This is a genomic window from Amycolatopsis sp. NPDC102389 (assembly GCF_044765885.1).
In the GTDB taxonomy this organism is placed as follows: domain Bacteria; phylum Actinomycetota; class Actinomycetes; order Mycobacteriales; family Pseudonocardiaceae; genus Amycolatopsis.
Window position 1 is genome coordinate 1 of sequence record NZ_JBIWKX010000065.1, and the last position, 43,495, is coordinate 43,495.

General features: G+C 69.5%; 40 protein-coding genes. 26 read left to right on the forward strand and 14 right to left on the reverse strand.

Annotation, left to right across the window (positions count from 1 at the left end; translation table 11 throughout):
* Nucleotides 1-344: 344 nt before the first annotated feature.
* Both ACIRGA_RS34720 and ACIRGA_RS34725 read right to left on the reverse strand, forming a co-directional pair.
* Nucleotides 345-830: a phospholipase D-like domain-containing protein gene (locus tag ACIRGA_RS34720; protein WP_400949508.1), complete on the reverse strand. Its 486-nt coding sequence runs from the start codon at nt 828-830 to the stop codon at nt 345-347.
* 228 nt (nt 831-1,058) lie between these two features.
* Nucleotides 1,059-1,574, reverse strand: coding sequence for a phospholipase D-like domain-containing protein (locus tag ACIRGA_RS34725; RefSeq protein ID WP_400949511.1), 516 nt, complete (start codon nt 1,572-1,574; stop codon nt 1,059-1,061).
* Nucleotides 1,575-1,802: 228 nt separating this feature from the next.
* Between ACIRGA_RS34725 and ACIRGA_RS34730 the strand changes: the two genes are divergently transcribed.
* A complete protein-coding gene (locus tag ACIRGA_RS34730) occupies nt 1,803-3,401 on the forward strand; it encodes a helix-turn-helix domain-containing protein (protein ID WP_400949513.1) in 1,599 nt (532 codons plus the stop codon).
* Between the two features lie 4 nt (nt 3,402-3,405).
* Here ACIRGA_RS34730 and ACIRGA_RS34735 read toward each other — a convergent pair whose 3' ends face one another.
* Nucleotides 3,406-4,032 (reverse strand): DUF1345 domain-containing protein, encoded by a 627-nt coding sequence (locus ACIRGA_RS34735; protein ID WP_400949600.1) that lies wholly within the window; start codon nt 4,030-4,032, stop codon nt 3,406-3,408.
* 199 nt (nt 4,033-4,231) lie between these two features.
* Here ACIRGA_RS34735 and ACIRGA_RS34740 point away from each other — a divergent pair, with 199 nt between their 5' ends.
* Nucleotides 4,232-5,455, forward strand: a complete 1,224-nt coding sequence (locus ACIRGA_RS34740) for a hypothetical protein (RefSeq protein ID WP_400949515.1) — start codon at nt 4,232-4,234, stop codon at nt 5,453-5,455.
* On the forward strand, nt 5,452-5,871 hold the full coding sequence (locus ACIRGA_RS34745) for a hypothetical protein (RefSeq protein ID WP_400949517.1): 420 nt from the start codon (nt 5,452-5,454) through the stop codon (nt 5,869-5,871). The genes ACIRGA_RS34740 and ACIRGA_RS34745 overlap by 4 nt, the downstream gene beginning before the upstream one ends.
* Here the strand turns inward: ACIRGA_RS34745 and ACIRGA_RS34750 are convergent.
* The gene (locus ACIRGA_RS34750) at nt 5,853-6,242 is read right to left on the reverse strand and encodes a winged helix-turn-helix transcriptional regulator (protein WP_400949519.1); all 390 of its coding nucleotides are present in this window, start codon (nt 6,240-6,242) and stop codon (nt 5,853-5,855) included. The two genes, ACIRGA_RS34745 and ACIRGA_RS34750, sit on opposite strands and share 19 nt — an antisense overlap.
* 98 nt (nt 6,243-6,340) lie before the next feature.
* Here ACIRGA_RS34750 and ACIRGA_RS34755 point away from each other — a divergent pair, with 98 nt between their 5' ends.
* The 3 genes from ACIRGA_RS34755 to ACIRGA_RS34765 all read left to right on the forward strand — a co-directional run bounded on the left by ACIRGA_RS34755 (nt 6,341) and on the right by ACIRGA_RS34765 (nt 9,044).
* Complete coding sequence (locus tag ACIRGA_RS34755; protein ID WP_400949522.1) at nt 6,341-7,174, forward strand: alpha/beta fold hydrolase; 834 nt, start codon at nt 6,341-6,343, stop codon at nt 7,172-7,174.
* Between the two features lie 113 nt (nt 7,175-7,287).
* Complete coding sequence (locus ACIRGA_RS34760) at nt 7,288-7,626, forward strand: type VII secretion target (RefSeq protein WP_400949524.1); 339 nt, start codon at nt 7,288-7,290, stop codon at nt 7,624-7,626.
* Nucleotides 7,623-9,044 (forward strand): WXG100 family type VII secretion target, encoded by a 1,422-nt coding sequence (locus tag ACIRGA_RS34765; RefSeq protein WP_400949527.1) that lies wholly within the window; start codon nt 7,623-7,625, stop codon nt 9,042-9,044. Before ACIRGA_RS34760 ends, ACIRGA_RS34765 begins: the two co-directional genes overlap by 4 nt.
* A 337-nt stretch (nt 9,045-9,381) precedes the next feature.
* On the opposite strand, the gene ACIRGA_RS34770 is transcribed toward ACIRGA_RS34765, so the two are convergent.
* Entirely contained in the window at nt 9,382-12,324 is a 2,943-nt protein-coding gene (locus tag ACIRGA_RS34770) for a BTAD domain-containing putative transcriptional regulator (protein WP_400949529.1), read from the reverse strand.
* 169 nt (nt 12,325-12,493) lie between these two features.
* On the opposite strand from ACIRGA_RS34770, the gene bluB reads away from it, so the two are divergent.
* A complete protein-coding gene (gene bluB, locus ACIRGA_RS34775; protein ID WP_400949532.1) occupies nt 12,494-13,144 on the forward strand; it encodes a 5,6-dimethylbenzimidazole synthase in 651 nt (216 codons plus the stop codon).
* A gap of 18 nt (nt 13,145-13,162) precedes the next feature.
* Here bluB and ACIRGA_RS34780 read toward each other — a convergent pair whose 3' ends face one another.
* Nucleotides 13,163-13,663 (reverse strand): MarR family winged helix-turn-helix transcriptional regulator, encoded by a 501-nt coding sequence (locus tag ACIRGA_RS34780; protein ID WP_400949535.1) that lies wholly within the window; start codon nt 13,661-13,663, stop codon nt 13,163-13,165.
* 194 nt (nt 13,664-13,857) lie between these two features.
* Here ACIRGA_RS34780 and ACIRGA_RS34785 point away from each other — a divergent pair, with 194 nt between their 5' ends.
* The 9 genes from ACIRGA_RS34785 to ACIRGA_RS34825 are packed head-to-tail and all read left to right on the forward strand — an operon-like array spanning nt 13,858 to nt 24,229.
* The gene (locus ACIRGA_RS34785; protein ID WP_016335108.1) at nt 13,858-14,904 is read left to right on the forward strand and encodes a hypothetical protein; all 1,047 of its coding nucleotides are present in this window, start codon (nt 13,858-13,860) and stop codon (nt 14,902-14,904) included.
* Nucleotides 14,901-15,698 (forward strand): Asp/Glu racemase, encoded by a 798-nt coding sequence (locus ACIRGA_RS34790; RefSeq protein ID WP_400949539.1) that lies wholly within the window; start codon nt 14,901-14,903, stop codon nt 15,696-15,698. Before ACIRGA_RS34785 ends, ACIRGA_RS34790 begins: the two co-directional genes overlap by 4 nt.
* A complete protein-coding gene (locus tag ACIRGA_RS34795) occupies nt 15,676-16,947 on the forward strand; it encodes an FAD-dependent monooxygenase (protein WP_400949542.1) in 1,272 nt (423 codons plus the stop codon). The genes ACIRGA_RS34790 and ACIRGA_RS34795 overlap by 23 nt, the downstream gene beginning before the upstream one ends.
* 34 nt (nt 16,948-16,981) lie before the next feature.
* The gene (locus ACIRGA_RS34800) at nt 16,982-18,370 is read left to right on the forward strand and encodes an MFS transporter (protein ID WP_400949545.1); all 1,389 of its coding nucleotides are present in this window, start codon (nt 16,982-16,984) and stop codon (nt 18,368-18,370) included.
* Nucleotides 18,367-19,233, forward strand: coding sequence for an FAD binding domain-containing protein (locus ACIRGA_RS34805; protein ID WP_400949547.1), 867 nt, complete (start codon nt 18,367-18,369; stop codon nt 19,231-19,233). Before ACIRGA_RS34800 ends, ACIRGA_RS34805 begins: the two co-directional genes overlap by 4 nt.
* Nucleotides 19,230-21,635, forward strand: coding sequence for a xanthine dehydrogenase family protein molybdopterin-binding subunit (locus ACIRGA_RS34810; RefSeq protein ID WP_400949549.1), 2,406 nt, complete (start codon nt 19,230-19,232; stop codon nt 21,633-21,635). Before ACIRGA_RS34805 ends, ACIRGA_RS34810 begins: the two co-directional genes overlap by 4 nt.
* Nucleotides 21,632-22,132 (forward strand): (2Fe-2S)-binding protein, encoded by a 501-nt coding sequence (locus tag ACIRGA_RS34815; RefSeq protein WP_400949552.1) that lies wholly within the window; start codon nt 21,632-21,634, stop codon nt 22,130-22,132. Before ACIRGA_RS34810 ends, ACIRGA_RS34815 begins: the two co-directional genes overlap by 4 nt.
* Nucleotides 22,129-22,770, forward strand: a complete 642-nt coding sequence (locus tag ACIRGA_RS34820) for an SRPBCC family protein (RefSeq protein WP_400949554.1) — start codon at nt 22,129-22,131, stop codon at nt 22,768-22,770. Before ACIRGA_RS34815 ends, ACIRGA_RS34820 begins: the two co-directional genes overlap by 4 nt.
* Nucleotides 22,757-24,229 carry an isochorismatase family protein gene (locus ACIRGA_RS34825; protein ID WP_400949556.1) on the forward strand — a complete coding sequence of 491 codons (1,473 nt, stop codon included), beginning with the start codon at nt 22,757-22,759 and terminating at the stop codon, nt 24,227-24,229. Before ACIRGA_RS34820 ends, ACIRGA_RS34825 begins: the two co-directional genes overlap by 14 nt.
* Before the next feature lie 223 nt (nt 24,230-24,452).
* On the opposite strand, the gene ACIRGA_RS34830 is transcribed toward ACIRGA_RS34825, so the two are convergent.
* From ACIRGA_RS34830 to ACIRGA_RS34845, 4 genes are all read right to left on the reverse strand, one after another.
* Nucleotides 24,453-25,541 (reverse strand): cytochrome P450, encoded by a 1,089-nt coding sequence (locus tag ACIRGA_RS34830; protein ID WP_400949559.1) that lies wholly within the window; start codon nt 25,539-25,541, stop codon nt 24,453-24,455.
* An 11-nt stretch (nt 25,542-25,552) separates the two neighbouring features.
* On the reverse strand, nt 25,553-26,074 hold the full coding sequence (locus ACIRGA_RS34835; RefSeq protein ID WP_400949561.1) for a MarR family winged helix-turn-helix transcriptional regulator: 522 nt from the start codon (nt 26,072-26,074) through the stop codon (nt 25,553-25,555).
* Nucleotides 26,075-26,161: 87 nt separating this feature from the next.
* Nucleotides 26,162-27,961, reverse strand: a complete 1,800-nt coding sequence (locus ACIRGA_RS34840; RefSeq protein ID WP_400949563.1) for a WD40 repeat domain-containing serine/threonine protein kinase — start codon at nt 27,959-27,961, stop codon at nt 26,162-26,164.
* A 115-nt stretch (nt 27,962-28,076) separates the two neighbouring features.
* Nucleotides 28,077-28,865, reverse strand: coding sequence for a helix-turn-helix domain-containing protein (locus ACIRGA_RS34845; protein WP_400949566.1), 789 nt, complete (start codon nt 28,863-28,865; stop codon nt 28,077-28,079).
* Between the two features lie 221 nt (nt 28,866-29,086).
* On the opposite strand from ACIRGA_RS34845, the gene ACIRGA_RS34850 reads away from it, so the two are divergent.
* On the forward strand, nt 29,087-29,350 hold the full coding sequence (locus ACIRGA_RS34850) for a hypothetical protein (protein WP_400949568.1): 264 nt from the start codon (nt 29,087-29,089) through the stop codon (nt 29,348-29,350).
* Nucleotides 29,351-29,454: 104 nt separating this feature from the next.
* Here ACIRGA_RS34850 and eno read toward each other — a convergent pair whose 3' ends face one another.
* Nucleotides 29,455-30,738, reverse strand: a complete 1,284-nt coding sequence (gene eno, locus ACIRGA_RS34855; protein ID WP_400949571.1) for a phosphopyruvate hydratase — start codon at nt 30,736-30,738, stop codon at nt 29,455-29,457.
* A gap of 227 nt (nt 30,739-30,965) precedes the next feature.
* Between eno and ACIRGA_RS34860 the strand changes: the two genes are divergently transcribed.
* Genes ACIRGA_RS34860 through ACIRGA_RS34870 form a run of 3 tightly spaced genes read left to right on the forward strand, consistent with a single transcriptional unit; the run spans nt 30,966 to nt 32,991 of the window.
* Entirely contained in the window at nt 30,966-31,670 is a 705-nt protein-coding gene (locus tag ACIRGA_RS34860; RefSeq protein ID WP_400949573.1) for an ABC transporter ATP-binding protein, read from the forward strand.
* The gene (locus tag ACIRGA_RS34865; protein WP_400949576.1) at nt 31,667-32,389 is read left to right on the forward strand and encodes an ABC transporter permease; all 723 of its coding nucleotides are present in this window, start codon (nt 31,667-31,669) and stop codon (nt 32,387-32,389) included. The genes ACIRGA_RS34860 and ACIRGA_RS34865 overlap by 4 nt, the downstream gene beginning before the upstream one ends.
* Nucleotides 32,386-32,991 (forward strand): hypothetical protein, encoded by a 606-nt coding sequence (locus tag ACIRGA_RS34870; RefSeq protein WP_400949578.1) that lies wholly within the window; start codon nt 32,386-32,388, stop codon nt 32,989-32,991. Before ACIRGA_RS34865 ends, ACIRGA_RS34870 begins: the two co-directional genes overlap by 4 nt.
* On the opposite strand, the gene ACIRGA_RS34875 is transcribed toward ACIRGA_RS34870, so the two are convergent.
* The 3 genes from ACIRGA_RS34875 to ACIRGA_RS34885 are packed head-to-tail and all read right to left on the reverse strand — an operon-like array spanning nt 32,966 to nt 35,314.
* A complete protein-coding gene (locus tag ACIRGA_RS34875; protein WP_400949580.1) occupies nt 32,966-33,655 on the reverse strand; it encodes a response regulator in 690 nt (229 codons plus the stop codon). The two genes, ACIRGA_RS34870 and ACIRGA_RS34875, sit on opposite strands and share 26 nt — an antisense overlap.
* Nucleotides 33,652-34,512, reverse strand: a complete 861-nt coding sequence (locus ACIRGA_RS34880) for a sensor histidine kinase (RefSeq protein ID WP_400949582.1) — start codon at nt 34,510-34,512, stop codon at nt 33,652-33,654. Before ACIRGA_RS34880 ends, ACIRGA_RS34875 begins: the two co-directional genes overlap by 4 nt.
* Nucleotides 34,513-34,537: 25 nt before the next feature.
* Nucleotides 34,538-35,314 carry a TSUP family transporter gene (locus ACIRGA_RS34885; RefSeq protein WP_400949584.1) on the reverse strand — a complete coding sequence of 259 codons (777 nt, stop codon included), beginning with the start codon at nt 35,312-35,314 and terminating at the stop codon, nt 34,538-34,540.
* 112 nt (nt 35,315-35,426) lie between these two features.
* Between ACIRGA_RS34885 and ald the strand changes: the two genes are divergently transcribed.
* The 6 genes from ald (at nt 35,427) to ACIRGA_RS34915 (ending at nt 43,188) form a co-directional block, all read left to right on the forward strand.
* Nucleotides 35,427-36,542 (forward strand): alanine dehydrogenase, encoded by a 1,116-nt coding sequence (gene ald, locus ACIRGA_RS34890; protein ID WP_400949586.1) that lies wholly within the window; start codon nt 35,427-35,429, stop codon nt 36,540-36,542.
* A gap of 65 nt (nt 36,543-36,607) precedes the next feature.
* On the forward strand, nt 36,608-38,071 hold the full coding sequence (locus ACIRGA_RS34895) for a PLP-dependent aminotransferase family protein (RefSeq protein WP_400949588.1): 1,464 nt from the start codon (nt 36,608-36,610) through the stop codon (nt 38,069-38,071).
* A gap of 112 nt (nt 38,072-38,183) precedes the next feature.
* Nucleotides 38,184-39,845, forward strand: coding sequence for an amidohydrolase (locus ACIRGA_RS34900; protein WP_400949591.1), 1,662 nt, complete (start codon nt 38,184-38,186; stop codon nt 39,843-39,845).
* Nucleotides 39,842-40,054 (forward strand): DUF3311 domain-containing protein, encoded by a 213-nt coding sequence (locus tag ACIRGA_RS34905; protein ID WP_378371123.1) that lies wholly within the window; start codon nt 39,842-39,844, stop codon nt 40,052-40,054. Before ACIRGA_RS34900 ends, ACIRGA_RS34905 begins: the two co-directional genes overlap by 4 nt.
* Entirely contained in the window at nt 40,054-41,496 is a 1,443-nt protein-coding gene (locus ACIRGA_RS34910) for a sodium:solute symporter (RefSeq protein ID WP_400949594.1), read from the forward strand. The genes ACIRGA_RS34905 and ACIRGA_RS34910 overlap by 1 nt, the downstream gene beginning before the upstream one ends.
* 441 nt (nt 41,497-41,937) lie before the next feature.
* Nucleotides 41,938-43,188 (forward strand): IS4 family transposase, encoded by a 1,251-nt coding sequence (locus tag ACIRGA_RS34915; RefSeq protein ID WP_400949597.1) that lies wholly within the window; start codon nt 41,938-41,940, stop codon nt 43,186-43,188.
* Nucleotides 43,189-43,495 lie beyond the last annotated feature (307 nt).

Consider the following 43,495-nt stretch of genomic DNA (forward strand, 5'->3'; position numbering starts at 1 on the left):
AATTGTTCTGTCGCAAGACCAATCGTCCCAAGTCAGAGGGCATCTGCGCGCCTACGACACGATCAACTCACCACAAACATCGGTGGATCCAGGTCCGATGCGGTGAAGGGAGCCTTCAGCCCCGGTCGGATACGGGGTCGTGAGTGGCGTTTCGGGCTCTAACCCGAAACGCCACTCACGAGACGTGCCCCACCACGTTCCGGCGCTTGCTCGCCCCTGCAGTACATGAAGGCCCCCTTCCTGTACCTAGGCGTAAGGAAGGGGGCCTTCACGACACAACGGACCGCGTAGCTACCTGAAACACCCTTGGCCCTAACCCGGACGGTGCGTCGGCTCCCCGTTCGTCACCCTTCGGCGGCGTCAGGATCGTTGGGCGGCACCATCTTCACGCAGTCCCCGGGCGACTTGATCTCCTGGTCGGTGGCATCGGCCACCTGCTCGAAGTTCTTCACGAAACTCTCGTAGATCGCGTTGTCGTTCAAGATCCGGATGACGTTCTCGTCGTTCTCGTGCAACGACGGGTTGTTGAAGTTGTGGCTCCCGGTGAAGACGACCTTGGTGCCCGGCTTCAGATAATCGCCCTCGATCATCATGTTCTTCTCGTGGATACCGGCCTCGTTCCCGGCTTTGAAACCACGAAGCCGCACTCGGTCCGGCTTCCCCTGCATCAGCTTTTCGCACGAGCCCGCCGTCATCCGCAACGCGACGATGTCCACCGAGCAACCTTGCGCGGCCAGGACTCGCAGCCGTTCGATGATCTTCGTCCGGGTGAGTGACCATACCCCGATGCGGATCTTGCTCTTCTCCGCCGAGCAGCCGACCTCCTTCAAGGAGTTCTCGACGGTGTCGTTGCCCGCGTCCTTGAGCCGCGGGTAGAAGTAGCTCTTGGTGTTGCCGGTGACGACGGGCGGGTTGGCTTCGTAGTAGTCGGGGTTCGCCGTGCCTCCGTCCGCGACTTTGCGCAGGTCGGCGAAGTAGTCGTTGTACCTGGCGAACAGGCCGGCATTGCCGACGTCGGTGTAGTAGCTGTTCCAGCCGCCCTTGCCGCCCGTCGTGTTCTAACTGAAGTTGGCCGAGCCGGTCGCGACCACCGCGGACGCGCCCAGCGTCCGATCGAACAGGAAGAACTTGTTGTGCATCACGTTGCCGCCGTTGCACCCTCGGCTGCTCTTGCAGTGCTTGGCCCACGAATTCCCGTCGCCGGTCTTCTCGAGCCGGTTCTTCATCTCCTGGTAGTTCGGGTGGTCCGTCGTCCCTCCGTCGACCAGGACCTGGACGTGCACTCCGCGCTCCGCGGCGTCCGCGAGCGCGTCCGTGATCGGCGCGTCCCGCAGAAGGAACTGCGCGGTCCTGATCGTCGAGTTCCCGGGCGCGCCGCGGATCAGCTTCTCGAGGTGTTCGACGATCTGGCCGCCGCCCGGGGTGTTGAAGTCCGCCCGGGTGGTCAGCTTCGGCGGCGCGGACGCGGCGGCGGCCGGGACGCCGGTCGCCGCCGCCACCAGCAGCGCGCCCGCCAGTGCGCCGAGCCGTGGACGTGACTTCCCTCCGGACGCGGTCGTCCTGTGCGGTTTCATTCCGATTCCCTCCCCATGGCCGGATGTGCTGCCGGGGACCACGTTCTCCACTCGCGGGACACCGTGGCAAGCGAAACCGGCCGGAATGGGAGGCTGGGATGAAACCTCCGCTCTGACCTGCGGCGACGCCGGGCCGGGAGACGTGATCTCACGAATTCGCGCGGTGCGAGGCCCGCGATGGGACACTGTTCTCGGGCCAGGCACGGGGCGCGGAGGGGGCTCAGGGGTATGGCGAGTGAGGCGGCTGCCACGCTGGCGGCACTTCTCACCGAGCACAAACAGCGGAGCGGGCTGAGCTACGAGCAACTCGGACGCAAGGTGCATTCGAGCCGGTCGACCGTGCACCGCTACTGCACGGGGCGGAGTGTTCCCGCGACGTTCGCGCCGGTCGAGGCGATCGCGACGGCGTGCGGCGCGAGCCGGGAGGAGCTCGCGAGACTGTACCGGGCATGGGAACGCGCGGACCTGGGCGGCGCAACGGTTCAGGACACCCCCGGCACGGACCCCGTCATCCGGGACACCGACGTGGCCGTGCCCGGCCGGAGGCGGCCTCTGACCAAGGTCGCGCTCGTCGCGGTCCTCGCGGTCGTCCTCCTCGCCGGAGGCGCCATGGCGAATCCGCCGGACCGGCAGGATCCCGTCACGGCGCCCGCCGTCCAGGCGTCGATGTGGACGAACGCGCCCCGCGCGATCGAGCCGGAATTCGTCGGGGTGACGGCGAATTCCAACACCGGGCAGATGCCGTCGTTCGGCGTCGGATCCGTCCGGTTGTGGAACACCCGCACCCGGTGGCAGAACCTGGAGCCCGCCCGCGGCCGCTACGACTGGAAGACACTCGACCGGCTCGTGACCGGCGCCCGCGGTGCGGGTCTTCCGGTGATCCTGACCTTCGGCGGCACCCCGTCCTGGGCGAGCCCGAACAGCCCGAAATCCGTCTTCACCGACGACTCTCGCACCGGCCCGCCCGACGACCTCGCGGACTGGGCACGGTTCGTGCGCGTCGTCGCCGAGCAGTACCGGGGCCGGATCGGCGCCTACGAGCTGTGGGACCTGGCCAATCATCAGGACTCCTTCTCCGGTTCGATGGCCGTACTGGTGGAGATGACGCGGCTGGCGAGTCGGGCGATCAAGGCCGCAGACCCGGCCGCCACCGTGGTGTGCCCGTCCATGGGCGAGCTCTGGGATCCCGCGGCGTTCGACAAGTTGCGCCAGTTCGCCAACCTCGGCGGCTATGACCATTGCGCCGCCGCCGCGGTGAAACTGTCTCCCCGCAACGATTCCGACCCGCCGGAGACGATGCTTCCCTTGGCGCAGGAGATCGAGAAGGCACTGCACGAGGCCGGTGTCGGCATCAGGCTGTGGAGCACCGGCTCGGCCTACGACGTGAACAGGCAACAGCCTGTGGACGCCGATCGGGGCGCGCGGCACGCGGTCCGGTTCTTCCTCTCCGGGCTGTACGCGCAATACCGCCGGATGTACTTCTACAACTGGGGCAGCGCCAAGATACCCATCGTGCTGCAGCCCGTCGGCGGTCCGCGAACGAAGGCGGCGAACCACGTCGAACGCCTGAACCAGTGGTTGCGGGGAAGCCGGATCCACTCCTGCGGGCAAGGGCGCGCGGCCGGGCTGCCCGACCATCTTTGGCAGTGCCGCTTCGACCAGGGCGGCCGGAATTTCCTGATCTGGTGGACCATCGACCGAGCAGATCGGATCCCGGCGGCGCAGGGCACCACCTCCGTCGAACAGCTCGACGGCACCAGCCGGCCGATCGAACCCGGTGCCGACGTCACCGTCACCGGCAGCCCGATCCTGCTCCGGCTCGGTTGAGGCCTCAGCCGCCGTTCAAGGTCGACACGACCGCCGCCACGGTCACCGTGTTGAACACGAAGGCGATGATCCCGTGCGTCGTCACCGTCCGGCGCATCTCCCGGGAGACGACGTCCACGTCGGTCGTCCCGAACGTCGTCATCACGGACACCGCGAAGTAGATGTAGTCGGACCATTCGGCGGATCCGTCGCCGGGGAACCGCAACGCCTTTCCCTCTTCGACCACGTTGTCCGCGTGGTAGGCGATCGCGAAGGACACGAGGACACAGATCCACGCGACGACGACCAGGGCCACCGCCACCCCGACGCGTATGCCCGCCGGCAGGCTCTCGCCACCCAGCCCGGGCATCCACACGATCGCCACCGCGAGGGCGGCCGCGGCGATGAAGATCGACACTCCCGGCCCGGGCGCCGTGCCGAAGACGTAGCGCTGCACGAACGTGCCGCGGCTCTCCCGGCGCGCCCAGTCATGGATCTGCTCCGAAGTCGCCGCGCCGAACGCGGCCACCGTCACGACCAGATAGCCGACGAGGTAGGCCAGGAGGACCAGGACACCGCCGTCCACCGAAGCGATCGACAGCACGTCGTCGCCGAACGCGATCGCCGACGCGGCGACGAGCAGCGCGAACACGACGCTCAAGCCGCTCCGGCGCCGCTCGGACAGCCAGTTTCGAGCCGTTTGCCGAGACAGTGCCTACTCCTTTCGCCCGTATCTGGGCCAGTGTCGCACCAGAGCACGTGCTACTCCATTCCAGTGATGTGACATTTCGCGGCAACCTGTCAAACTTCAGGAACGTCGAAGGGGCACTTCCGGAGTACGAGGGGGACGAATGGGGCAGGGGTTCTTCGTCGAGCCGGCCGCGGTGCGCGCGCTCGGCGATCTGGTCCTGCGGGCGGCCGCGGGAGCGGACAGCTACCGCCAGTGGTTCGACCGGCTGGTCGGTGCGGGAGCGGGGTTCGACACCGAACGCGGTGAGGGTTTCCTGGCCGCGGCCTGGCCGAAGCTGGACGAGTGGCAGCGCGCGGCGTTGAGCCAGTCGAGGTTCACGGCCGATCTCGCGGCGGGCGGCGGGCACGAACTGCGCTGCGTGGCGCACTGGTACGGCGTGGTGGACGCGCGGGCGGCGGAGTTGCTGGACCGGCTGAACCCGGAGCCGGACGCCGCGCGGGTCCCGGCGGACGAGGTGCGCGACCCGGTGGGGGCCGCGTTGTTCCGCGACGCCGTCCCGGTGGGCTACGGCGGACCCGATCCGGAGGCGGTCAAGGACCCGGCCTGGTGGCCGGTGAAGGCCGAACAGGAACGCCAGGAACTTCTCGATCTCGGTGGGTCGCTGGGCGACGTCGCCGAGGTGATCAAGATCCTCACCGGGTCCGACAAGGACTTCATCACCATGACCGCGGATCTGCTCGTCGGCGACTGGACCGTGCTGCAGGAGCAGGCGGTGCTCTACAACGACGCCGCGACCGGTCTGGAGAACATCGCGGCGAACATCAATCAGGGCCGGTTCGGGATCGAGGGGGTGTGGTCGGGGGAGGCCGCCGACCGGGCGAAGAACTGGCTGGCCGCCTACCGTGCCTGCGTGCTGCAGCTGGCGCAGTACTTCCGCGGCGCGTGCCGCGCGATCCAGGCGCTGGCGAAGCTCGCCTACCACCTGATGCAGGAGATCCGGCACGGCTACAGCTCGGCGATCGACATCGTGCTGTTGATCCTCACGAAGGGCCGGAAACTCGGGCTGGAAAGAGGAGTCCGGACGGCGGAGGTGATCGGCGAAGTGCTGAGCTACATCGGTCGCGGCGGCAAGTTCGTGAACATCGTGAAGGACGCCAAGATCCGGGACATCATCCACCTGGTGCTGTCCTTCGACGAGATCGTCGGCGCGATCCAGACGCTGATCAGCGCCGCGCTCGGGCTGGCGCACTCGTTCGCCGGGCAGAAGACCCTCGACGAGCTGCTGGAAGCCACCATCGCGATGGGCGATCCTCCGCAGTGGCCGGAGAACTACGAGCACCGGGACGCCGAGTGTCCCGCCAAGGGCAAGCGGGTGCTGTTGTGACGGGCCCGTTCGATTCCGAGCAGGGTGAGCGGGCGCGGCAGACGGTGATGCGGTTGCTGGCGGCGACCGGCGGCGCCGCCGGGGATTTCGCCGGTGAGGTGCTCGCCGGGCGGCGGCGGCCGCACGAACTGCTGGCCCATGGCCCGATCCTGGACGAGTTCGTCCAGGAAGCGCGCGGCTGGTGGAAGCTCCTCGACGCGTTGCCCGCCGAGGAACGGCAACGCCTCGGCGCCGAAGCCTGGTCTTCCTTCGAGCGGCAGGTCGGCGAACTGGCCACTTTGGACGTCGACGACGAGGTCGCCGAGCTGGAGGAGCTGGCCGCGCTGGCGCCGGGCACGCCTACGCCTGCCCGGCGGGCTCGTGACGACGAAGAGGACGACGACTGGTCCGGCCGGTCCTATCTGGAGCCGCTCTGAGCCGAGGCGTCGCTGATCGCGTTCGCCTCGTCGATCCGTGACATGTGCTCTTCGGCCCAGTTCCGGAGCGCCGCCAGCGGGACGTCCAGTGACCGGCCCAGATCGGTCAGCGCGTAGTGCACCCGGGGCGGCACGGTGGGCTCCACCCGGCGGACGACGAGGCCGTCACGGACCAGGCTGTGCAAGGTCACCGACAGCATTTTCTGGGACACGCCGGGGATCCGGCGCCGCAGCTCGGCGAAACGCACCTCGTGCGGAGACGCCTCCGCGAGGACCTTGACCGCCATCGACGTCCATTTCGTCCCGATGCGGTCCAGCAGACGGCGGGTCGGGCAGTCGGGGTCGAACAGATCACCGCGCCGTGTGGTCACCTGGAGCTCACCACCTGTGGGGAAAGTGCCGTCTTGGCGGCATCGCGGAAGTTACCTACGGTTTTCTGGTAACCAATGGTAACCACCACGGAGGCGACGTGCCCACATCACGACGAATCACCGTCAACGGCATCCAGGTCAACGTGGCCATCGCGGGCAGTGGGCCCGCGGTCCTGCTGCTGCACGGCTTCCCGCACACCTGGCGGCTCTGGAGCGAGATCATCGGCCCGCTCGCCGAGCGCCACCGGATCATCGCCCCTGATCTGCGCGGGCTCGGCGCCAGCACCCGTGCCGCCGAGGGCTACGACGCGAGCACGCTGGCCACGGACGTCGAAGGCGTTCTCGGCGCGCTCGACGAACCCGGCGCGGCCGTGGTCGCCATCGACGCCGGCACTCCGGTCGCGTTCCTGCTCGCCCTGAGGCGGCCGGATCTGGTGCGGCGGCTCGTCCTGATGGAGTCGCTGCTGGGCACACTGCCCGGCGCCGAGGACTTCCTCGCCGGCGGCCCGCCATGGTGGTTCGGCTTCCACGCCGTTCCCGGGCTCGGCGAAACGGTCCTGATCGGACACGAGGCGGAGTACATCGACTGGTTTCTCGCCTCGGGCACCCTCGGGCGCGGGGTGGCGCCGGTGATCCGCGACGCCTTCGTCGACGCCTACACCGGGCGGGAATCCTTGCGCTGCGCCTTCTCCTACTACCGCGCCATGCCGGCCACCGCGCACCAGATCGGCGAGGCGGTCGCGGCCGGCCGTCTCACCATGCCCACGATGACGATCGGTGCCCATCCGGTGGGCCGCGCGCTGGAACAGCAAGTGCGGCCCGTCGCCGATGACCTCACCGCTCATCTGCTGCGGGACTGCGGCCACATCATCCCGCTGGACAAGCCCGGGGAACTGCTCCGCCTGCTGACCCCGTTCGTCTGTCCACAGTAGATAGTGCCCTTTCGGGCAAGGAACCTTGTCCGTCCGCACAGAGCCCGCACACGGGCGGCGGGCGGCTGGCATCGTGTCCGCGTGGATGCCCCGGCCCCTCGAAGGGATGATAAATGAGTTTTCAGGTCGTACCGGCCGAAATCGGCAAGCACGCGGCCAACGTCGACGGGATCGCCGACCGGCTGGGCACCGTGCTGGCGGCGGCGAACACCGCGGCCATGTCGGATGAGGCCTACGGTCTGATCTGCGCGTTCGTGCCGCCGTTCATCAATCCGGCGGAGGAGAAGACGATCGACTCGATCAAGGCCGCGATCGACGGCGTGAAGGCGACCGCCGCCAACCTGCGCACGGCCGAAAAGTCCTACTCCGAGCAGGACGCCGCCGGTGTCGACATGTTCAAGCAGTACGAGGCCGCGATCCCGACGACGCCGATGGAGAAGGCCCAGCGATGACCAACCCGCTCGTCGCCACACCGAAGGATTCCACCACCGCGGTGTCCGGCGTTCCCTTGCTCGAGTCCGCGACCGAGCTCAAGGCGTCGATCGAAAGCGGTGACTGGGCGTCCGTCGCCGTCGGCGCGGTCGGCACCGCGATGGACGCGGTGTCCGCCGCCCTCGACCCGTTCGGCACCATCCTCGCCGCCGGGGTCGGCTGGCTGATGGAGCACGTCGGACCGCTCAAGGAGGCGCTCGACGCCCTCGCCGGAGCACCGGACGAGATCGCCGCGCACGCCGAAACCTGGCAGAACGTGGCCGGTGAACTCGGCTCGATCAGTGCCGACCTCGACGCGATGGTCGTCGCCGAAACCGCGAACTGGGTCGGCGCCGCGGGCGACGCCTACCGCTCGCGGGGAGCGGACGTCGCGGCGCTGATCGGCGCCTGCCAGCAGGCCGCCGGCGGCGCGTCGTCCGGTACCAGGATCGGCGGCGAGGTGGTCACCGCGGTCCGCACCCTGGTCCGCGACACGATCGCCGAACTGATCGGCAGGCTGATCAGCTGGGCCCTACAGGTACTGGCGACGCTCGGCCTCGGCATGACCTGGGTGCTGCCCCAGGTCACGGCCGCCATCGCGAAGACGGCGTCCAAGATCGCCACCGTCGTCACCAAACTGGTCAAGGCGATGAGCGCGCTCGCGCCGTTGATGAAGAAGGCGAAGAACATCTTCGCCGAGGCGGAGAAGGCGCTCCGCAAGATCGACGCGGGCAAGACCGGTCCGGCCGGGAAACCCCGCGGCCCGAAACCGGGCGGCGGCGAATACAGCGGCACCCGCGGCGGCGGGGGTGGCGGCAAGGGGAAGAATTCCAAGCCGCAACCCGAGCAGCCGCCCGGGCTTTCCCCGAACCTCGGGAAGTTCGACGAGCTGACCCAGGCGCAGAAGGACGCGGCGCTCAAGATGAAACAGTGGATCCGCGACCACAAGGACAGCGGCCAGTTCGGCGCCTGGCACAACAGTGTGGACGACAACAAGCTCAACTCGCTGGGCTTGGGGAACAAGCCCACCCCCGGTCCCGGCTCGACCTGGGGCGGCAGGATCTACGGGAACCACGGCCAGGCCGGCGGCAAGTTCGGGAACGAGGGCCGGTTGCCGCACAACGGCAAGACGAGCGACGGCAAGAATCCCGCCGCACAGCCGCTCGGCCCGGACGGGAAGCCGATGAAACCGTACGACGGCAAGTACTACGAATTCGACGTCCACCCGACACCGCGGTACGACAACAAACCCATCCGGGACGCCGACCAGTACACGGACTTCAACGGAAAGCCGTTGCCGGAGAACCAGCGGCCGAAGCCGGACCGCATCGTCAAGGACGACAACGGCAAGTTCTATTACGCGCCGGGCCACTACGACAAGTTCTACGAGATCCCTTGATCTTTGCCGACGTGCTCACCTGGTGAGGGGGAAGGCAAACGTATGGAGGCAGGGGATCGGCGCAGAATGTCCCATGTGTGCAGTTCCGCGTGGGGTCGTGAGTGGTAAGTGTCGTTCTAACGACACTTACCACTCACGAGAGGTGACCCACCAGGCCACCGCCGCGCTCGCTCGCCCTTGTCCGTGAAGGCCTCCTTCCCTACCTTCAGGGTAGGCAAGGAGGCCTTCACGGACTACGCGACCACCTGGCCGCCACATTCAGTAGGTACCTAAGACACCCTCGGCCCTAACGACACTTACCACTCACGACCTGACCGGCAACGCCGCGCCTGTCCACTTAGGACAGGGCGAGCTCGGCGAATTCCGCCTTGGTGCGCTCCGCGGCGGGAAGGCCCAGTTCGGCGTAGCCCACGATCGCGCGTTCGTAGTGGTCGCGGACGGTTTCCGGATCGGACGCGGTTCGGGCGAGTCCGCGGTGGGCGCGCGCGATCTGTTCGGGGCAGCCGTACCGGGTCGCCACGGCCAGGGCTTCCGCGTGGTTCGCCCCGGCCGTGTCCGGGTAGCCGCAGGCCAGGCAGGCTTCGCCGAGCCCGTTGAGTGCCCACGATTCCCCGTCGCGGCCGCCGTGCCGCCGGAACAGGTCGAGCGCCTGACGATGGTGGGCGGCCGCGACGACCGGGCGGCCGTCCAACGCTTCGGCCCGCCCGAGCCCGTCGATGGCCCACGCCTCGCTGCCCCGGTGGCCGAGTTCGCCGAACAAAGCCGCGGCTTCGGCGTGCAGGCGGCGGGAATCGGCCGCCCCGCCTTCGTTTGCGGCGAGCTCCCCGAGACCGATCTTCACCCAAGCCTCGCCGAAGCGATGACCCGCCTGGCGATGCAGTGCCATCGCCTGCCGAAGGTGCTCAACTCCCTCTTCCCGGCGGTCGATCCGGGCTTCGACGGTACCCAGCCGGGTGAGCTGATGAGCCTGACCGGTCAGGTCGCCGAGACGGTGGAACAGGGCCAGCGCGCGGGTGTAGTAGTCGGCGGCCCGCCGGTAGCGTCCGGCGCTCTCCTCGATCATTCCGACGTTTCCCAGCGCGCGTGCCTGGCCGAGCGGGTTCCCGGCCTCGCCGAACAAGGCGTACGCCGCCCACATGTCCGAGGCGGCGGGCACGGTTCTGCCCGCTTGCATGTGGAGCCCGCCGACGGCGACCAGCGCGTCCGCTTCGGCGGCGAGGTCACCGATGGCGCGGGCGGCCTTCCTGGCATGTCCGTGGACGGCCAGCGCCGCCGTCTCGTGATGCCCGTCGAGGTAGCGGAACAGCAGCGCGGACAGCGTCACCGCGTGTTCGGGTCTGCCGAGCGCGGCGAGCGCCTGGACGGCGGGCAGTTCGGCGTCCAGCCAGTCCCGCGCGCTGTCGGCGTCGTCGAACGCGGGCATCGCGCTCTCCGGTGACGCGACCGACGGGCGGCGGTTGGCTTCGGCGGGGTAGAGACGATCCATCGCCGCGGCGATGGTGGCTAGGTAGTAGCCGCAGACCCGGTCCAGCGCCGCGGGCTCGTCGCTCTCGATCTCCGCGGCGTACGCCTTCAGCAGTTCGTGCATGCCATAGCGGTCGATGCCGGTGGGGTGTACCAGATGCGCGCGGGCGAGGGCGTCCAGTGCGGCGCGGGCCTCGTCGAAGGAACGGCCGGTCAGCGCGGCCAAAGCGTATGAGTCGAACATGGGCGCCGGATGTCTGCCGAGGAGGGCGAACGCTCGGATGGTGTCTTCGCTGAGCTGCCGCAGCGACCACGAGAACACCGCTCGCACCGCCGCCCGCTGATCGTCGCCGGAACTGAGCAGCTTCAAGGTCTGCTGGGCGGCCCGCAGTTCGCCGACCAGCCGGGAGAGCGGGGTGGCGGGCCGGGAGACGGCGAGTTCGGCCGCCAGGCGCAAGGTGAGTGGCAGCCGGACGCACCGTTCGGCCAGCTCGGTGGTGGCCTCCGGTTCGGCGTCGGCCCGGCTGCCGATCAGCCGCCGGAGCAGAGCGGACGCGTCGGCCACGGACAACCGGTCCACGTCGATCCGGTGGGCGCCGTGGAGCGCGACCAGCCCGGCCAACGAATCGCGGCTGGTGACCACCACTGCGCAGGTGTGCGTGCCGGGGAGCAGGGGCCGGATCTGTTCGAGCGTCGCCGCGTTGTCCAGCATGACGAGCATCCGCCTGCCCGCCACCTCGGTACGGAACCGGGCCGCGCGTTCCGCCTGCCCGGGCGGCATCCGCGTGCCTTCGGGCAGCAGCGCGGACAGGAGGGCGGCCAGCGCGTCGGAAGAACGCATCGGCTCGCCGGGGGCATAGCCGCAGAGATCCAGGTACAGCTGCCCGTCCGGAAAGCGGTCCCGGACCCGGTGACCCCAGTGCACGGCGGTCGCGGTCTTGCCCGCCCCGGCCGTCCCGGTGAGGCAGACGAGGACCGGTTCTTCGCCGGTGCCGTCGGCGAGCCGGTCCAGTTCGGCCAGCACACCGGCCCGGCCGGTGAACGCCGCGACGTCGGCGGGCAGCTGGGCGGGTACTGGAACCTGGGCGGCTCCCGCCGTCGGCAGGTCGTGGCGCAGTACCGCCTCGTGCACGGCGGCGAGCTCCGGTCCGGGGTCGGCGCCCAGTTCTTCGCGTAGCGCGCGGAGAACCCGCTGGTAGTGAGTGAGCGCGTCGGCACCGCGGCCCACGGCGTACAGCGCCCGCATCAACGCCGCCGCGGCGGGCTCCTGGAACGGCTGTTCCTCCGTGAGTTCGGTCAGCCGGGGGAGCGTCGCCGCCGCGTCGCCATCACGGATCTTGGCGTCGGCCCACGCGACGACCGCCGCCGTGTACTCCTGCCGCAGGGTCCGGCGCGTGCGTTCGGCCCAGTCGCCGCGCAGCCCGGCCAGCGGCTCACCTTCCCAGAGTTCGAGTGCCGCGCTCAGCCCGGTGACATCGGCCGGGTGCTCGCGGAGAAGGCGCCGGAACCGGAAGACGTCGACCTGTTCGGGCCGGGCGACGAGACGGTAGCCGCCGGGATCCCTGGTCACCCGCGCGCCGCCGGGATCGGCCTGTTCCAGCGCGCGCCGGATCCGGGTGATGTGGGCCTGCAGGGAACGACGCACCTGGTCGGGCGGCGATTCGCCCCAGACGCGGTCGATCAGGATGTCGACGCCGACGGTGCGACCCGCGTCGAGCAGCAGCACGGCGAGGACGGCCTGCCTGCGCGGCTCGCCGATGGCGACGGCCTGCCCGCGCACGTGCAGCCGGACCGGCCCCAGTACCCGGAAATCCACGGCATCCCCTCGCAATCCCCTGACGGAAGAAGGGTAGAGCCGGTATTTCGCTCGCCACAACATTTTTCGGGGTAAGACGAACAGAAATCCCTTTATCGCAAGGGAAAGGAACGGAAAGAGCCGCTATCCCGTTGGTGGCCAACCCGGCGGTCGGGCATGATCATGGCTCATGACGCGTGACACAGACGACCGTTCGTTGTACGAGACCATCTTCCGGCGCCGGGATACCCGGGGCGAATTCACCGGGGAGCCGATCCCGGCGGAGGTACTGCGTCGCGTGCTGAGCGCGGCGCACGCCGCACCGAGCGTCGGCCTGTCCCAGCCTTGGGATTTCGTCGTCGTGTCCGATGTGGACACTCGGAAGAGGTTTCGTGAGCACGTGCTGGCCGAACGCGAAGTCTTCGAAGGCCGGTTGGACGCCGAGAGGGCTCGTGTGTTCGCGCCGATCAAGATCGAGGGGATCGTGGCGTCTTCCGCGGGAATCGTGGTCGGCTACGACCCGTCGCGCGGCGCGCCGGACGTCCTGGGCAGGCACGCGATCGCCGACGCCGGCCTGTACTCGGTGTGCCTGGCCATTCAGAACCTCTGGCTGGCGGCGACCGCCGAAGGGCTCGGCGTCGGATGGGTCAGCTTCTACCGCGAAGAGTATTTGCGCGAGCTGGTGGGATTGCCCGGACACGTGCGTCCGGTGGCGTGGCTGTGCGTCGGCCCGGTGCGGGACCTGCCGACGGTCCCGGATCTGGAACGGCACGGCTGGCGGGAACGGCTCCCGCTCGACTCCGTGTTGCACTACGAGCGGTACTCGAAGGCGCGCCCTTGATCGCCGGTGCCCCGATGGTCAGCGCAGTTTGTCGACCTCGGCGATCCGCTCCCAGCGGGCGCCGAGCCGGTTGAGCAGTGCCGCCATGTCGATGTCGTCGTCGCCGTCGAGGAGGGCCTTGTCCAGCCTGCGGGCGCGGCGGTTCACCTGGGTCAAGACCGACTTTCCCTCGTCGGTGAGCGAAAGCAGCTTGCGCCGCGCGTCATGCGGGGATTCGACGCGCCGGATGAGACCTCGCCGCTCGAGCCTGCGGCACAGGTCGGCCATCGTCGAGGTGTCCAGGGCGACCGCGCCGGCCAGTGAGCTCTGGTCGCTGCCGGGGTATGCGCGGACCGCGGACAGGACCGCGAACTGCGGGCCGGTCAGCACCGGGTCCACGTGACGGTTCCACGCGGCGAGGTAGGCCTGGTACAACCGCCGGGCGCCGTAGCCGGGGGCCGCCAGCAGATCCGAGGGTGGCGCGGGAGTGACGGCAGGCGTGTCGTCCCTGAGCCTGCCCGTACGCGCCGATTCACCCATCGCTTCTCCTTGTCGGCTCCACCCGCTGCCCGGGCCCCGAAGTGATCCTACGTGTCCGGACGGTCGCTCACCGGAAGGCCGCCGAGATCTGTCCGCTATCACCTCTTGCGTATCCGGATAGTACGTGTTCGGATGAAGGCAGGTCTTGCGTACCCGGATAGTACGTGCTCGGATCAATATGGAGGTGGTCGAGGATGGACCGGAACCTGTTCAACGACATCTGCTTGCGCCAGTTGACGTTCTCGGGGGTGCACGAGGGCGAGACCGTGGTGGTGCTGACCCGCGGTGGTGAGCGCGCGGAGTACGCCGACGCCTTCCTGTGGGCCGCCCAGCAGCTGGGCGCCTCGGCCTACCACATGCGGCTGCCCTCGCCGGTCAGCGCCGCGGGCGCGTGGGCGGTGGGCGACTCGGGGCTCGGGAACATCCCGTTGGCGGTCGAGGCGCTCAAGAGCGTCGACATGGTGGTCGACTGCACGTTCCTGTTGTTCAGCAAGGAACAGTTCGCCATCCAGGACGCCGGTACCCGGATCCTCACCGCCGTCGAGCCGCCCGAGCTGCTGGCCCGGCTCATGCCGACGAAGGAACTGCGCGAGCGGGTGGAGATCGGCGCGGAACTCCTCGCCAAGGCGGGCACGATGCGCATCACCAGCCCGGCGGGTACCGATGTCACGTATCAGCTCGGCGTGTACCCGACCTTGTCCGAGTACGGCTACACCGACACACCCGGCCGCTGGGACCACTGGCCGGCGGCGTTCGTGTTCACCGGCGGCGCCGACGACGGTGTCGACGGGAAGATCGTGCTGTCGCCGGGGGATGTGTTGCTGCCGTTCAACACCTACGTACAGACCCCGGTCGAGATCACCATCGAACAGGGTTTCATCCGGGACATCCGCGGCGGCGCCGGTTCGTCCGGGCTGGACGCGGATCTGCTGCGCTCCTACATCGAAAGCTTCGACGATCCCCGCGGCTACGGCATGAGCCACGTGGGTTGGGGGCTCGACGAACGCGCGCACTGGCACGGCCTGACCCAGTTCCCCGGAGGGATGGGGATGGAACTGCGGAGTTTCTACGGCAACGTCATGTTCTCCATCGGCCCCAACAACGAGCTCGGCGGCCCGAACGACACGCCTTGCCACTTCGACATCCCGATGCGTGGCAATTCCCTTTACCTGGACGACGAACTGATCGTCGACAACGGTGAGCTGACCGTCGCCGAGATGCGTCCGGCGGCCCGCCGATGAGCGACCACCACATCGGGATGATCGTCCCCAGCTCGAATCTCACGATGGAGACCGAGCTGCCGCGGATGCTGCGCGCCAGGGAAGAGGCGGAACCGGGGGACCGGTTCGTCTTCCATTCCGCGCGGGCCAGGATGCGGCATGTCGAACCCGAACAGCTGCGGGCGATGAACGCCCAGGCCGGACGCGCGGCGGCCGAACTCGCCGACGCCCGGCCGGACGTGGTCGCCACCGCCTGCCTGGTGGCGATCATGGCGCAGGGGCCGGGTTATCACTGCACCGCCGAAGACGACATCACACGCGTGCTGCGCGAAGAGGGCTGCGAATCGCCGGTCGTCTCCAGTGCCGGTGCGCTGCTGTCCGGGCTCGGCGCGCTCGGCGCGCGCAAGATCGCGATCATCACGCCGTACATGAAGCCGTTGACCAAGGCGGTGGCGGACTACCTCGAGGACGCCGGGTTCGAGGTCGCCGACGCGCTTTCCCTCGAGGTGCCGGACAACCTCGCCGTGGCGCGGCTGGATCCCGCCGCGCTGCGAGAGCACCATCGAAAACTGAATCTGTCCGATGTGGACGCTTTGGTGCTCTCCGCCTGTGTGCAGATGCCGTCGCTGCCCGCGATCCAGCCGGTGGAGGACGAGATCGGCATCCCGGTCCTGTCGGCGGCGACGGCCACGACGTTCCGGATCCTGTCGGAACTCGGGGTCGAGCCCCGGGTGCCCGGCGCGGGGAGCTTGCTCAGTGGCGCGGAAGCGTTGACGAAGACGGGAGGCGGGCATGGCCGCGAGTCAGTCGTTTGAGGTCGTTGTCGTCGGTGGCGGGCTCGGTGGGCTCTGCGCGGCGTTGTCCCTGCGGCAGCGGGGTTTGCGGGTCACCGTGGTCGAGGCCGCCCCGGCGCTGGGCGAGATCGGCGCGGGGATCCAGACCGCGCCGAACGCCAGCCGGATCCTCATCGGGCTCGGCCTGCGCGCCCGGCTCGAGCGGGTGCGGACGGAGCCGCAGGACCAGGTGCGCCGTCGCTGGGCCGACGGGAGCATCATCGCCCAGCTGGAGCTGGGCAGGCGCGTGACCGACCAGTACGGCGCGCCTTACTGGCACTACCACCGCGCCGACCTGCACGGAGTCCTGCTCGACGCCTGCCTGGATCCCGACGGGACCGGTCCGGTGGTGCGGGTGGCGACCGGCGCGCGGGTGGTCGACCTCGACCGGACGGTGCCGGACCGGCCCGCCGTGATCGCCGCCGACGGACGCCGGTTCACCGGCGACCTCGTGATCGGGGCGGACGGCATCCGGTCTTCGGTGCGCGATCTCGCCGGCTTCGACGACACCCTCGCGTTCTCCGGCGAAATGGCCTACCGTGCCCTGATCTCCGGCGACCTGATCGCGCAGGACCCCGCCACGCGCTTCCTGTCCGACCGGTACCACTCCACGATCTGGTACGGCCCCAACAAACACCTGGTGCACTACATGATCCGCGGCGGGGAGTACCTCAACGTGGTCGCGATCGTGCCGTGCACCGAAACGGTGGCCAGGGACTGGAGCGGCCCGGCCACCGCCGCCGAACTCGCCGCGGAGTACCACGACTGGGACGATCGGGTACCGACGATGCTGGCCAAGGCGAAGGACGAGGACGTCTCGGTGTGGGCGATGTACCGCCGTCGCCGTGACCCGGTCTGGGTCGACGGCCGGGTCGCCCTGCTCGGCGACGCGTGCCACGCGATGCTGCCGTACCAGGCACAGGGCGCGTCCCAGGCGATGGAAGACGCCGCTGTGCTGGCCGAGGAGCTGGGACGCGTCACCCGCGACGGGATCGACGCCGCCTTGATCCGCTACGTGGACCGGCGCGCCAAGCACGCGGGCATGGTCCAGGACGCCTCGCTGCAGAACATGGACTTCTACCACCTGCCCGACGGTCCCGAGCAGCGCGAGCGCGACGAGAAACTGCGCCGGTTCGACGGCGAATCCGACGTTTCCTACGACTGGCTGTGGAACGGCAGCCCGCTCACCGACCCCGACACCGAGTCCATCCACTACCAGTTCGCCCGCTGAGGCGCGCTGGCCGGCAATCGCAACGGAGTGGTTCATGCGTACTGGTGATCAGATCGTCCAGGACCTGCCCTGGCGTTGGAGCGTGCAGGGAAAGATCTTCCTCATCGGCGGGCTGGGCTACATGTTCGATGCCTGGGACGTCGCGCTGAACGGATTCCTCACCCCGCTCGTCGGGACGGAATTCGGCTTGTCCGCCGGCGGGAAGGGGCTGGTGGCCACCGCGAACCTGATCGGCATGGCCGTCGGCGCGGTCGTCTGGGGCACGATCGCGGACCGGATCGGCCGGAAGCGGGCGTTCAGTGTCACGCTGCTGCTGTTCGCGCTGTTCTCCGTGCTCGGCGCGCTCGCGCCGAACGTGGAGACGTTCCTGGCCCTGCGTTTCCTGGCGGGTATCGGGCTCGGCGGCTGTATCCCGGTCGACTACGCGATCGTCAGCGAGTTCTCCCCGCGCAAGCATCGCGGCCGGGTCCTGTCCGCGATGGACGGCTGGTGGCCGATCGGGACCACACTGGCCGCCGTCACCGCGACGCTGCTGCTCCCGGTCCAGGGCAACTGGCGCTGGATGCTGGTCTTGATGATCCTGCCCGCGCTGCTGCTGTTCTGGGTGCGGCGCGGTGTCCCGGAATCGCCGCTGTACCTGGTGCGCAAGGGCCGCGAGGTGGAGGCGCGGGCCGTGATCGACGACCTCGTGCGGCGCACAGGGGCGACGCCGGAGCCTTACTCGGTCCCGCCCGCGGTGGTCGAGGACACCCGCGGCGGCGCGATCGCGGCCGCGTTCGATCAGCTGCGCCGGGTGTGGGCGTTCAACCCGCGGATCACGGCCGTCGCGTGGGCGCTGTTCATCAGCGTCATGCTGGTCTACTACGCCGCGCTCAGCTGGATGCCGTCCATCCTGCGGGCGCAGGGATTCGGCGAGATCGCGGCCTTCGCCTCGACCGCGCTCATGAACGCGACCGGCATCGTCGGTGTCGCGGTGGCCGTGCTCCTGGTCGACAAGGTCGGCCGCAAACGGATCATCATGATCGCCGGCCCGCTCACCGCGCTGTCGCTCGTGGTGTTCTCCCTGCTGCTCGAAACGCCTGCCGCGGCGGTCGTGGCGATCGGCGCGTTCGGCCTGTTCGCGCTGGTGGTCATCCCGGTGATGTACGCCTACGTCTCCGAGCTCTACCCGACGGAGCTCCGGGCCTCGGGTTTCGGCTGGGCGTCGTCGTCGAGCCGGGCGATCACCGGCTTCGCGCCCTTGCTGTTCGGCAGCGTGCTGTGGCCGGTGCTCGGATTGCCGCTCACCTTCACCGTGCTGGGTGTGCTCGTGGTGGCCGCGGTCGTGTTCATGGCGACGGGCGCGCCGGAGACCCGCGGCCGCGAACTCGACCGGATCGTCGACCCGGTCGAGGCACCCGCCGAGACCAGGACGGCTCTGTGAAACCCGCCGCGTTCCGGTACCACCGGGCCCACGACGTCACCGACGCCGTCGGCCTGCTCGGCGAACTCGCCGCGGCGGGCGAGGAGCCGAAACTCATCGCCGGCGGCCAGAGCCTGATGCCGATGATGAACTTCCGGCTCGCCCGCCCGACGGCACTGGTGGATCTGGGCCCGCTGAGCTGGGACCCGGCGTTGAACTCCTTCCGGCGTAACGGTTCCAGCCTCACGATCGGCGCGCTGGTCACCCATCGGACGGTCGAGGTCACCGACCTGGGACCGGATTTCGCCGTGCTTTCCCGGGCGATGCGCTGGGTCGGGCACCTGCCGATCCGCTCCCGCGGCACGGTGGCGGGCAGCATCGTCCACGGCGACGCGACCGCGGAATGGTGCCTGCTCGCCCTGCTGCTCGACGCGGTGATCGTCGCGGAGGGTCCGCGCGGCCCCAGGGAGATCCCGGCCGCGGAGATGTTCCACGGCTTCTACACCACGGCCGTCGAACCGGACGAGGTCGTGACGGCGGTGCGCTTCACCCGTCCGTCGCCCCGGGCCGCGCTGACCGAATTCGCCCGCCGTCACGGCGATTTCGCGATCGTCGACGCCGCCGTGAGCATCGACGCGGAGCACGGGGGCCGGGTCGTGCTCGGCGGCGTCGCACCGGCGCCCGTGCGGGTGCCCGAGGCCGAGGCGCTCCTCGACGGCGGTGTCCCCGGCCCGGAGCTGTTCGCCGCGTGCGGGGCGGCCGCGGCGGCGGCCATCGACCCACCCGACGACGCGGCGGGCAGCGCGGCCTACCGCCGGCGGCTGGCGCGAACGCTCGTCACCCAGGCGCTGCACGAGGCCTGGGAGAAAGGAGAAACGCGATGACCGCACGGTTCGACGGGCGCCACGGCCGCTGGGTCGGGGCGTCGGTTCCCCGGCGCGAGGATCCTCGCCTGCTCACCGGCCGCGGCCGGTTCGTCGACGACATCCAGCTGCCCGGAATGCTGCACGCGGCCTTCGTCCGTTCGACGGTCGCGCACGGCAAGCTCGCCGGGATCGATCTGTCGGCCAGTTTGGCGGTCGAAGGCGTCGTCGCCGCTTACACGGCGGCTGACCTGAACCTGGGTGACATCGTCGCCCTGCTCGACCGTCCGCCCGAGGAGTTCTCGCCGACCGCGATGCCGATCCTCGCCAGGGAGAAGGTGCGGTTCACCGGCGAGCCGGTGGCGCTGGTCGTCGCCCGCGATCCGTACAGCGCCGAGGACGGCGTCGAGGCCGCGGTGGTGGACTACGAGCCACTCGGCGCGGTCGTGTCGGAGGAGTCGGCGTTCGCCGAGGGCGCGCCACTCGTGCACGACGAGGCGCCGGGCAACGTGCTGGTCGACGTCTCGATGTTCGACACACCCGGTGTCGACGCTGCGTTCGAGGCCGCCAGCGCGGGCGGCGGCCGGGTGGTCGAGGTCGTCACGAAGAGCGGACGGCAGAACGCGCTCCCGCTCGAAACCCGGGGAGTGGTCGCGTCCTGGGACGACCACGACGACCAGTTGCTCGTCCAGATGTGCACTCAGGTGCCGCATCAGGTGCGCACGGCGATGGCCCGTTCGCTGCGGGTCCCCGAACGCACCGTGCGGGTCACCGTGCCGGACATGGGCGGGGGTTTCGGCCAGAAATGCGTCGTCGGCCGCGAGGAGATCGCGGTCGCGGCGGCGGCCCGGAGGCTGAACCGGCCGGTGAAGTGGATCGAAGACCGGCGCGAGGCGCTCACGGCGGGATTCCTTGCCAGGGAACAGCGTTACCGCACGCTGGCGGCGTTCGACGAGGACGGGCGGATCACCGCGCTGGACGTCGACGTCGTCTGTGACATGGGCGCCTACTCCTGCTACCCGTTCACGGCGGGGATCGAGCCGCTGATGGCGTCGGCCGAGATGCCGAGCGTGTACCAGGTGCCCGAGTACCGCGTCCGTGCCCGCGCCATCGCGAGCAACAAAGCGCCGACGGCGCCCTATCGCGGGGTCAGCCGTCCCCAGTACGTGATGGCGATCGAGCGGATCATGGAACGCGCGGCCAGGGAACTCGGCCTCGATCCGGTCGAGATCCGGCGGCGCAACGTGATCACGCAATTCCCGTACACCGGCGTCAACGCCATCACCTACGACCCCGGCACCTACCGCGAATCGCTCGAACTCGCGGAGGCGGCGCTCCGGGACGAGGGGTGGTACGAGATCCGGGACCGCGCCGCCGCCGAGGGAAGGCATATCGGCATCGGCTACTGCTGTTTCTCCGAACGGACCGGATACGGCTCCGGCGCCTTCGCCAAACGGAAGATGGCCGTGGTCCCCGGGTTCGACATCTCCGAGATCCGGATGGACACCACCGGCTCCGTCGTGGTCACCAGCGGCACCATGAACCACGGCCAGTCCCACGAGACGACGCTGGCGCAGATCGTGGCCGATCGGCTCGGCCTGCACCTCGACCAGGTCAAGCTGCGCCAGGGCGATACCGAGCGGATCGCCTACGGCTGGGGGACTTTCGCGTCCCGCTCGGTGACGATCGGTGGCTCGGCGGTGTCCCTCGCGGCCGGGAAACTCGGCGAACTGCTGTGCAAGATCGCCGCGCACCTGCTCGAAACGAGCCCCGACAACGTCCGCCTCGACGGTGACGGCGGCGTCGTCCAGATCGACGCCCCGGAGCGGCGCGCGTCGTTCGAGGAGATCGCCGACGTGGCCTACCTGCGCAGCCACCTGCTGCCCAAGGACGTCGAACCGACATTGACGGCCACGGCGAGCTTCGACGTGCCCGGCGACGGCACGTTCTCCAACGCCACGCACGCCGTGGTCGTCGAAGCCGACCCGGGCACCGGCCAGATCAGGATCCTGCGCTACGCGTGCGTGGAGGACTGCGGGGTGGTGATCCATCCGCAGGTCGTCGACGGCCAGTGCCGCGGCGGGATCGCACAGGGCATCGCCGGGGCGCTGTTCGAGGAGGTCACCTACGCGGGAAACGGGGAACCGTCGGCCGCCAGCTTCATCGACTACCTGGTCCCGACCGCGACGGAGATCCCCGACATCACCGTCACCCATCTCGAAACCCCTTGCACCTTCACGGAAAACGGGGCGAAGGGGGCGGGGGAGGGCGGCACCATCGGCGCGCCCGCCGCGGTGCTGAACGCGATCAACGACGCGCTGCGCCATACGGGAGTCGAACTCGACGTGACACCGGTGCATCCGCAGACCGTGCTCGCCGCGCTCGACGCGGGGGTCCACAAGGAAATGAGCGTTCCATCATGAGCGACCGGCACCTGATCGCCCTGAACGTCAACGGCGAGACGCACGAGGCTCTCGTCGAGCCGCGCAAGACCCTGCTCGACGTGCTGCGGCACGACCTCGGGCTCACCGGCACCCACGTCGGCTGCGAGCACGGGGTGTGCGGCGCCTGCACCGTCCTCGTCGACGGCGAACCGGTGCGGGCGTGCCTGATGTTCGCCGTCCAGGCGGAGACGGCCGAGATCCGCACGGTCGAATCGCTGGGGCGCGACGGCGAACTTTCCGACCTGCAGCGGTCTTTCAGCGAGCACCACGGCCTGCAGTGCGGGTTCTGCACCCCCGGATTCCTCATGCTGGCCGAAGGATTCCTCGCCCAGCGGCCGGACGCGGGCCGTGAGGAGATCCGCGAGGCCGTCTCGGCGAACCTGTGCCGCTGCACCGGTTACCAGACGATCGTGGACGCGATCGAGGCGACCGCGGCCCGCCGATGCCACGCCCAGGAGAAGGAGACGACAGCGTGATCCTGGAAAACCAGCTGTCCGTACCGGCCGGACCCGACGAGGTCTTCGCCTTGATCAACGACGTCGAACGGGTGGCGGGCTGCCTGCCGGGCGCGACCCTCGACGGACGGCAGGACGACGCCTATCTCGGCCGCGTGAAGGTCAAGGTCGGCCCGATCACCGCCGCCTATTCGGGCACAGTGCGCTTCACCGACGTCACCGCCGCCGACCGCAGCCTGCGGCTGGTGGCCAGGGGAGCGGACGCCCACGGCAACGGCGACGCCGAGGCCGACGTGACGCTGACCGTGCGCGAGGCACCCGGCGGCGCCACCATCGAGCTGCGCACCGATCTGTCGATCCGCGGCAAACTCGCCCAATTCGGCAAGGGCGCGATCGGCGCCGTCTCCACCCGGCTGCTCGACCAGTTCGCCCGCAATCTCGCGGACCAGTTGAAAGGCGGGCCCGTCCCGGCTCCGAGCGGTGCTCCCGCCGTGGCGCCGGAGGCCGTCGACGGGCTCGCCATGGTGCTTCCCGAGGGCGTCAAGCGCTACGGCGTGATCGCGGCCGCCGCGGCGCTCGGGCTGTTCCAAGGCTGGCTGCTGGGCCGGATCCGTACCCAGGACAAACTGATCAAGGAGTTGCAGCGTGCCCGTCGATGAACGCCTCGACAGCGTGTACGACCGAGCCGGTTTCGGCGCGAGCGTGCCCCGCGGATCGCGCCCGGCCCTGGTCGTGGTCGACCTGACCCGCGGGTTCACCGAACCCGGTTTCCCGTCCGGGGCCGACCTCACCGCCGAGGTGACCGCGACCGCCGCCCTCGTCGCCGAGGCGCGGCGACGGGACGTGCCGGTGATCTACACCGCGATCTCCTACACACCAGCGGAAGCGGACGGCGACGCCGTCGCGTGGCTCCGGAAAGCGCCCGGGATGCGGGCCCTGCGCGAAGGAAGCGAAGCGGTCGCGCTCGACCCGCGGCTCGAACAGCGCGAAGGTGACCATTTGATCCTGAAGAAGGGCGCCTCGGCGTTTCACGGGACCTCGCTGGCCGCGCTCCTCACGAGTCTGGGCACGGACACCGTCGTCGTTTGTGGCGCGACCACTTCGGGATGCGTGCGCGCGACCGCCGTCGACGCCGTTCAGTCCGGCTTCGACACCCTTGTCGTCCGGGAAGCCTGCGGTGACCGCGCTGCCGGTCCCCACGATGCTGCTTTGTTCGACCTGCAAGCGAAATACGCGGACGTCGTCGGCCTCGACGACGCGCTGGCGTATCTCGCGGAGCCGGACGTCCGCACACTCGGTCAACCCGCTTTGGCCGATCTCGGCACAGTTCCCGCGACGAGCCGTTGGGTGACGTCGGGTTCGATCCGGCTGCACGTGCTCGACTACGGGCCGTCCGACGGCGTCCCGGTGATCGTGCTGCCGGGGATCACCAGCCCCGCGGTCACGATGGACTTCGTGGCACGGGAGCTGACCGACCTCGTGCGCCCGCTCGTGCTCGACGTCCGCGGTCGCGGACTGTCCGACGACGCCGCGGAGTACGACCTGGCGAGCTACGCCGCCGACGTCGACGCGGTCGTGGACGGCCTCGGCCTGCGTGATCCGATCCTGCTCGGGCACTCCATGGGCGCGCGGATCGCCGCGCGTTCAGCCACCACCGGCCGTCGGTTTCGCGGCGCCGTCCTGGTCGATCCTCCGTTGAGCGGCCCCGGGCGGGCGCCTTACCCGACCACCCTCGACGCCTTCCTCGGGCAACTCGCCCAGGCCCGCCGGGGCACCGACGCCGACGAGGTCGCCCGATCGTGGCCACGATGGCCGCGCCGGGAACAGGAATTGCGCGCCCGCTGGCTGTCTTCGTGCTCCCGCGACGCGATCGTCGCCACCCACGCCGGTTTCGAATCCGAGGACTTCTTCGACGACTGGCCGAAGGTGCCCGCTCCGGTCTCCTTCCTTTACGGCGGCGCGAGTCCGGTCGTCACGGCCGCCGGCGCGGCCGAGGCCGCCGAGCGCAATCCGTCGGCCGAGCTCGTCGAGATCCCGGGCGCCGGGCACATGGTCTTCTGGGACGAACCCGAGGCTGCTCTCGCCGCACTGCGGGAGGCGCTCCGGAAACTGCTGTGAGCCGCGGTGGGGGGGGGGGGGGGGGGGGGGGGGGGGGGGGGCGCCCCCCCCCGCCCCCCCCCCCCCCCCCCCCCCCCCCCCCCCCACCAGCGCACGACCAGGGCCGAAGGCTCCCATCACCGCATCAGACGCGACGAAGGGAGCCTTCACCCCGCCGCCGACCCCGCTCACATGCACGCGCCGTCCCGCCAATCACGCGAAACCGCCGGCGGGGTGCAGGTGATCACCAGTCGATCGGCACCGCGACCGGACCTCGGAGCGTCAGGAACATCCGCCGCCAGGCGACTTCTTCGAACGGCACCGCGAGGCGCAGTCTTGGAGCGGCGGACAGCAGCGCGGCGAGACCGGTCCGCAGTTGCAGCCGGGCCAGTGCCGCGCCGAGGCAGTGGTGCGGCCCGTGGCCGAAGGTGAGATGTCCTTGCGTGCGAAGGGGATCGATCAGCGCTGGTTCGGGAAACCGCCGGGGGTCGTGATTGCCCGCGCGCAGGGAAGCGAGGACGAACTCGCCCGCGCGGATCGGTATCCCGCCGATGTCGGCGTCTTCGAGCGCCACCCGGCCCTGGTCGGCGGCCGAACCTTGGTCCTGGCGAAGGAATTCCTCGATCAGCGCGGGATCGCGGGGCAGTTCGGGTTCGGCCGCCAGCCGTAGCACGATCTGGGCCAAGGCGTTCGCGGGCGGGACATATCCGCCGAGAAGGATCGCGAAGGCGAGTTGGGTGACCTCGTCCGGCCGCAGTGCGTCGCCGTCGTCCCGGGCCTGGAGCAGACCGGACAGCAGATCCTCGCCGGGCGCGCGGCGCTTCGCCTCGACGAGTTCCGCGAGGTAGTCACCCAGTTTCCGGGAGGCCTCGGTCATCTCGTCGTAGCTCGGCGCGGTGAACACCGCGAGCATGCCGTCCGCCCAGCTCCGCAGTGCGTCGCGCGCCGACGGCGGGACGCCGAGGAGTTCGTTCAGCACCGAGAGGGCGAACGGGATCGCGTACCCGTCAAGGACTTCCGCGGGCGGCCCCTGCGTGATCAGTTTCGTGGCCAGGTCTTCCGCGAGCGCCTCCGCGCGAGGCCGCAGGAGCTCCACCCGGCGCGGGGTGAGTGCCTTGCCCGCGATGCGCCTGAGCCGCGCGTGTTCGGGGCCGTTCATGGTGAAGAGCAGCGCGTCGGTGCCGGCCTCGGGAACCCCGGGCAGCCAGACACGGAATCGCGGATCGGCAAGCAGGGCGCGGATGTCGTCGTAGCGGGTGACGAGCCAGGCGTCCTCACCGGTCTCGAGACGCACGCGGCTGACGGGCTCGGTCGCCGAGCACGGGTAGTCCATGTGGTTCCCCCTTATTTCTTCGGTTTACCGGCCACTTCCTCGGCCAGTGAGTGCAGCGGCATCAGCGCCGCGGAATCCCCGCCCACCTTGAGGGCGCGGGCGGTGAGCAGGCGGTACAGCTCGTCCGCCGCCTGGACCAAGCGCGCCGCGCGGTCCGCGGCCGAATCCTCGTCCGGATCGAGCTCGGTGAGCGCCGCCGCGAGGACCTGCTCGGCGTCCCGTTGCTGGCGTCGCGCGACCGCCGTGACCAGGCCCTCGACCGGGGTGACCAGGGTGCGACGGCGGTCGGCCGGATCCGGCTGCGTGCGCAGTGCGCCTCGCTCACGCAATTTGGCGACGGCGGCGGAGACATGGCTCTGCGCGAACCCGGTGCGCGCGGTCAGCTCGCTGATCGACAGACCCGGCGCTTCGACGACCACCGAGATCAGCACGAGGTAAATCTCCGGGACCTCGGGATCGGCGTCGTCGCGCATACCCCGGGACGCGAGCTCCATCAGGTGCTTGCCGAGCAGGTACAGCTCACCGGCTTTCATATCGGAAACGATACATCGAAAACGATGTAACTTGCCAGCGGAGGGACCCGATCCGTACTCGAGGATCGAATCAGCGCGTCGGCCGGCCTAGGGGAGTGGGGTGCTGCTCCACAAACGGATGGTCTTGTCGTGGCTGCCGGTGGCGAGCAGGCTCCCGTCGGGGCTGAACGCCATCGCCTTCACCGGACGGGTGTGTCCCTTGAGGGGTTCACCGAGCGGTCGACCGGTCGCCGGATCCCACCAGAACCGGACGCTTGTGTCTTCACCGCCGGTGGCGAGCAGGCCGCTGACGGGATCGAACGCCACTGCCGTCACCGGACCGGTGTGACCACTGAGGGGATGGCTGACGGGTTGCCCGGCTGCCGGATTCCACCACAGGCGGACGAGTCCGTCGTCACTTCCGCTGGCCAGGAGCCGTCCGTCCGACCTGAACGCCACGGCCTGCACCGCACCGAGATGAGCGGTCAGGGGATGGTCGGCGGGTTGTCCGGTTTCGGGATTCCACAATCGGACGGTCTTGTCTTCGCTGGCGCTGGCGAGCAGACGTCCGTCGGGGCTGAATGCCAGCGCCAGCACCGAGCCGGTGTGTCCGGTGAGTGGCCCGCCGACCGGTTGCCCGGTTGCCGGGTCCCACAGTCGGATGGTCCTGTCGCCGCCGGTGGCGAGCAGACGTCCGTCGGGCCTGAAGGCCACCACGCGCACCCAGGGGCCTAGGTGTTCCGTGAGGGGTTCACCGACTGCTTGTCCGGTCGCCGGATTCCACAATCGGACGGTCTTGTCCGCGCTGCCGCTGGCGAGCAGACGTCCGTCAGGGCTGAACGCCACCGCCAGCACTTGCTTGGTGTGGCCGACGAGCGGCCGGCCGATGGGTTGCCCGGTCGCCGGGTTCCACAACTGCACGGTTTTGTCGCCCCCGCCACTGGCCAACAGCTTTCCGTCGGGACTGAACGCGACCGTTTCCACTCCGGGGTGCAGCCAGTTCCCGGGGCCAGTGCAGATCCTCACACAGCGGCGAACGGGTGCCTTTCCCGGTGTCGGCTCGGTGATCGTCTGGTGCGTCATGAGATGGCGAGTCTGCTCCGGCGGTTTCGGCAGGTGCCCCACCAGAGCGAGTGCTTCGCTGGTCGTCGGGCGTTGTGACGGGTCTTTGTCCAACAGCCCGGTGATCAGCGTGGTGAGCGCGCCGGCATGCTCAGGTTTGGGGGCCGGTTCGAAAAGGACCGCGGTCATCGAAGCCGCAGCGGTATCGCGGTGGAAGGGTGAGCGGCCCTCGACGGCCGCGTACAGAGTGGCGCCGAGGGAGAACAAGTCGCTGGTGGTGCCCCGATCACCGGTACCGTTCAGTCGCTCGGGAGCGGTGTATTCGATGGTGCCGATGACCATTCCCGTGGCGGTCAGCGCGGTGTCGGTCCGGTGGATGGCGATACCGAAATCGGTGAGCAGGGCTCCTTCGTCGCCGGCGAACAGCACGTTGGCCGGCTTCACATCGCGATGCGCGATCCCGGCTCGCTCGGCCGCGCTCAGCGCCCGCAGCAAATCCGCGGCCACCTGCCGGACCTTGTCGACAGGCAGCCGTCCGTCGGTGCCGATGCGCTCTTCCAGCGAGGCACCCTCGACGAGGCGCATCACGATCCAGGGCAAGTCGCCCTCCACCAGCACGTCGTGCACGGCGACGATGTTCGGGTGATCCCGCAAGCGGGCGGCGTTGCGGGCTTCACGCGTCGCGCGCTTGAGCCGCGCGGTTCGTTCGGTTTCGGCCGCGGCGTCGGGCAGCCAGATCTCCTTGACCGCCACGTCCACTTCCAACGTTTCGTCCCGCGCCCGCCAGACCCGCCCGAATCCGCCGGACCCCAGTTCCGCCAGAAGCCGGTAACGACCGCCGACCACCCGACCAGGCTCCGCCCTCCGCATCATGATCACAGAATGTAGACGTTGCTACACGCTGGCAAGGCGCTAGCAGGAACCTGCCTCGCGGCATGCACCGAGCGCTTTGCGGAGGTCCTTAGATCGTCACCGTCGGTGAGCCGGCGGAGATCTCGCGAGGGTGGTCCAGATCGGTGATGTTCCAGCGGCGCTCGTGCTCGGCGGGCTTGGAAAGCGGCCGGTAGGGAAGCGTGGCGATCAGGGTGGCGCCGTCGTCCGCCAAGCGGAGGGCGGACGGCGGGAACTCGGTGGTGACAGCGGCCGCGCGGCGAGGAGCGGCGATGTCCTGGGTATCCCAAAGGCGGATGACGCCGTCGCCTTCGGTGACGGCGGCCCGCCGTCCGTCGGCACTGCTGACTCGAAGGTCGCCCCGGACGTGCGTGGCCGTGCGCTGAGCGGACATCGGATCCGGCTCGGTGGTCGCGGGGACTCTTTGCCCGAACGCCGCGGTATTGATCACGGCCAGGACGGCGAGGCAGGCGGCCACGGCGAGGATCACGGCGTGCCGGATCGTCCGGGCGGGGACAGTGGGCGGGAACTGCGCGGTGCCGATGCCGTCGTCGCCGGTGGGTGCCGGCGGTTCTGGAGGCGCCGCGGTGACATCGGCCCGGGCGCGGGCATCGTGCCAGTGCTGTTCCCATGTGTCGGGGTCGGCGCCACAGGCGGCGGCGAAGGCGCGAGTGACCGGCAGAGTCGGTAGCTGTTTCCCGGCCGCCGCGGCGGCGAGGGTGCTGGCCGAGTAGTGCGCGTGCGTCGCCAGCCACCGGTAGGGCGGAGTGCCCGCCTCCTGGCGTAGCCGCCGTAGCGCCGCCGCGAACTCGCAGACAACACCGCCGTCGCTTTCCAGTGGCCGCTCCGGCCTCGGCATGGCCCCACCCCTCGAATCCGTTTCCCGGATCGATGATCGCACCGTTCGAAAGCCGCGACCAGCCCGCCGCTGGTTTCTTCCGTCGCCGGACAACCTTACGTCGCAGGTAGCCGACGTGATTGTCCGGCTTTTGTCCGTCTCGGCCGAGCGCGGCCTTTCAGGGCAGCCGGAATTACTACTGTCGAAGGCACACCACCTCGGCGAGACGAAGGGGGAGTTCCATGATCACGAGAAGGTTCGGTGCGCTGATCGCCGCCGGTGCGGCGGCACTCGCGATCGCACCGGTCGCGAGTGCGTCCACCGCGGAAGTTCTTGTCGGTGCCTGGCACGGCCCGTACCCGAACATCGGCGAGTGCCAGTACTGGACCAACGAGGAAGTGAAGCTGGGCCACCCGCCGATGGTGCCCTGCGGGTATTACGCGTCCGACCCCGGCACCGGCCAACACGCCGGAAGCGGGTTCTATTACCGGAGCAGCTATTACTGAGGATGGACGTCCAGAGAACCAGGGCTCGGGGAGGGGCTTTGGCCGATCTGGTCAACGCGGGTGCCGGTTCCGCCTCGGGCGGAGCCGGCACCCGGCTGCGTTTGTCAGCGGCGGCCGCTGAGGGTGGTGGAGCCGGCGTAGCGGGCCTCCGCGCCGAGTTCCTCTTCGATGCGGATGAGCTGGTTGTACTTGGCCGTGCGGTCGGAGCGCGACAGCGAGCCGGTCTTGATCTGACCGCAGTTGGTGGCGACGGCGAGGTCGGCGATGGTGGTGTCCTCGGTTTCGCCGGAGCGGTGCGACATCACCACGGAGTAGCCCGCCTTGTGCGCGGTCTCGACCGTGGTGAGGGTTTCGGTGAGCGTCCCGATCTGGTTGACCTTGACCAGGATCGAGTTCCCGATGCCACGCTCGATACCGTCGTTGAGCAGGTTCACGTTGGTGCAGAAGACATCGTCGCCGACGAGCTGGACGCGGTCGCCGATGGTGTCGGTGAGTTGCTTCCAGCCGGCGAAATCGTCCTGGGCGACACCGTCCTCAATGGACACGATGGGGTAGCGCGAGGTCAGGTCGGCGAGGTAGGCGACGTGCTCCTCGACGCTGCGCTTGCGCCCCTCACCGGTGTAGTCGTAGACGCCGTCGGAGTAGAACTCGGACGCGGCGGGATCGAGCAGCAGGGCGATGTCCTCGCCGGGGGTGTACCCGGACTTCTCGATCGCGCGCAGCACGAACTCGAGTGCTTCGTCGGCGGAGCTGAGGTTCGGCGCGAAGCCGCCTTCGTCGCCGACGTTGGTGCCGTGCCCGGCTTCACGCAGTGACGCGCGCAGGGTGTGGAACACTTCCGAGCCCATCCGGACGGCGTCGGCGAAGGTCTCCGCGCCGAGCGGGCCGATCATGAACTCCTGGAAGTCGATCGGGTTGTCCGCGTGCGCTCCGCCGTTGATGATGTTCATCATCGGCATCGGGAGCAGATGCGCGAACACACCACCGACGTAGCGGTACAACGGGAGTCGCTTCGCGGCCGCGGCGGCCTTCGCGACGGCCAGCGAGACGCCGAGGGTGGCGTTGGCGCCGAGCCGGGCCTTGTTCGCGGTGCCGTCCAGCGCGATCAGCGCGCGGTCGACCTCGGCCTGCGCTTCGGCGTCGAGCCCGACGACGGCCTCGGCGATCTCGGTGTTGACGGCGTCGACGGCCTTGCGGACGCCCTTGCCGTGAAAACGGGTCTTGTCGCCATCGCGCAGTTCGACGGCTTCCTTGGTACCGGTGGAGGCGCCCGACGGCACGGCGGCCCGTCCGAGCGAGCCGTCCGCGAGTTCGACGTCGACCTCGACGGTCGGGTTTCCCCGGCTGTCGAGGATCTGACGGCCGTGGACGCGGATGATCGCGGTCATGTGCACTCCTGACTGGTCGCGCCGCCCCCGGTGAGCAGCAGGACATCCGCGAGGCTAGCAGAATCCGACTGAATCGATACCGTGCTCTGACCTGGTGATTCGGTGAGGACATAGGACCCAGGGCCCAGAGAGACCGGCCAGGATCGGCCCTCGGTCCGACGCGCGCGGCTGCACCGCTGGGATGGACTGGCGAGCGACGTGATCGTGCTCGACGGGAAGAAGACCTGATGCTCAAGTTCGACCGGCTCACCAAGCGACGAGGATCGGCGACGATCCTTTCCGACGTCAGTTTCGAAGCGCGCCCGGGCCGGGTGACCGGCTTCCTCGGGCCCAACGGCGCCGGGAAGTCGTCGACCTTGCGGATCCTGCTCGGATTGGACCGGCCGACGTCGGGAACCGCGCTGGTCGACGGCGCTCCGTTCGCCGAGTTGCGGGATCCCCTGCGCAAAGTCGGTGCCGTACTCGACGGTTCGGGGGCGCATCGCTCGCGCACCGGCCGGGCGCATCTGAACTGGGTCGCCGCGGCGGGCGGCATCCCGCGCGGCAGGGTGGACGAGGTCCTGGCGGAGGTCGGATTGTCCACGGCCGCGCGCAAACGCGTCCGCGGCTACTCGCTGGGGATGGGCCGGCGGCTGGCCCTGGCGGCGGCGCTGCTCGGCGACCCCGAGGTGCTGGTGCTCGACGAACCGGTCAACGGCCTCGATCCGGAAGGCATCCGCTGGATCCGCGGTTTCCTCCGGGAGCGGGCCGCGGCCGGGCGAACCGTGCTGCTGTCGAGCCATCTCATGGGAGAACTATCGGAGACGGTCGACGACGTCGTGGTCATCGACCGCGGCAGGATCGTCGCGCGGGGAACGCTCGCCGAAGTCGTCGGTGGGCACCGAAGTCTGGAGGACGCCTTCTTCGCGCTCACCACGGAGGCCGCGCGATGAGGGCCTATCGGGGAGAACTGCGCAAACTCGCTTCGTTGCCTTCGGTGTGGGCCGCGGTCGCGGTCGGCGTACTGCTCCCGGCCGCCTTCACGTTCCTCAACGCGAAGGCCGCGGCCCGGCGCGGCGGCAACGTGGACCTCGGCTTCCAGGAACTCGCGTTCGGCGTGGTGGGCGCGATCATCCTCGGTGTCGTCGCGGTGAGCAGTGAATACACCACGGAAGGGGAGAACGCCGGTGGCGGACGCCAGATCACCACGAGTCTCACGGTGGTGCCGTCCCGGTGGCGGTCGCTGATCGCGAAGCTGGCCGCGGTGAGCACCGTGGTCGCTGGCCTGGCGGCGGTTTCCTCGACCATCAACCTCACGACCGTCGAAGCACTGGGAGCCGGTGCGAGCGATTTCGGGCGCCTGCCCGGAGTCGTCCTTTACTGGGTGCTGACCGCCTTGCTCGCGTCCGGCCTGACCTTGTTGACGCGTAACGGAATCCTGCCGCTCACCGTGCTCATCCTGAACACGTCGGTGGTCACGGTGACTTACCTGCTCTCGAAACTCACGCCGCTGGCCGCGTTCTTCCCCGACCTGGCCGGGTTCCGCCTGTTCATCAAGCGAGTGGATCTGCCCGTCCAGCTCTCGCCGGTCACCGGTGGCCTGGTGATGACGGCCTGGGTCGCGGCGCTGCTCGCAGCGGGCTTCCTGGTCTTCCGCGGGAGGGACGCGTGACGGGCGGCCGGGCGATCCGGGCCGAGATCCTCAAACTGCTCAGCCTGCCGGCGACGTATTTCACCCTGCTGGGCACGTTCGCCGTTTCAGTGGTCTTCGCGATCGCGTTTTCGCGACAAGGCATCGCGCCCGTCGGCTACACCCAAGCCGGGTTCATCGTCCTCGGCGTCATCGCCGTGACGTCGGAGTACAGCGGCGGCCAGATCCACCGGACCCTGACCGCCATGCCACGCCGGATCGCCCAGCATCTGGCCAAAATGGCCGCTCTCCTGATCGTCGCCCTTCCGGCGGCCGCCCTGACCGCGCTGGCCGGTGGACCTTGGTCCGACGCGGTGGGAGCGAGTGCCTATCTCGCGCTCACCGCGATCCTTGCCGCAGCGGTCGCCACGGTCCTGCGGTGGAGTGTTCCGGCGGTGGCCGGACTGCTCGGGTACTACTTCATCGCGGGCCCGCTGCTGCGGGATCGAGCCACGTTCGCGGCCTACCTGCCGGACGCCGCGAGCCACGACTTGCGTTCGCTGAACGGCTCGGCCGTCGTGCTGGGCTGGGTGCTCGTCGCGGTGGTGATCTCCGCGGCTACGTTCCACCGGCGGGACGCTTGACGCGCGGAACCACCAGTCCCAGGTCGTACGCCGTGATCACCAGCTGAGCGCGGTCGCGGGCGGAAAGCTTGCTCAGCAGCCTGCTGATGTGCGTCTTCACCGTCTTGACGGAGATGGTCAGCGTCTCGGCGATCTCGGTGTTGGACAGCCCGCGGCCGACGAACGTGAGGATCTCGAGTTCACGCTGGGTCAGCCCGGTCGCCGGGCGCGGGCCCTGGTGCGGTGCCGTGACGTAGTGCTCGATCAGCCGCGTGAGGATGGCGGGCGCGAACAGGGATTCCCCGGCGTGCGTCCGGCGGACGGCGGCGATGAGCTCGTCCGGTTCGGTGTCCTTGAGCAGGAAACCGCTCGCTCCCGCGCGGAGCGCGCCGTAGACGTACTCGTCCAGTTCGAACATGCTCAGCACGAGAATCCTGGTGCCGGCCAGGTCGGGGCGGGCGCTGATCTCCTTGGTGGCCGCGATCCCGTCCTGGCCGGGCATGCGGATGTCCATCAGCACGACGTCCGGGCGCAGCCGCCGCGCCAGTTCGACCGCTCGCGTCCCGTCCTCGGCCTGTCCGACGACGACCATGTCCGGCGAGGCGCCGATGATGATCGCCAGGCTGTGCCGCAGCAGCCGCTGGTCGTCGGCGAGCAGGAGCCGGATCGGGGGCTGTTCGGTCACCGGTGGGCTCCGTCCGGTAGTCGTGCGGTGAGCCGGAATCCGCTGCCGGCCGGAGACGCGTGGAGTTCGCCGCCGAGCATCTCGGCACGTTCTCGAAGTCCCGCGAGGCCGTGGCCGGCACCGCGAGCGGGTAGCCGGGCATCTCGCGGCCCGTCGTCCTCGACGGTCACGACGATCGTGCCGCCATCGCGCCGGACATCGACGCGGGCGATCGTCGGCCCGGCGTACCGCGCGGTGTTCGCGACGGCTTCGCGGACGATTTCGCAGATTGTCGCTTGTACGCCAGGGGAAACGTCCCCGAGTTCGCCGACGTTCAGTCGCGGCTCGAGGTCCAGCGGGCGGACGGCATCGACGATGGCGGGAAGATCCGACAGGTTCAGCACGGGCCGCAACGGCGCGCCGCGTTCGTCAGGGTCGCGAAGCACAGCAAGCATGCGCCGGAGTTCGGTGACTGCGTCCCGGCTCGCCTGCTCGATGTCGACGAGCGCCTGTTCGCGCTCCGCTTCCCGGACGTCTCCTTGGATCCGCCTCGCCGCGCCGGCCCGCAGCGTGATCACGCCGAGGCCGTGGGAAACGATGTCGTGGAGTTCCCGGGCGATCCGGAGCCGCTCATGGTGCGTGGCGTGCTCGGCGGCCCAGCCGGTGAGCCGTGCCTCGTAGTCGAGCCGCAGCTTGCGGGCGCGGACCAGCGTCCACGTCGTCACGCCGATGGCCGTGGCCACGACGAGGATCGGCACGACGACCGCGCCGGGCCCGTTCGCGCCGACGGCCAGCAGCACGACCACGGCCACGACCAGCACCGCGGAGGCGACCAGCCACGCCCGTGATCGCCATTCGGGGCGGTCCGGTGCTGTCATCACCGGCCATCGTATTACCGGCGGGTCAGGCGGCGTGCCCCAATGTCAGCGCGCCACCCGCCGCCGAAAGCAGGAGAACGGACCAGCGGACGGCGCGTTCGCCGACGCGGCGGCTCAGCGCTCGCCCCAGCAGATCACCGGCGAGGGCGGCGATCGCGACCGCGAGGAGCACGCTCACCGGCGCCTCCACCCAGCCGAGACTGGGCAGCGCGACCAGGCCGAGGAGGAAGAAGTAGATCGACAGCGTCCCGCGTGTCTCGTCCGCGCCCCAGCCGGCGCTCGCCCCGTACACCGCCACGGCGGGACCGGAGAGCCCGGCGACGGAGTTCATCGCCGCGCTCAGCACGCCCGCACCGACGGCGCCCGTCCTGCCCGCCAGCCGTCTGCTGGTGATGCCGCTCGCCAGCACGCCGACGGCGAGGACACAGCAGCCGCCCGCCGCGAGCAGCAGCGGACGTTCGGGAACGTCGCGGACCACGAGGGCGACGAGCGGGGTGAAGACCACCGCGGGCACCGTCAGCCACGCGACCTGTGCCCACCTGATCGCCCGCCAATGGGTGATCGCGACCGCGAGATAGACCGGGAAGCCGAGCAGCAGCGTGAGGCGGACGGCGTCGAGCGGGCCCAGCGCCAGCGCGAGGAACGGTACGCACAGCAGGGAAAGCCCCATCCCGGACAGGCGCTGGGCGACGACCCCGGCCGCCGCCGCCAGCGAGGTCATGGCCAGGGTTCCCACGAGTCCATTGTGGAGCGGGCGCGGGAACGCCGGTAGCCGTCGTTCGGCGAGGACGTCATAGCCCATCGCTATGAGCGGCGAACTGGACCCGTCGAACGCGCGGGTTCTGGCACTTCTGGCCGTTCCAGCCGTGCCGCACGCTCAGCGTCATTGCCTTTGGAACAGACGGGAGCGTGAGATGAAGATCGGTGTCCCTCGTGAAGTCAAGAACCACGAGTACCGGGTCGCGGTGACGCCTGCGGGCGTGCACGAGTTCACTTCGGCCGGGCATGAGGTGTTCGTCGAGCGCGGAGCCGGGGAAGGTTCGTCTCTGCGCGACGAGGACTACGCCGCCGCCGGGGCGAAGGTGCTCGACAGCGCGGACGACGTCTGGGCGACCGGAGACCTCGTGCTCAAGGTCAAGGAGCCGATCGCCGAGGAGTACCACCGCCTGCGGCGCGATCAGCTGCTGTTCACCTACCTGCACCTGGCCGCGAGCGAGCCGTGCACGCGGGCGCTGCTGGACGCGGGCACGACGTCGGTGGCGTACGAGACCGTGCAGCTGCCGAACGGTTCGCTGCCCCTGCTGTTCCCGATGAGCGAGGTCGCCGGACGGCTGGCCCCGCAGGTCGGCGCGCAGACGCTCATGCGCGCCAACGGCGGACGTGGCGTGCTCATCGGCGGCGTCTCCGGGGTGGCCCCGGCGCGGGTGGTCGTACTCGGCGCCGGCGTGGCGGGCATGAACGCGGTCGCCGGCGCGGCCGGGACTTGGGCCGATGTCGTCCTGTTCGACAAGAACGTCGACAAGCTCCGTGCCGCCGACCGGATGTACCAGGGGCGGATCCGCACCGCCGCGGCCAACGCGTACTCGATCGAAGAAGCCGTGCTCGAAGCCGACCTCGTGATCGGCGCGGTGCTCGTGCCCGGTGCCAAGGCGCCGAGCCTGGTGTCGAACGAGCTCGTGTCCCGCATGAAGCCGGGCAGCGTGCTCGTCGACATCTCCGTCGACCAGGGCGGTTGCTTCGAGGACACGCGGCCGACGACGCACGCGGAGCCGACGTTCGCCGTGCACAACTCGGTGTTCTACTGCGTCGCCAACATGCCCGGCGCCGTTCCGCACACCTCGACGTACGCGCTGACGAACGTCACGCTGCCCTACGCGCTGGAGCTGGCGAACAACGGTGTGTCCGGCGCCGTCGCGCGGTGCCCGGAGCTGCGCGGCGGGGTCAGCACGGTGGACGGGCGGCTGACGTCGGCGCCGGTCGGCGAGGCACTCGGAATCGGCTCCGTTCCGCTCGACGACGTGCTCGGCTAGGTGGTGTCGGCCGGGATCTGGGTTTAGGTTCAGATCCCGGCCCTGACGCCGAGAGGGAGGTGCCGTTGCCGCGAACGTTGATCGAAATCGACCGGACGTCCGCCGAGCCGCTCTACCGGCAGGTGCGGCGCGCGATCGAGCACGGCATCGCGATCGGCACCTTCGACCCGGCGCACCGGCTGCCGAGCTCGCGTGAGCTGGCCGCCGAACTGAGCGTTTCCCGCAACACCATCAACCTCGCCTACCAGGAGCTGGTCGCCGAGGGCTTCGTGGAGAGCCGGGAACGCAGCGGGCTGTTCATCAACGCGGAGATGCGGCCGCATTGCGCGGTGCAGGAGCGCGGCACCAGCCCGGCCATCGACTGGAGCGCGCGGGTGCGCCGGTATCCCGACGCCGGGGTGCCGCATATCGAGAAACGCCCGGACTGGCACACCTATCCGTATCCGTTCCTCGCCGGTCAGGTGGACGTCACCGCCTTCCCGGCGCGGTCGTGGACCCGCTGCCTGCGTGACGCGCTGTACCGGCCGCACGTGTTCCCGAGCCTGCAGGACAGCGTCGGCTCCGACGATCCGATGCTGGTCGACCTGATCTGCCGTCAGCTGCTCACCGCGCGAGGGATCGAGGCCGATCCGTCCGAGGTGCTGATCACCGTCGGCTCGCAGCAGGGGCTCGACCTGCTCGGCCGCGCGCTGCTCGGGCCGGACAGCATCGTGGCGATGGAGAACCCGGGGTACCTCGACGCCCGGCACATCTTCCTGCGCACCGGCGCCGGCCTGCGCGGCGTCGACGTCGACCAGAGCGGCCTGCGCCCGCCGGAGACACTCGGCGGCGTCGACCTGCTCTATCTCACCCCGAGCCATCATCACCCGACGAACGCGACCTTGAGCATCGGCCGCCGCCGCCGGCTGCTCAGCCTCGCCGCGAGTGCGGGCACGGTGCTCGTCGAGGACGACTACGACAGCGAATTCCGGTACCAAGGCAGCCCGACACCCGCGCTCAAGGCGCTCGACGGCACCGGCGACGCGATCTATCTCGGCACTTTCTCCAAGTTCCTCTCACCCGGTCTGCGGCTGGGATATCTGGTCGGGCCGCGCGAGCTGGTGAAGGAGCTGCGGGAGATCCGGCGGTACGTGCTGCGGCATCCGCCCGGTCACCTCCAGCGGGCGCTGGCGTTGCTGATCGACAGCGGCGAGTACCACCGTTCCCTGCGGCGGTACCGCACGAAGCTGATGCGGAAATGGGAGGCGACCTGTGCCGCGGTCACCGAGCACTTGCCGTGGCCGCAGACGGCGTACCCGCCGGGCGGGGTCAGCCTCTGGATGACCGCGCCGTCCGAACTGGACTGCCGTGCGCTGATGGAGCGCGCCGAGCGCGACGGTGTCCTGATCGAGCCCGGTGACATCTTCTTCGTCGGGGACGACCCGCCACGGAACCACTTCCGGATCGGCTTCGCGGCCGTCCCGTTGCGCGACATCGACCCCGGTATCCGGCTGCTCGGCCGGGCCTGCCGCGACCTCCTCGGCGGCTGAGCGCCCAACTGGTACCACCGCGCCGAAGCGTTCTGGACCTGTTCAGGCGGCCAGATGTGCCGCACTGTCTGGAGATCCCTCGTGAGCCAGGACACGTCGCCAGGAGGTCCGTGTGGTGGAGTTCGTTCGAGAAGATCCCCAGGATGCCGCCGATTTCGTCGCGATCGGGGGCACCGTCCTCACCTTGGACCCGGCGGGAAGACGGGTGCGCGCGCTGGCCGCGAACGGCGGGCGGATCACCGCGCTGGGATCCGAACGGGAGATCTCCAGGCTGATCGGCCCGGAGACCACCGTCCTCGACCTGGCCGAGCGCACGGTGATCCCCGGTTTCGTCGAATCCCACAACCATCCGGCGTTCTTCGGGATGACGCTGGCCGCGCCGGTCGACGCCGGCAGCCCGCCCAACGACACCATCGCGGACGTCGTCGGCCGGGTCGCCCAGGCGGCCAAGGAGCTCGGGCCAGGGGAGTGGATCCGGGGATTCCGGTACGACGACACGCTGCTCGCGGACGGCCGTCACCCGACGCGCGCGGACCTCGACCCGGTGTCCGGCCGCAATCCCGTGGTGCTGACCCATGTTTCCGGCCATTTCTGCACCGCGAACTCGCTCGCCCTGCGCGAGGTCGGGATCACCGCCGAGACCCCGGACCCGCCTGGCGGGCTCATCGTCCGCGACGCGCGGGGCGAGCCGACCGGGGTGCTCGTCGAGACTGCGGCCTTCCTCGTCACGTCCCGGCTGCCCGGTCAGAGCGCGGGCGAACTGGCTGAGGCGCTGCTCCTGGCGGACGAGGAGTACCTCGCCAACGGCGTGACCTCCGTGCACGACACCGGGATCGGGCTCATCGGCGGCGCGGCGGAACTGGAGGCGTACGCGCTGCTGCGGCGCGCCGGGAAACTGCGCGTCCGGGTGCGCGGCTACCTGTTCGACGGTCTCCTGCCCGGCCTCGACGAAGGCCACCCCGAGCCGCCGGAAGCCCGCGTGGACGACAAGTTCGCGATGACGGGCGTCAAGATCGTCGCCGACGGCTCGATCCAGGGCAAGACCGGCTGCCTCGCGGAGGGCTACACCTGCGATCCGGACGAGCACGGCATGATGCTGCTCGAACCCGCCGACCTCGGCCGCCGGATCGCCGCGCTCGACGCGGCGGGCTGGCAGGTCGCCGTGCACGGCAACGGCGACGCGGCGATCGACGCGATCATCGACGGCTACTCCCGGCTGGGCTCGCCACGGGGGACCGGCAGGCGGCACCGGATCGAGCACTGCCAGACGGTGCGCGAAGACCAGCTGGACCGGATGGCCGCACACGACGTCCTCGCGTCGTTCTTCGTCAAACACGTCTATTACTGGGGAGACCGGCATCGCGATGTCTTCCTCGGCCCCGAGCGGGCGCGCCGGATCAGCCCGCTGGTTTCGGCCCGCTCGCGCGGAATCCACTTCGGACTGCACTCGGACACCCCGGTGACCCCGGTGCCGCCGTTGGAAGGGATCTGGTGCGCGGTGCGCCGGATCACCAGGCAGGGCAAGGTACTCGGCCCCGAGCAGGCCGTGGACGTCGATGCCGCGTTGCGCGGCTACACGATCGACGCCGCCTACCTGGCGGGTGAGGAGGACGTCAAGGGCAGCCTGGAGATCGGGAAACTCGCCGATCTCGCGGTGCTGTCCGGCGATCCAACCACCGTCGACCTCGACCGGATCCGTGAGCTGACCGTGGAGGCCACCGTCAGCGGCGGCGAGGTCGTCTGGCGGCGCGAGACGACGGGAGCACGACGATGATCCGCAGCTGGCCGAGTGTCCTCATAGGACTTTTCGTCCCCGCTTTCGCCCTGTTGGCGGGAATCCTGGTGCTGTCCGGATCGACGGCGTCGGTACTCGGCATCCCGGCGCTGTTCTTCTGGGTGTTCTGCTGTTGCCCGTTGACCACGCTGTGCCTGTGGATCAGCTGGCGTTTCTTCGACCGCGCCCACTACCCGGAGGACGACTGATGCTGATCGCGATCGTGGCAGTGGTGATGGCGGGTTCGATCGGGCTCGCGGTGTGGGCCGGCCGGGCGACGCGTGGCGGCGGGATCTCCGAATTCCTCGTCGGCGGCCGGTCGTTCCCGGCGTGGCTGGTGTACTTCCTCGCGGTCGGCGAGGTGTACAGCATCGGGACGATGATCGGGTTCCCGAGCGGGATCTACGCGCACGGCGCGAGCTACGGGATCTGGTTCCTCGGCTACATCCTGCTCGCGTACTCGCTGGGCTATTTCCTGGCCCCGCTGGTGTGGCGGGCGGCGAAACGGTACGACGCGATGACCGTGCCCGACGTGTTCGGACGGCATTTCGGCAGCAGGCGGCTCGAGCTGATCACCTGCGTCACGATGCTGATCGCGCTGGTCCCGTGGGGGCAGTACCAGTTCATCGGACTCCAGGTGGTGCTGAGCAATCTGGGGCTGCGGCTGGACCCGGTGCAGTGCGTGGTGCTGGCGGGCATCGTGGCGTTCGTCTACATCGCCGTCTCGGGCGTGCGGTCGCCCGCGTTCGTTTCGATCCTCAAGGATCTGTTCATGCTGCTCGGTGTCGTGCTCGTCGGGGTGGCGGTCGTGATCGCCGCCGGCGGTACCGCGAAAGTCAGCGGACCCGAGGTGCTCAGCGCGGCGCAGACCACGATGGGCGGTTCGGAACTGACCTTCGCGATGACGACGATCCTGTTCCAGAGCATCGTGTTCTACCTCGGTTTCGGCGGCGCCTACGTGTTCCCGGCCCGTTCCGAACGCGCGGTGAAGAGCTCGACCGTGTGGATGCCGATGTACATGCTGATCTACCCGTTCCTGGTGCTGGCGGCGTACTACGGCGTGCGCGCGCATCCGGATCTGAAGAACCCGAACACGGTGTTCATGGTGACCGCCAAGGGTTTGCTGCCCGATTGGCTGCTGGGTCTCGTCGCCGCCGGCGCCGCGCTCTCCGGCGTGCTGGTGCTCGCCGCGACCGCACTCACCATCGGCGGCATGGTCTGCCGCAACATCGCGCCGAACGTCCCGGCCGCCGCGCAACGACGGTGGACGGTCGTCGCGGTGGCGAGTTTCCTGGTGCTGGCGGCGGTTTTGACCCTCGTCGCGTCGACGTTGATGCTCACGATCCTGAACCTGACCTACAACCTGCTGGCCCAAGTCGTCCCCGGCTGGCTCGCGATCCTCTTCGTGCGCCGGGTGCGGACGGCCGCGGTCGCGGCGGGGATGATCGCCGGGGTGCTCACCGCGATCACCCTGTACGTCACCGGCGCGACGTTCGGCGGATTCAACGCGGGTCTGGTGTCGCTCGGGATGAACCTGGCCGTGGTGGTGGTCTGGAGCCTGGTGAAACCGGATGTGGCGCGGACACCGGTGGCGCGGTCGGCCGAAACCGCCCCGGCCACCGAGGCGGTCCCCTCACTCAGCAGCCCGTGATGGGAGCCGTATCTCGCGTGTCTGGAGGCGAAACACGCGTGCTTGGAGGCGAAACTCTCGCACAGTGGGTCATTCGCCCGGAATCACGTGAAAGACGGCTCCAGACACGCGAGTGACGGCTTGATGGCCGGGGTCCTTTTGATGCGTATTTGTACGGTTTTCGGTGGGTCGTGAGCGGAGAGGATGGTTTTAACGAGGGGTAAGTCAAACGTGGCGTGGGCTCTCTCCGCTGACGTCCAAGCGCCGCCGAGTGTCCACAAGGGACAGTTTCCGACTGCACGGTGTCCGGTTCATGGCTATATGTACGATCCGGGCCGGAGTCGTGAGTGGCAATGAGGGTTAGAACCCAATGCCGCGTAGCTTAAGTTGATCTTGGTGGTGGGGTTGGGTTTCGGCGTGGCGGCGGGGTTGGTGTGGGTTGAGCTGTTCTGATCGTGGGTTATGAGCTCGGGTGTGGCGGCCGGTCCGGATCAGGTGTCGTTGGGTGTGCTGGTGGCGGCGGTGGACCGGGATGTGATCGATGCTGCTGTCGCTGGGTGCGGGGTGGGGGCGAAGCGGTCGGATGGGAAGTTGCCGCCGCATGTGGTGGCGTATCTGACGATGGCGCTGTGTCTGTTTCCCGATGATGATTATGAAGAGGTCGCGACCAAGGTCACGGGTTCGTTGTCGCGGTGGGGGTGCTGGGACGCGTCGTGGGCTGTTCCGACGGCGAGCGGGATCACCCAGGCCCGGAAACGGTTGGGGCCGAAGGTGATGAGTGAGGTGTTCGAGGGTGTGGCCGCGCCGGTGGCGACCTCGGACACCCGGGGTGCGTGGCTGCGTGGGTGGCGGTTGCTGGCGATCGACGGGTTCGAGGTCGATCTGCCCGACACTCCGGGCAATGCCGGGGAGTTCGGCTATGCCGGATCGGGCGGGAACCGGTCGGCGTTCCCGAAGGCGCGGGTGGTGGCTGTGGCCGAGTGCGGAACGCACGCCTTCCTCGCGGGCGAGGTCGGTGCCTATGCGGTCGGGGAGAACACCTTGGCGCAGCGGCTTTATCCGCGTCTGCGCCCGGACGAGTTGCTGACCGCCGACCGTGGCTTCTATAGCTGGGAGGCGTGGGACACCGCCGCCGCGACCGGCGCGGCACTGTTGTGGCGGGCACCTGCCCAGCTCGCCCTGCCGGTGGTCACGGTGCTGCCCGACGGAACCTATCTGACGGTCCTGATCAGCCCGAAGGTCCGCGGCGCCGGCCGCCGGCGGCAGATCCTCGCCGCCGCCGAGGCCGGGCAGGACATCCATCCCGACGAGGCGCATCTGGTGCGGGTCGTGGAATACGACATCCCGGACCGGGAGGGCAACGGCACCGGGGAATTGATCGTGCTGCTGTCGAGCATCACCGATCCCGCAGACGCGGCCGCCGACGAACTCGCCGCCGCCTACCACCAACGATGGGAACAGGAAACCGCGAACGACCAGCTCAAAACCCATCTCCGCGGCCCCGGGAAACTCCTGCGGTCCCGGCTGCCGGACCTGGTGCACCAGGAAATCTGGGCCTGGCTGACCGTCCACTACGCCCTGTCCGTCCTGATCGCCCGAGCAGCCGAGGCCGCCGACCTCGACCCCGACCGGATCAGCTACAGCCGAGTCCTGCGCATCACCCGCCGCACCGCCACCGGCACGGCGGGCTTTTCCCCCTCAGGACTGGACTGACGCCCTCCCCGCCATCCTGGCCGACATCACCCGCAAACCCCTTCCCCCACGACGGCACCGCACCTGCCCACGCGCCGTGAAACGCCTACGCCACAACGCATACCGCGCCAAACAACGCACCGAACCCGCCAGCACCCGCCACACCGACCCACCCACGATCAGACTACGCGGACTCACCCGCGCAGCCTGACCGATTTACGCTACGCGGCATTGGGTTATTGACACGTAAGGCAAATATGTCATGATCGTGGTGTGGCTTCGAAGGTGCGGGTGACGGACGCGCGGCGGCTTTCTCAGCGTTCGCAGG

Coding starts and splice junctions, on each gene's coding strand:
- ACIRGA_RS34905 (WP_378371123.1), top strand. CDS start 39,842: ATGATCCGCAGCTGGCCGAGTGTCCTCATAGGACTTTTCGTCCCCGCT.
- ACIRGA_RS34915 (WP_400949597.1), top strand. CDS start 41,938: ATGAGCTCGGGTGTGGCGGCCGGTCCGGATCAGGTGTCGTTGGGTGTG.
- ACIRGA_RS34865 (WP_400949576.1), top strand. CDS start 31,667: ATGAGGGCCTATCGGGGAGAACTGCGCAAACTCGCTTCGTTGCCTTCG.
- ACIRGA_RS34810 (WP_400949549.1), top strand. CDS start 19,230: ATGACCGCACGGTTCGACGGGCGCCACGGCCGCTGGGTCGGGGCGTCG.
- ACIRGA_RS34835 (WP_400949561.1), bottom strand. CDS start 26,074: ATGAAAGCCGGTGAGCTGTACCTGCTCGGCAAGCACCTGATGGAGCTC.
- ACIRGA_RS34740 (WP_400949515.1), top strand. CDS start 4,232: ATGGGGCAGGGGTTCTTCGTCGAGCCGGCCGCGGTGCGCGCGCTCGGC.
- ACIRGA_RS34850 (WP_400949568.1), top strand. CDS start 29,087: ATGATCACGAGAAGGTTCGGTGCGCTGATCGCCGCCGGTGCGGCGGCA.
- ACIRGA_RS34880 (WP_400949582.1), bottom strand. CDS start 34,512: ATGACAGCACCGGACCGCCCCGAATGGCGATCACGGGCGTGGCTGGTC.
- ACIRGA_RS34765 (WP_400949527.1), top strand. CDS start 7,623: ATGACCAACCCGCTCGTCGCCACACCGAAGGATTCCACCACCGCGGTG.
- ACIRGA_RS34800 (WP_400949545.1), top strand. CDS start 16,982: ATGCGTACTGGTGATCAGATCGTCCAGGACCTGCCCTGGCGTTGGAGC.
- ACIRGA_RS34760 (WP_400949524.1), top strand. CDS start 7,288: ATGAGTTTTCAGGTCGTACCGGCCGAAATCGGCAAGCACGCGGCCAAC.
- ACIRGA_RS34815 (WP_400949552.1), top strand. CDS start 21,632: ATGAGCGACCGGCACCTGATCGCCCTGAACGTCAACGGCGAGACGCAC.
- ACIRGA_RS34730 (WP_400949513.1), top strand. CDS start 1,803: ATGGCGAGTGAGGCGGCTGCCACGCTGGCGGCACTTCTCACCGAGCAC.
- ACIRGA_RS34830 (WP_400949559.1), bottom strand. CDS start 25,541: ATGGACTACCCGTGCTCGGCGACCGAGCCCGTCAGCCGCGTGCGTCTC.
- ACIRGA_RS34885 (WP_400949584.1), bottom strand. CDS start 35,314: ATGGGCTATGACGTCCTCGCCGAACGACGGCTACCGGCGTTCCCGCGC.
- eno (WP_400949571.1), bottom strand. CDS start 30,738: ATGACCGCGATCATCCGCGTCCACGGCCGTCAGATCCTCGACAGCCGG.
- ald (WP_400949586.1), top strand. CDS start 35,427: ATGAAGATCGGTGTCCCTCGTGAAGTCAAGAACCACGAGTACCGGGTC.
- bluB (WP_400949532.1), top strand. CDS start 12,494: ATGACGCGTGACACAGACGACCGTTCGTTGTACGAGACCATCTTCCGG.
- ACIRGA_RS34910 (WP_400949594.1), top strand. CDS start 40,054: ATGCTGATCGCGATCGTGGCAGTGGTGATGGCGGGTTCGATCGGGCTC.
- ACIRGA_RS34725 (WP_400949511.1), bottom strand. CDS start 1,574: ATGAAACCGCACAGGACGACCGCGTCCGGAGGGAAGTCACGTCCACGG.
- ACIRGA_RS34795 (WP_400949542.1), top strand. CDS start 15,676: ATGGCCGCGAGTCAGTCGTTTGAGGTCGTTGTCGTCGGTGGCGGGCTC.
- ACIRGA_RS34860 (WP_400949573.1), top strand. CDS start 30,966: ATGCTCAAGTTCGACCGGCTCACCAAGCGACGAGGATCGGCGACGATC.
- ACIRGA_RS34780 (WP_400949535.1), bottom strand. CDS start 13,663: ATGGGTGAATCGGCGCGTACGGGCAGGCTCAGGGACGACACGCCTGCC.
- ACIRGA_RS34790 (WP_400949539.1), top strand. CDS start 14,901: ATGAGCGACCACCACATCGGGATGATCGTCCCCAGCTCGAATCTCACG.
- ACIRGA_RS34845 (WP_400949566.1), bottom strand. CDS start 28,865: ATGCCGAGGCCGGAGCGGCCACTGGAAAGCGACGGCGGTGTTGTCTGC.
- ACIRGA_RS34785 (WP_016335108.1), top strand. CDS start 13,858: ATGGACCGGAACCTGTTCAACGACATCTGCTTGCGCCAGTTGACGTTC.